Annotated in this window: 52 protein-coding genes and 1 tRNA gene (2 of these 53 running past the window's edge); 24 read left to right on the forward strand and 29 right to left on the reverse strand. The window is 73.5% G+C overall.

The features are described 5' to 3' along the window. The 9 genes from AC6CKD_RS25435 to AC6CKD_RS25475 form a co-directional block, all read right to left on the reverse strand. Positions 1-22: the beginning of a sensor histidine kinase gene (locus AC6CKD_RS25435; RefSeq protein WP_498330197.1), read on the reverse strand. It extends 1,310 nt beyond the left edge of the window; only the first 22 of its 1,332 coding nucleotides appear in the window; the start codon lies at positions 20-22; its stop codon lies off the left edge, out of view. An 89-nt stretch (positions 23-111) separates the two neighbouring features. Continuing rightward, positions 112-786 carry a response regulator gene (locus tag AC6CKD_RS25440; protein WP_498330198.1) on the reverse strand — a complete coding sequence of 225 codons (675 nt, stop codon included), beginning with the start codon at positions 784-786 and terminating at the stop codon, positions 112-114. Further along, positions 783-2,186, reverse strand: a complete 1,404-nt coding sequence (locus AC6CKD_RS25445; RefSeq protein WP_498330200.1) for a sensor histidine kinase — start codon at positions 2,184-2,186, stop codon at positions 783-785. Before AC6CKD_RS25445 ends, AC6CKD_RS25440 begins: the two co-directional genes overlap by 4 nt. Beyond that, positions 2,179-3,492 (reverse strand): acyltransferase family protein, encoded by a 1,314-nt coding sequence (locus AC6CKD_RS25450; protein WP_498330202.1) that lies wholly within the window; start codon positions 3,490-3,492, stop codon positions 2,179-2,181. The genes AC6CKD_RS25445 and AC6CKD_RS25450 overlap by 8 nt, the downstream gene beginning before the upstream one ends. After that, positions 3,479-4,579, reverse strand: a complete 1,101-nt coding sequence (locus AC6CKD_RS25455) for an alpha/beta hydrolase (RefSeq protein ID WP_498330203.1) — start codon at positions 4,577-4,579, stop codon at positions 3,479-3,481. Before AC6CKD_RS25455 ends, AC6CKD_RS25450 begins: the two co-directional genes overlap by 14 nt. A gap of 229 nt (positions 4,580-4,808) precedes the next feature. Further along, the gene (locus AC6CKD_RS25460; protein WP_498330205.1) at positions 4,809-5,222 is read right to left on the reverse strand and encodes a nuclear transport factor 2 family protein; all 414 of its coding nucleotides are present in this window, start codon (positions 5,220-5,222) and stop codon (positions 4,809-4,811) included. Between the two features lie 70 nt (positions 5,223-5,292). Next, on the reverse strand, positions 5,293-7,044 hold the full coding sequence (locus AC6CKD_RS25465; protein WP_498330206.1) for a serine/threonine-protein kinase: 1,752 nt from the start codon (positions 7,042-7,044) through the stop codon (positions 5,293-5,295). A gap of 643 nt (positions 7,045-7,687) precedes the next feature. Then, positions 7,688-8,185, reverse strand: a complete 498-nt coding sequence (locus AC6CKD_RS25470; RefSeq protein WP_498330492.1) for a MarR family winged helix-turn-helix transcriptional regulator — start codon at positions 8,183-8,185, stop codon at positions 7,688-7,690. A gap of 511 nt (positions 8,186-8,696) precedes the next feature. Next, positions 8,697-9,374, reverse strand: a complete 678-nt coding sequence (locus tag AC6CKD_RS25475) for a type 1 glutamine amidotransferase family protein (RefSeq protein ID WP_498330493.1) — start codon at positions 9,372-9,374, stop codon at positions 8,697-8,699. 373 nt (positions 9,375-9,747) lie between these two features. Between AC6CKD_RS25475 and AC6CKD_RS25480 the strand changes: the two genes are divergently transcribed. From AC6CKD_RS25480 to AC6CKD_RS25495, 4 genes are all read left to right on the forward strand, one after another. Next, positions 9,748-11,100: an aspartate aminotransferase family protein gene (locus AC6CKD_RS25480; protein WP_498330208.1), complete on the forward strand. Its 1,353-nt coding sequence runs from the start codon at positions 9,748-9,750 to the stop codon at positions 11,098-11,100. A gap of 296 nt (positions 11,101-11,396) precedes the next feature. Next, positions 11,397-12,077, forward strand: a complete 681-nt coding sequence (locus tag AC6CKD_RS25485) for a GntR family transcriptional regulator (RefSeq protein WP_498330210.1) — start codon at positions 11,397-11,399, stop codon at positions 12,075-12,077. Then, the gene (locus AC6CKD_RS25490) at positions 12,074-14,629 is read left to right on the forward strand and encodes a glycosyltransferase family protein (RefSeq protein WP_498330212.1); all 2,556 of its coding nucleotides are present in this window, start codon (positions 12,074-12,076) and stop codon (positions 14,627-14,629) included. Before AC6CKD_RS25485 ends, AC6CKD_RS25490 begins: the two co-directional genes overlap by 4 nt. A 153-nt stretch (positions 14,630-14,782) precedes the next feature. Then, a complete protein-coding gene (locus AC6CKD_RS25495; protein WP_498330213.1) occupies positions 14,783-15,433 on the forward strand; it encodes a putative DNA-mimic protein in 651 nt (216 codons plus the stop codon). A gap of 123 nt (positions 15,434-15,556) precedes the next feature. Here the strand turns inward: AC6CKD_RS25495 and AC6CKD_RS25500 are convergent, their stop codons facing one another. After that, a complete protein-coding gene (locus AC6CKD_RS25500; RefSeq protein WP_498330215.1) occupies positions 15,557-16,279 on the reverse strand; it encodes an SLATT domain-containing protein in 723 nt (240 codons plus the stop codon). Positions 16,280-16,547: 268 nt separating this feature from the next. Here AC6CKD_RS25500 and AC6CKD_RS25505 point away from each other — a divergent pair, with 268 nt between their 5' ends. The 7 genes from AC6CKD_RS25505 to AC6CKD_RS25535 all read left to right on the forward strand — a co-directional run bounded on the left by AC6CKD_RS25505 (position 16,548) and on the right by AC6CKD_RS25535 (position 22,881). Then, a complete protein-coding gene (locus AC6CKD_RS25505) occupies positions 16,548-16,892 on the forward strand; it encodes a YbaB/EbfC family nucleoid-associated protein (protein WP_498330217.1) in 345 nt (114 codons plus the stop codon). Between the two features lie 80 nt (positions 16,893-16,972). Further along, the gene (gene recR, locus AC6CKD_RS25510) at positions 16,973-17,572 is read left to right on the forward strand and encodes a recombination mediator RecR (RefSeq protein ID WP_243330636.1); all 600 of its coding nucleotides are present in this window, start codon (positions 16,973-16,975) and stop codon (positions 17,570-17,572) included. After that, complete coding sequence (locus AC6CKD_RS25515; protein ID WP_478683901.1) at positions 17,565-18,212, forward strand: DUF5063 domain-containing protein; 648 nt, start codon at positions 17,565-17,567, stop codon at positions 18,210-18,212. Before recR ends, AC6CKD_RS25515 begins: the two co-directional genes overlap by 8 nt. A gap of 121 nt (positions 18,213-18,333) precedes the next feature. Continuing rightward, on the forward strand, positions 18,334-19,611 hold the full coding sequence (locus AC6CKD_RS25520; protein WP_498330219.1) for an aspartate kinase: 1,278 nt from the start codon (positions 18,334-18,336) through the stop codon (positions 19,609-19,611). Then, a complete protein-coding gene (locus AC6CKD_RS25525) occupies positions 19,608-20,702 on the forward strand; it encodes an aspartate-semialdehyde dehydrogenase (RefSeq protein ID WP_498330221.1) in 1,095 nt (364 codons plus the stop codon). The genes AC6CKD_RS25520 and AC6CKD_RS25525 overlap by 4 nt, the downstream gene beginning before the upstream one ends. Before the next feature lie 257 nt (positions 20,703-20,959). Then, positions 20,960-21,679, forward strand: coding sequence for a SigE family RNA polymerase sigma factor (locus tag AC6CKD_RS25530; RefSeq protein ID WP_498330223.1), 720 nt, complete (start codon positions 20,960-20,962; stop codon positions 21,677-21,679). Next, a complete protein-coding gene (locus AC6CKD_RS25535) occupies positions 21,676-22,881 on the forward strand; it encodes a hypothetical protein (RefSeq protein WP_498330225.1) in 1,206 nt (401 codons plus the stop codon). Before AC6CKD_RS25530 ends, AC6CKD_RS25535 begins: the two co-directional genes overlap by 4 nt. 40 nt (positions 22,882-22,921) lie before the next feature. Here the strand turns inward: AC6CKD_RS25535 and AC6CKD_RS25540 are convergent, their stop codons facing one another. Both AC6CKD_RS25540 and AC6CKD_RS25545 read right to left on the reverse strand, forming a co-directional pair. Further along, positions 22,922-23,749, reverse strand: coding sequence for an SURF1 family protein (locus AC6CKD_RS25540; RefSeq protein WP_498330227.1), 828 nt, complete (start codon positions 23,747-23,749; stop codon positions 22,922-22,924). Between the two features lie 53 nt (positions 23,750-23,802). Beyond that, positions 23,803-25,632, reverse strand: a complete 1,830-nt coding sequence (locus tag AC6CKD_RS25545; RefSeq protein ID WP_498330229.1) for a S9 family peptidase — start codon at positions 25,630-25,632, stop codon at positions 23,803-23,805. Between the two features lie 121 nt (positions 25,633-25,753). Between AC6CKD_RS25545 and AC6CKD_RS25550 the strand changes: the two genes are divergently transcribed. Both AC6CKD_RS25550 and codA read left to right on the forward strand, forming a co-directional pair. Then, positions 25,754-25,921, forward strand: a complete 168-nt coding sequence (locus tag AC6CKD_RS25550) for a hypothetical protein (protein ID WP_498330231.1) — start codon at positions 25,754-25,756, stop codon at positions 25,919-25,921. A gap of 16 nt (positions 25,922-25,937) precedes the next feature. Continuing rightward, entirely contained in the window at positions 25,938-27,245 is a 1,308-nt protein-coding gene (gene codA, locus AC6CKD_RS25555) for a cytosine deaminase (protein ID WP_498330233.1), read from the forward strand. A 115-nt stretch (positions 27,246-27,360) separates the two neighbouring features. Here codA and AC6CKD_RS25560 read toward each other — a convergent pair whose 3' ends face one another. Both AC6CKD_RS25560 and AC6CKD_RS25565 read right to left on the reverse strand, forming a co-directional pair. After that, positions 27,361-27,807 carry a DoxX family membrane protein gene (locus AC6CKD_RS25560; protein WP_498330235.1) on the reverse strand — a complete coding sequence of 149 codons (447 nt, stop codon included), beginning with the start codon at positions 27,805-27,807 and terminating at the stop codon, positions 27,361-27,363. Between the two features lie 110 nt (positions 27,808-27,917). Then, positions 27,918-29,072, reverse strand: coding sequence for a sulfite oxidase (locus AC6CKD_RS25565; protein WP_498330237.1), 1,155 nt, complete (start codon positions 29,070-29,072; stop codon positions 27,918-27,920). Between the two features lie 102 nt (positions 29,073-29,174). Between AC6CKD_RS25565 and AC6CKD_RS25570 the strand changes: the two genes are divergently transcribed. Continuing rightward, on the forward strand, positions 29,175-29,564 hold the full coding sequence (locus AC6CKD_RS25570) for an SHOCT domain-containing protein (RefSeq protein ID WP_498330238.1): 390 nt from the start codon (positions 29,175-29,177) through the stop codon (positions 29,562-29,564). Positions 29,565-29,633: 69 nt separating this feature from the next. Here AC6CKD_RS25570 and AC6CKD_RS25575 read toward each other — a convergent pair whose 3' ends face one another. Beyond that, complete coding sequence (locus tag AC6CKD_RS25575) at positions 29,634-30,311, reverse strand: sigma-70 family RNA polymerase sigma factor (RefSeq protein ID WP_498330240.1); 678 nt, start codon at positions 30,309-30,311, stop codon at positions 29,634-29,636. A 330-nt stretch (positions 30,312-30,641) separates the two neighbouring features. Continuing rightward, on the reverse strand, positions 30,642-31,373 hold the full coding sequence (locus AC6CKD_RS25580; RefSeq protein ID WP_498330242.1) for a hypothetical protein: 732 nt from the start codon (positions 31,371-31,373) through the stop codon (positions 30,642-30,644). 296 nt (positions 31,374-31,669) lie between these two features. Between AC6CKD_RS25580 and AC6CKD_RS25585 the strand changes: the two genes are divergently transcribed. Both AC6CKD_RS25585 and AC6CKD_RS25590 read left to right on the forward strand, forming a co-directional pair. Beyond that, positions 31,670-32,809, forward strand: a complete 1,140-nt coding sequence (locus tag AC6CKD_RS25585) for an MFS transporter (protein ID WP_498330494.1) — start codon at positions 31,670-31,672, stop codon at positions 32,807-32,809. A gap of 18 nt (positions 32,810-32,827) precedes the next feature. Then, positions 32,828-33,946 carry a sugar ABC transporter permease gene (locus AC6CKD_RS25590; RefSeq protein ID WP_498330244.1) on the forward strand — a complete coding sequence of 373 codons (1,119 nt, stop codon included), beginning with the start codon at positions 32,828-32,830 and terminating at the stop codon, positions 33,944-33,946. Between the two features lie 92 nt (positions 33,947-34,038). Here the strand turns inward: AC6CKD_RS25590 and AC6CKD_RS25595 are convergent, their stop codons facing one another. From AC6CKD_RS25595 to AC6CKD_RS25605, 3 genes are all read right to left on the reverse strand, one after another. Then, on the reverse strand, positions 34,039-34,593 hold the full coding sequence (locus AC6CKD_RS25595) for a DUF3291 domain-containing protein (protein ID WP_498330245.1): 555 nt from the start codon (positions 34,591-34,593) through the stop codon (positions 34,039-34,041). Between the two features lie 32 nt (positions 34,594-34,625). Beyond that, on the reverse strand, positions 34,626-35,306 hold the full coding sequence (locus tag AC6CKD_RS25600) for a helix-turn-helix transcriptional regulator (protein ID WP_498330247.1): 681 nt from the start codon (positions 35,304-35,306) through the stop codon (positions 34,626-34,628). 111 nt (positions 35,307-35,417) lie between these two features. Beyond that, on the reverse strand, positions 35,418-36,500 hold the full coding sequence (locus AC6CKD_RS25605) for an acyl-CoA dehydrogenase family protein (RefSeq protein WP_498330495.1): 1,083 nt from the start codon (positions 36,498-36,500) through the stop codon (positions 35,418-35,420). A 254-nt stretch (positions 36,501-36,754) separates the two neighbouring features. Here AC6CKD_RS25605 and AC6CKD_RS25610 point away from each other — a divergent pair, with 254 nt between their 5' ends. Both AC6CKD_RS25610 and AC6CKD_RS25615 read left to right on the forward strand, forming a co-directional pair. Next, entirely contained in the window at positions 36,755-38,710 is a 1,956-nt protein-coding gene (locus AC6CKD_RS25610) for a CoA transferase (RefSeq protein ID WP_498330249.1), read from the forward strand. Continuing rightward, a complete protein-coding gene (locus AC6CKD_RS25615; protein ID WP_498330251.1) occupies positions 38,707-40,437 on the forward strand; it encodes a class I adenylate-forming enzyme family protein in 1,731 nt (576 codons plus the stop codon). Before AC6CKD_RS25610 ends, AC6CKD_RS25615 begins: the two co-directional genes overlap by 4 nt. Positions 40,438-40,499: 62 nt before the next feature. On the opposite strand, the gene AC6CKD_RS25620 is transcribed toward AC6CKD_RS25615, so the two are convergent. The 3 genes from AC6CKD_RS25620 to AC6CKD_RS25630 are packed head-to-tail and all read right to left on the reverse strand — an operon-like array spanning position 40,500 to position 42,807. Next, positions 40,500-41,342, reverse strand: coding sequence for a substrate-binding domain-containing protein (locus AC6CKD_RS25620; protein ID WP_498330253.1), 843 nt, complete (start codon positions 41,340-41,342; stop codon positions 40,500-40,502). Further along, positions 41,297-42,187, reverse strand: a complete 891-nt coding sequence (locus AC6CKD_RS25625) for a metal ABC transporter permease (RefSeq protein ID WP_498330255.1) — start codon at positions 42,185-42,187, stop codon at positions 41,297-41,299. The genes AC6CKD_RS25620 and AC6CKD_RS25625 overlap by 46 nt, the downstream gene beginning before the upstream one ends. Continuing rightward, on the reverse strand, positions 42,184-42,807 hold the full coding sequence (locus AC6CKD_RS25630) for a metal ABC transporter ATP-binding protein (RefSeq protein ID WP_498330256.1): 624 nt from the start codon (positions 42,805-42,807) through the stop codon (positions 42,184-42,186). The genes AC6CKD_RS25625 and AC6CKD_RS25630 overlap by 4 nt, the downstream gene beginning before the upstream one ends. A 268-nt stretch (positions 42,808-43,075) precedes the next feature. Here AC6CKD_RS25630 and AC6CKD_RS25635 point away from each other — a divergent pair, with 268 nt between their 5' ends. The 5 genes from AC6CKD_RS25635 (at position 43,076) to AC6CKD_RS25655 (ending at position 48,767) form a co-directional block, all read left to right on the forward strand. Then, on the forward strand, positions 43,076-44,566 hold the full coding sequence (locus AC6CKD_RS25635; RefSeq protein ID WP_498330257.1) for a vanadium-dependent haloperoxidase: 1,491 nt from the start codon (positions 43,076-43,078) through the stop codon (positions 44,564-44,566). A gap of 255 nt (positions 44,567-44,821) precedes the next feature. Beyond that, a complete protein-coding gene (locus tag AC6CKD_RS25640; RefSeq protein ID WP_498330496.1) occupies positions 44,822-45,373 on the forward strand; it encodes a DM13 domain-containing protein in 552 nt (183 codons plus the stop codon). Between the two features lie 118 nt (positions 45,374-45,491). Further along, on the forward strand, positions 45,492-46,544 hold the full coding sequence (locus AC6CKD_RS25645; protein ID WP_498330258.1) for a PucR family transcriptional regulator: 1,053 nt from the start codon (positions 45,492-45,494) through the stop codon (positions 46,542-46,544). Between the two features lie 122 nt (positions 46,545-46,666). Next, positions 46,667-47,176: an NfeD C-terminal domain-containing protein gene (locus tag AC6CKD_RS25650; RefSeq protein ID WP_498330260.1), complete on the forward strand. Its 510-nt coding sequence runs from the start codon at positions 46,667-46,669 to the stop codon at positions 47,174-47,176. A gap of 67 nt (positions 47,177-47,243) precedes the next feature. Then, positions 47,244-48,767 (forward strand): flotillin family protein, encoded by a 1,524-nt coding sequence (locus AC6CKD_RS25655; RefSeq protein WP_498330261.1) that lies wholly within the window; start codon positions 47,244-47,246, stop codon positions 48,765-48,767. A 106-nt stretch (positions 48,768-48,873) separates the two neighbouring features. Here AC6CKD_RS25655 and AC6CKD_RS25660 read toward each other — a convergent pair whose 3' ends face one another. The 6 genes from AC6CKD_RS25660 to AC6CKD_RS25685 all read right to left on the reverse strand — a co-directional run bounded on the left by AC6CKD_RS25660 (position 48,874) and on the right by AC6CKD_RS25685 (position 54,691). Then, positions 48,874-49,830, reverse strand: a complete 957-nt coding sequence (locus AC6CKD_RS25660) for a sigma-70 family RNA polymerase sigma factor (protein WP_498330262.1) — start codon at positions 49,828-49,830, stop codon at positions 48,874-48,876. A 20-nt stretch (positions 49,831-49,850) separates the two neighbouring features. Then, on the reverse strand, positions 49,851-51,074 hold the full coding sequence (locus AC6CKD_RS25665) for an NAD(P)/FAD-dependent oxidoreductase (RefSeq protein WP_498330264.1): 1,224 nt from the start codon (positions 51,072-51,074) through the stop codon (positions 49,851-49,853). A 107-nt stretch (positions 51,075-51,181) separates the two neighbouring features. Then, positions 51,182-52,699 (reverse strand): SulP family inorganic anion transporter, encoded by a 1,518-nt coding sequence (locus AC6CKD_RS25670; protein WP_498330498.1) that lies wholly within the window; start codon positions 52,697-52,699, stop codon positions 51,182-51,184. A 218-nt stretch (positions 52,700-52,917) separates the two neighbouring features. Continuing rightward, a tRNA-Pro gene (locus AC6CKD_RS25675) sits at positions 52,918-52,991 on the reverse strand. Positions 52,992-53,031: 40 nt separating this feature from the next. Beyond that, on the reverse strand, positions 53,032-53,721 hold the full coding sequence (locus AC6CKD_RS25680) for a Pr6Pr family membrane protein (protein ID WP_498330266.1): 690 nt from the start codon (positions 53,719-53,721) through the stop codon (positions 53,032-53,034). 31 nt (positions 53,722-53,752) lie between these two features. Then, a complete protein-coding gene (locus tag AC6CKD_RS25685; RefSeq protein ID WP_498330267.1) occupies positions 53,753-54,691 on the reverse strand; it encodes a metallophosphoesterase in 939 nt (312 codons plus the stop codon). A gap of 79 nt (positions 54,692-54,770) precedes the next feature. Between AC6CKD_RS25685 and AC6CKD_RS25690 the strand changes: the two genes are divergently transcribed. Further along, entirely contained in the window at positions 54,771-55,232 is a 462-nt protein-coding gene (locus AC6CKD_RS25690; protein ID WP_478683832.1) for a GatB/YqeY domain-containing protein, read from the forward strand. Between the two features lie 102 nt (positions 55,233-55,334). Here the strand turns inward: AC6CKD_RS25690 and AC6CKD_RS25695 are convergent, their stop codons facing one another. Continuing rightward, on the reverse strand, positions 55,335-55,704 hold the end of the coding sequence (locus AC6CKD_RS25695) for a transglycosylase domain-containing protein (RefSeq protein ID WP_498330269.1). It continues 1,904 nt past the right edge of the window; 370 of the gene's 2,274 nt are visible here — the last part of the coding sequence; its start codon lies off the right edge, out of view — the gene reads right to left on this strand; the stop codon is at positions 55,335-55,337.

Consider the following 55,704-nt stretch of genomic DNA (forward strand, 5'->3'; position numbering starts at 1 on the left):
CCCCGGGGGTCGTCTCGGTCATGCTCCCCACGGTAGGCGGGCCCTGGCCTGGTCCGCGTCGCCGCTGAAGGGGATTTCCGGGGGTCCCTCTCAAGTACTACGAGGGCTGCTTCAGTAGCCCGTCGGACGGATCAGGCCCGTCTCGTACGCGAACACCGCCGCCTGTGTGCGGTCCCGCAGTCCCAGCTTCACCAGGATCCTTCCCACATGCGTTTTGACCGTCTGCTCGGCCAGGATCAGGTGCTCGGCGATCTCCGCGTTCGACATGCCCTGGGCGACCAGCGACAGGACCTCCGTCTCCCGGTCCGTCAGCTCGTCGATGCGCGCCTTCGAAGGCGCCCTCGGGGCCCCGAGCCTGGAGAACTCGGTGATCAGCCGCTTCGTGATGTTCGGTGCGAGGAGCGCCTCGCCGGCCGCGATCACGCGGACCGCCTCCGCAAGCTGATCGGCGGAGGCGTCCTTGAGGAGGAAGCCCGAGGCGCCGGCCCGCAGCGCCTCGTACACGTACTCGTCGAGGTCGAACGTGGTCAGCACCAGCACCTTCACCGTGGAGCCAGGGGTGCCCGTGATGAGGGACGTGGCCTCGATACCGCCCATGCCGGGCATCCGGATGTCCATCAGGACCACGTCCGGGGCCAGTTCGGCGACCCTGGCCACGGCCTCGGCGCCGTCGACGGCCTGACCGACGACCTCGATGTCGGGCTGGGCGTCGAGGAGCACGGTGAAGCCCTGGCGGACCATCATCTGGTCGTCGGCGATCATCACCTTGATCGGGGCAGCAGTCATGAGTCCTTCTTCTTCGTCTCGGGGACGGGGGACGGCCCGCCGCCCGGGGACACGGGATCCATCGGGAGCACGGCGCTCACCTCGTACCCTCCGTCGGGACGGGGGCCGGCGGCCAGCTCGCCCCCCAGCATGCCCGCTCGCTCCCGCATCCCCAGCAGCCCGTGCCCCGCTCCCATGGTCGGCGGGGCAGGCCGGTTGGGTGCGGTGTTGGCGATGCACAGGTGCACGTCGCGGGGCCCGTAGGCGATGCCGACCTCCACGCGGGAGCCGGGCGCGTGCCGCAGGCAGTTGCTCAGCGCCTCCTGCACGATCCGGTACGCCGTGAGTTCCACGCCCGGGGACAGCGGGCGTCGGATGCCCGCGATCTCGGTGGTGACCTCCAGTCCGGCCGCCCGCACGTTGTCCACGAGGCCGTCCAACTCGGCCAGGGTGGGCTGCGGATGGTGCGGGCCCGCGGCCTCGTCCGGGTTCTCGGAACGCAGCACCCCCAGGACGCGGCGCAGCTCCGTCAGGGCTTCCACGGCATTCGCGCGGATCCCGGCCAGATTCTCCTTGAGCTCCTCCGACGGGTTCTCCACGAGATGAGTGGCCACCTGCGCCTGGATGGAGATCACCGACATGTGGTGCGCGACGACGTCGTGCAGCTCCCGGGCGATCCGGCTGCGCTCCTCCAGCAGCGTGCGCCGGGCGCGCTCCTCCTCGGTGAGGGTCTCCTGCTGGACGAGCTGCGTCCGGGTCAGCCGCGTCGCGCGCAGGGCGTAGCCGAGGAGGCCGGTGAAGGAGAACAGGAGGATGGCCCCGGGGGTGCTGGTGCCGCTGTGCTCCGGCCTGAAGAGGGCCTCGGCCAGACCGGTGCAGGCGACGACGACGGTGACCGCCCCGAAGGTCACCCGGGGCGGCACCCGCAGGGACACCAGCAGCAGCACCGGGGCGAAGGCGAACAGCCCGGCGGGCATCCACGGCCAGTTCTGGCCCTGCCCGAGGTGTCCGTGGATCTGCCCGGCGACCAGACCCGCCGCGGCCAGGCCGAGCCAGTACCCGGCCGTCGGCCATCGCATCGCGATCACGATGGACCCGCCGACCACGGTCGCCAGCAACGGCCTGACGGAGCCGTTGACCCCGTAGGTGTTGCTGAGCTGCTCCTGGGTGACGGCGAAGAAGGCCACCGCCAGATAGAGGAGCACCACGTGCGGAAGCCAGGCCAGCCGACGCGGCCGCGACATCCTCGGGAGGGGATCGGCCTTCAGGTCCAACAGCCCCCGGGCCACGCTCCGCACCACGGCCGAAGCCCTGGCGGCAGAGCCTCCCGGTGCCCCGCCGGCCGCAGCCACGGCCGCGTGCTGTTCCGGGACCGGGTTGGGGGGCTCGCTCTGCTCGTTCACGTCGTTCAGCCTAGGCACGGAGGGACTCCTTGGCGGCGGCCACCGGGCCGGTGACGGTGACTCCCCTTTCATCGAACGGAGTTGAGGCGGTGCGGGCATTGGGGGAGGGGCTCCCCGGGGCCGGTGCGGACGAGGCGACGATCCGCGACGCGGTGGCCCGAGTCCCGGAGGATCCGCGCCGGGCCCGGCCCCGGGGGCGGCCGCCGACCTGCTCGTAGGTGTGGAAGGCGGCCCAGCAGACCGCCAGCGCGGCCGCGAACACGGGCAGCCAGAGCAGCCGGACGGCTATCCACTCCGCGGAGGCGGGCACGGTGTGCAGGCCGGGCAGATCGGTGGAGATCAGCAGCCCCAGGGCGGTGACGGCCATCATCGCGGTCTGGTGCCACAGGAAGACCGTCATGGCGGACAGGTTCACCAGAGCCACCTTCGCCCAGGCCCGCGGCCGGCTCATCACCCGGGCCAGCGGCTCCCGCAGCAGCAACGCCAGCCCGCACTGGGCCAGGCCGAACGCGACGGCGGCCAGCGTCGGCGGGTTAAGATTGGAGATCGCGGCTCCGGGGACGCCGACCATCGAGGCGGGGTACCCGCCCCAGAGGAGCAGGGCGGCCGTGGCGGCGATGCCGCCGCCCATCAGCAGGGCCGCCGGGGTGCGCCGGGCGAACGCGCCCCGCGACCAGGAGGCGCCCAGGGTGTAGGGCACCAGCCAGCCGGCTGCCACGTTGACCCAGCCGATCCATGCGGGCCCGCCGAACCCGAAGCGCCAGACATCGACGGTGGCCACCACGGCCAGTGGCCACAGCGGGCTGAGCCGGGCGACGAGCGGGGTCGCGGCCGTCAGCGCGGCGAAGACGAGGAGGAACCACAGGGGGGACAGGACGAGCTTGAGCAAGGTCCGGACGGTGTCCGCTCCGACGCCGCCGAGCAGCATGCCACCGGACGCGACGCCCCAGAGCACCAGGACGGCGGCGACAGGGCGGAACAGCCTGCCGAGCCGCCGGCCGACCCACCGCCCGTACGGAACTCCGCGGCCGCGCGCCGCCTCGTACCCCTGGGCCGCGACATGGCCGCCGACCAGGAAGAAGACCGCCAGGGTCTGGAACACCCAGGAGACCGGGGCCAGTCCGCTCATGTGGGCCAGCGGGCTGGTGGTGCTGAGGCCGCCGTCCGCACTGGTCAGTGCAGTGACCAGCCAGTGGCCGAGCACCACGCCGAGGATGGCGAAGGCCCGGAGCGCGTCCACGGCCCGGTCCCGGTGAGCGGGGGTTCCGGCGTCGATGCGGTCCGCGAGAACGGACCAGCGGGTCTGCGGTTCACGCACGCGCATGGGAGACCTCCGGAGCGGCGGGGACGGACGGGGCGAGGAGCGCGGTGCGGGACGAGGCGGAGGCGGAGGTAGAGACGGAGGTGGAGGTAGAGACGGAGGTGGAAGCGGGAGCCCGCTCCGTGGCAGGCCGCACCGCCGGGGACGCGCCGAGCACGATCCCGGCCAGGCTGTTCAGGGACTCCGTGCCCGGCTTGAGGTAGTCGCTGTGGCCGCCGGGGCCGGCCGCGAAGGGCAGGGCCCCGAAGGCGCGATCCACGGGATCGGTGCCGAAGCCGATCCCGCCGACACGGACGTGCGGGACGCCGGATATCCAGTCGTCGCCGCCCCGGCCGGCCCAGACGCGGGCCCGGGTCGGCAGTTCCGCGGCGGAGCCGGCCCCGGTGCCCGGACTCCCGAACAGCGCGATGTCGGTGACCTCGGAGCCTGTCCTGGTACGGGCGCAGACGACGGACCCGTAGGAGTGGCAGAGGAGTGAGAGACGGGCTTCCGGCGCGGCCAGCCGGGCCAACCGGGGGAGGAAGGAGCCGAGTCCGGCAGCGGCTTCGTCCGCACGGCCCGCGGTCAGCACGGCCGGGCTGACCGTGCCGGGGGTGTCGTACCCGAGCCAGGCGACCACGGCGGAGCGGGGGTGCTCGGCCCGGAGCCGCTGCTGGAGCGCGACGGCTCCGGCGCGGAACCTCTGGTAGGTGTCCAGCGTCGTGTCCGACCCGGGGACCAGGACCGCGACCCGGTCGGCGGTCTCCAGATCACCGAACACCTCTATCGCCCGGCCCCTGCCGCGCCCGTCGAAGGCGAGGAACCGGGCGCCGCCGCCCGCCTCCATCGCCCGCAGCTTCGCCGCGCGGCCGTCGCGGCCGGCGTTCTCGGCCGTACGGGCCGCCTCGGCGAGGTTGGCCAGGTGGGCGGCGTACCGGTCGGGGAGGGCGGCGCTCTCGCCGAGGACCGCCGGGGCCGGGGCGGGTACGTCCGGGGAGGCGGCGGCGGAGACGGGGAACACCACGGCCGCGGCGACGAGCCCGGACAGCAGCGTGCGACGCAGACGGCCGCTCCTGCGGCCGTCGGGACGTGCGGTGGGTCGGCGGCTCATGGGTCCGTTCCTTCTCTCGTGCCAGAGGGGCGGTGCTGCGTTCTTCTCTGGTCACGAAGTTAGGAATCGGGAGCCCTCGTCGGCGTCCCACTGGAGAGCCCACTTCCCAGGTAGCTCTCAGGTATGACAGGGGTTACTCAGGGGCCGGGCCGCGCCAGTTGGAACCGATGAAGCCGACCGGCCCGACGAAACCGACCGGCCCGACGAAACCGACTGGCCTCCCGCCCGCTCAGTCCGCCGCCAGCGATTCGGCGAACGGCTCCACGAGCGGTTCGACGAAGCCGGCGCGCCAGCGCGGGGCCGGGTCCTGGCCGGGGCTGGTCCAGTACTCCCGGGCGCCGGCGATCCGCCCGTTCCGTACGGTCCACAGGGAGACGGCGCGGTAGACGACGTGGTCCTGGGGTATCTCCACCTCGGTCACGACGAGATCACCGTCCGCGAGGATCCGGAGCACGTCGACGGATCTCTCGTCCGCGTAGTCGTCATCGCTGATGACGGCGATGAAGTTGTCGCGACCGACGATGCGTTCGCTGCTCACGGGCCACTCGATCACCGCGTCCTCGGCGATCAGCAGGGCCACTCCGTCCCAGTCGCGTGCCTCGATCCGCTCCCACAGTTGTGCCACTACCTTCAACGGCTCCATGTGCCGCAGTGTGCGGGGGGACCGTGGAATGCAACAAGCTTTGCTTGCAGGCTTATTGACTTCGAAATAATCAGCGTCGGTGGTACGTGAGCGGGAGGGCGGTACTGCCGTCGAGCTCCCGCACCAGGGTGCCGTTGGGGAGCAGCCGCAGCGTGCTGCGGCCGCCCGGCGAACACGACGGCGGCGTACCGGAGATCACCGTGGACGGGTCGAGCCCGACGCTGTCGGTGGTGGCGGAGCGCAGCGGCGCGGTCCAGGCGCAGCTCAGTCCGGGGGCCTGGAGGGTCAGGGACATGACGTTGGAGCCGGTCGTGCCGGGGGCGAGGGTGAGCTGCCAGCTCTGCCCGCCGTAGGTGGCCCGCCAGGTGCCGGCGTAGGCCTCGGGGAGCGTGGCCGGAGTGACGGAAGGGGCAGGAGCGGTGCCGTTGCCGGTGCCGGGTGACGTGGCTTCCGCGGTGCCCCGCGGGCCGGAGGAGCCGGCCGGGGCGGCGCCGGGGTTGGTGCCGGGGTTGGCCCGGGGCGCACCGTCGCCGGCCCCGCTCATGACGGCGTACACCGTCCCGCCCGCCGCCACGGCGACGACCGCGGCGACGGCGACGAGCAGCGCCGTGGAGACGGCCGCGGGCCGGGAGCGGGAGCCGGCGGCGGGTCGGGGGTCCGAGGAGGGCCCCGCCCCGAAGCCGGAGTCCGTCCCGGGCACGGGGGTGAGCGTCGGCGCGGGCGCGGGTACCGGGGCGACCGTGGCCGGGCCCGGTTCCCCCGAGGTGCGCTGGGCGGGCACGGTCACGGGCTCGGGCCGGTCCGGGCCGGCGTCCACGCGGTCCAGCAGGGCGATGGCGTGCTGCCCGAGCCGTGCGACGAGCGGTGCGGGCAGCCAGGGCTCCGAGGCGCCCTTCCGGTTCGCGGCGAGCCGTTCGAGGATCTCGGCGGGGGCGGGCCGGGCGGCCGGGTCCTTGCGCAGGCAATCGCGTACGACGTCCCGCAGTTCGGCCGGTACGCCGGCCAGGTCCGGTTCCGCTTCGGTGACGCGCAGCAGGAGCGCGGCGATGCCTCCGGGCTGGTCCGGGTCCCCGAAGGGCAGCCGGCCGGTGGCGGCGTAGGCGAGTACCGCGCCGAGGCCGAACACGTCGCAGGCCGGGGTCACGGGGGTCCCGTTGATCTGCTCGGGGGCGAGGAACCCGGGGGAACCGAGGAGTTCGCCGGTCTGGGTGAGCGCGGGGTCGGCGGTGGCCCCCAGGGCCCGGGCGATGCCGAAGTCGATGACGCGGGGGCCGTCGGCGGTGAGCAGGATGTTGCCGGGCTTCAGGTCCCGGTGGACGAGGCCGGCACGGTGGATGTCCTGGAGGGCGTACGAGAGCCCCTCGCCCAGAGTCCGTACGGAGCCGGCCGGCAGTGGGCCGAAGTCCCGGCCGACGGCCTGGCGCAGGCTCGGCCCGGCGATGTAGGCGGTGGCCAGCCAGGGGATCTCCGCGTCGGGGTCGGCGTCGAGGACGGCGACGGTCCAGTCCCCGCCGACGAGGCGGGCGGCGTCGGCCTCGCGGCGGAAGCGGGTGCGGAAGTCGGGGTGGGCGGCGAGGTGGGGGTGGATCAGCTTCACGGCGGCGGTGCGGGTGCCGGTGCGGGGGCGGGTGGTCGTGCGCGCGGCCGGGCCGGTGTGGGGGCCGGTTCCGGTGCCCGTGGCCATGCCCGTGGCCGTGTCCGAGCCGGGGACGTGGTCTTCGGCGCGGCCGAGGTAGACCTGCCCCATGCCGCCGGTTCCGAGGCGGGCGAGCAGGCGGTACGGGCCGATGCGCTCCGCGTCGCGCGGGTGCAGTTGTTCCATGACAGGTGGTCCTCCCCCTGGGACTCGCCGGAGGCCGACAATAGTGCCGTCGGGCGCGATGTCGGCTTCGGGGGTGGAGTTGCCGCAGGCCGGTCGCGGGGGCGGCCGAGGGCGCAGGGCGCGCGGCGTCCGGGGCACGACCGGCGCGGAGGTTCCACCAGGCGTACGGGCGCGGCGTGTTGGGGTTCTGCGCCGGTACGGGTCGCGCTACGGCACACCGCGGCGGCGGTGGCGTACCGGACTTGCTCGGCACCCGGGGCTGCGCGGTGCGGTGCGCGGCGCGGGAGCGTGTGCGTGTGCGGGTGCCGCGGGCTCGATGGCAGGACCTGGGGGGCGGGTCGGGTGGCCCAGTGGGCAGGGGTGGTTCTTAGGGGAGGGCGCGGCGTGTCCCTCGGATCAACCCGGTCCGGCCAGGTCAGGTCCGGATCAGACCGGGTCGTGCCGGGTCGCGCTGGGGCAGGCCGGATCAGACCGGGTCAAGGGTCAGGCTGGGTCAAGCCGGCCAGGCCAAGCCAGGTCAGGCCAGGCCAGGTCAAGCCAGGCCGGGTCAAGCCAGGTAGGGCCAGGGCAGGCCAGGGCAAGACGGGTCTGGCCGGATCAGATCGGGTCCGGGGGATGGCCCGCGTCGGCCGAAGGGCGCGCCCTAGGGGGTCGCGGAGTCGGGTGGGGGCGGGAGGGTGTCCAGGGCGGCGGACAGGCGTTCCAGGGCGCGGACCGCCTCGGCGAAGCCGTCTTCGCCGAGGGCTTCCGCGAGTCGGTTGGCCAGGGCGGCGTGGCCCGGGTCGATCCTGGCGACGGCTGCGAGGCCGGCGTCCGTGGGGCTCAGCAGCTTCGCTCGGCGGTGGGCCGGGTTCGGGACGTACTCGGCGAGGCCCTTGGTGACCAGTAGATCGGCGATGCGCTGCACGCTCTGCCGGGTGACGCCCATGGCACGGGCGATGCCGGCGACGGACAGCGGCTCGCGGAGCACGGCCCCCAGGACCTGCCACCAGGCTGCGGTCAGCCCTGCCGGGCGGGCCAGCTCCTCCGAGAAGGCGAGGAACTGGCCGTTGAGCCGGAACACCCCGAGGGCGGTGCGGCTCAGGAGGTCCTGCCGGCTGCGGAGGGAGCTCTGCCGGGGCGCCTTCCTTCCCGCCTCCAGGGGTTCCCCGTTCCCGGTCGGGGCGTCGCCCGCGCCCGCGTCCGCCTGTGCGCTGATGGCGGAGGGTGCCCTACGGGTCCCCCCGGAGCGGGCCAACGCGCCCGCTCCGGTGCCGTCGGCCGGTGCCGGCTGCCCGGGCTGCGGTGAGGTGCCGGCCGCCTCGGCCGCCTCGGCGCCGGGCCCCGTTCCCGGGGCTGTTCGCGGTCCCCGCCCGGAGGTGTCCACCGCGTCGGGGTGTGCCGTGGTGCCGTCGTCAGGCGGGGCCGCGGTTGCCCCGGAGCCGAAGGCTGCGCCCGGGGTCGGCCGCTGGGGTCGGGCGGGGGCGTCCCGCGTACCGCCGGGCTGCGCGGCTGCGAGGTCGGAGCGTCCGGCCCCGCTGCCGGTGCCGCTGCCGGTCCCGGAGCGGGGGGCCGTCCCCGTGGGCGTGCGGGGCGGGGAGGCGGGGGCCGCGGTCGGCGGCCGGAACGGCTCCGTCGGGTGGGGCCCGGCGGCCGGCCGGGGCGGGGGCTGGTCACGCATCGGTCGGGGCCGCCGCTGCCATCAGGACCGGGTACGCGCTCGCGTCCGAGTCGTGGAACAGGCGGTACCAGGCGTCGAGCACGTGCGGCTCGTACACCCCGAGGCGGGCGAACACCTCGCGGGCGAACGCCACCGGTTCCGTCGGGCCCGCCGTGATGAGGTCGCCGTCGGTGACCGCGTCGGCCTCGACGTAGTGGGCGGCGCCCGCGTAGCCCGGCTGGCTGCCGAGGTAGAAGGGGGCCGCGCTGGTGTGCGTACGCCCGTCCAGGACTCCGGCGCGGGCCAGCCCGGCCGTGGCTCCGCAGATCGCGGCGACCGGGACGCCGGCGGCCAGGAACTCCTCGGCCTTCGCCGCGAAGGGCGCCAGCTCGTCGCCCGCGTCCCACAGGCCGGCACCGGTCAGGACGAGGAGGGCGGAGTCCTCGGGGCGCAGGTCCGCCAGGGCCAGGTCGGGCTGGATGCGGAGGCCGCCCATGGTGGTGACGGGCTGTCCGGCGGTGATGCCGACCGTACGGACCTGGTAGCCGTGCTGGGTCAGGTGCGCGGTGGTGTGGCCCGTCTCCCAGTCGGCGTAGGTGTCGTACACCGCCACGTGGACCGTGGGGTGGGACTCCGTCTCCGCACGCGCCTTTGCACGCGTCTGGGTCTGGCTCTGCGTCTGGGCCTGCATCTGGGCCTGCGTCGGGGTCTCGCTCATCGTGCTCGCCTCCAGTGTCGCCGTCGTCGTCGCCGTGCGTGCGCTGGTCCGGGTCGGTCCGGGTCGGGGTCGGTCCGGGCCGGGTCGAGGTCGGACCGGATCCGGGTCGGTCCGGTGTGGTGCGCCGTGGCCGGGTCCGCCCTGGTCGGGCCTGGTCCCGTCCTGCCCGGTCCTGCCTCGTCCTGCCGCTGAGTGTCCGTCCGGACGCGTTCCCTCTATGACAACAGGCTGTCATGACGACAGTGTGCTGTCAATATCTCCCCAGACAGACTGCCGAGACCCGCCCCCCACCCGCATACAGACCGCCGATATCCCTCCCCACCTGCACACTTCTACGGTTGCGGCCATGACCCCTCACGTCACCTCGGGCGCCACCGTCAAGGCCGCCGACCGCGCTCACGTCTTCCACTCCTGGTCCGCCCAGGCCCTGATCGACCCGCTCGCCGTGGCCAGAGCCGAGGGGTCGCACTTCTGGGACTACGACGGCAAGCGCTACCTCGACTTCGCCTCCCAGCTGGTCAACACCAACATCGGCCACCAGCACCCCAAGGTCGTCGCCGCGATCCAGGAGCAGGCCGCCAGGCTCTGCACCCTGGCCCCCGGCTTCGCCGTCGACGTCCGCTCCGAGGCCGCACGCCTCATCGCGCAGCGGACCCCCGGTGACCTCGACAAGATCTTCTTCACCAACGGCGGCGCCGAGGCCGTGGAGAACGCCGTCCGCATGGCCCGGCTGCACACCGGCCGGCAGAAGGTGATGTCCACCTACCGCTCGTACCACGGCGCCACCTCCGCCGCGATCAACCTGACCGGCGACCCGCGCCGCTGGCCCTCCGACGCGGCGGCCGCCGGCGTCGTGCACTTCTGGGGACCGTTCCTCTACCGCTCGCCCTTCCACGCGACCACCGAGGCCGAGGAGTGCGCGCGCGCCCTCACCCACCTCGCCGACACCATCGCCTTCGAGGGCCCGGCGACGATCGCCGCGATCATCCTGGAGACGGTTCCCGGCACGGCCGGGATCATGACCCCGCCCCCCGGCTACCTGGCCGGCGTGCGCGAGCTCTGCGACCGCTACGGCATCGTCTTCATCCTGGACGAGGTCATGTCGGGATTCGGTCGGACCGGCAAGTGGTTCGCCGCCGAGCACTTCGACGTCACCCCCGACCTGATCACCTTCGCCAAGGGCGTCAACAGCGGCTACGTCCCGCTCGGCGGCGTCGCGATCTCCGGCGCGATCGCCGAGACCTTCGCCACGCGCCCCTACCCTGGCGGGCTGACCTACTCCGGGCACCCCCTCGCCTGCGCCGCCGCCGTCGCCACGATGAACGCCATGGAGGAGGAGGGCATCGTCGAGCACTCCGCCCACCTCGGCGAGAACGTGATCGGCCCGGCCCTCGCCGAGATCGCGGAGCGCCACCCCTCGGTCGGGGAGGTGCGCGGTCTGGGCACCTTCTGGGCCCTGGAACTCGTACGGGACGAGGAGACGCGCGAGCCGCTCGTTCCCTACAACGCCGCGGGCGCCGACAACGCGCCGATGGCCGAGTTCGGCGCGGCCTGCAAGGCCTCCGGCCTGTGGCCCTTCGTCAACATGAACCGCACCCACGTCGTCCCCCCGTGCAACATCACGGAAGCGGACGCGAAGGAGGGCCTGGCCCTGCTGGACGACGCGCTGACCGTCGCCGACCGGCATGTTTCGGCCTGACCGAGGCCTCGTCGACGCCTGACCGGGCTTCACCGAGCCTTCCCGGCACCCCCGGGGCCGAGGCCTGGGGGTGTGCCGGACGGGACGCGAGCAGGCGCCGAACAGGCTCCGAGCAGCGAGGACGACCCTGCGCGGGTGCTCTGGGAGGGACCCGCGCAGGGTCAAACGATCAAGAAGAGAAGTGCGGCCCGTCCGGATAACGGGCGCTAAATCCATATAGCGGCCACAAACCGATCGGTTTCGGCCGCGCTGCCTGGCCTAAGGTGTCCGAAGCCCACAGATGGAGACGGACCCCTATGCCAGGCAGCGGCGCTGTCACCCGCAACACACTTCGCCAGCAGATCGCGGACGCGCTGCGTGACGAGGTGCTCGCGGGGCGCCTGGCGGCCGGGAGCGAGTTCACCGTCAAACAGATCGCCGAGAAGTACGAAGTCTCCGCGACCCCCGTCCGCGAGGCCCTCGTCGATCTCTCCGCGCAAGGCCTGCTCGACTCCGTCCAGCACCGCGGCTTCCGCGTCCGAGTCTTCTCCGTGGACGATTTCCGGGGCATGATCGAGGCTCGTACGTTGATCGTGGAAGGCATCTTCCGCAGGCTCGTGGAACGCGGCACCGCCCCCGGCTCCGGGGAACGGCTCGTCTCGGTGCGCCGCCGGGCGGAGGAGGCCCGGCGGGCGGCGCTGAACGGCTCGCTCGAAGTGCTGATCGGCTACGACCTGCGCTTCTGGAGGGAGCTGAGCGGGCTGGTCGGCAACATTTACATCTCCGAGTTCCTGCACCGGATCCGGGTGCAGTGCTGGGTGTTCGCCGTGCCCTACTTGAAGGCGCAGCCGGACATGCGCTCCGGCCTGTGGTCCGGGCACAACGAACTGATGGACGCGGTGACCCGCGGGGACGCCGAGGAGGTACGACGCCTCGTGCACGCGTACAACCAGCACGGTCTCGACTGGGCCGCGGGCCTGAAGGCGGCCGGCGCATGAGCGGCGAGAGCGCCGTGAGCGCCGTGAGCGCCGACCAGGAGGCGCAGGACCCGGCCGGCACGCCCTGGCTCGGCGCCGTCGGGCTGTCCGTCGTCATCCCCGCTCCGGTGCCGGAGCAGACCCTCACCGCCCTGCGCGACCACCTCGACGCCCACCGCGGCACCGGTCCCGGCGCCTGGGAACTCATCGTGGTCACCGACGGGGCGGCCGCCCCGACGGCGGCAGCTGTCGCCGAGGCGGAACCCCGGATCCGGCTGATCCGCCTCGGCGACGGCGGCGACGGCGGGGACGGCGGGGACCGAGACGACAGCGGCGACAGCGGCGACAGCGGCAACGACCGCCGGGGCAGCAGCGGCAAGGGCGCCGCCCTGCGGGCCGGAGTGCTCGCCTCCGCCGGCGACCGGGTGCTCCTCACCGACGCCTCCCTCGGCACCCCGCTCGACGAGCTGGCCCGCCTCGAAGAGGTCATGGCCCCGGGCACGGACGACGCACAGCCCGCCGTGGTCCTGGGCCGCTCCCGGAACCGCCTCGTCCGCACCCTCGGCATCCCCGGCATACCGGGATTCCGCGCCGACACCTGTGCCTTCGCCCTCTTCGACGGAGACCGCGCCCGGGCCGCCTTCGGCGCCTCCAAGCTCGACGGACCGGCCATCGACGCCGAGGTCCTGCGCTGGGTCCGCCGCCAGGGCTGGCACGTGGCCGAGGTCGAACTCCCGGCGCGCCGCGCCGACGCCCCGGGCGCCCAGGCCAAAACCCAGGCCAAAACCCAGGCCAAGGCCGTGGCCCCGGCCCCGCGCCCCGACCGCCGCCGCGCACTCGGCGACCTGTTCCGCCTCAACGCCGGCGGCCTCGCCGTGGCCGCCGCCTTCCTCGCGCTCTCCCTCTACGTCTTCCACGGCCTGTGGGCGGACCTCGACGGCGCCTACCTCGCGGACGCGCTCCAGGACCAGAACCAGTGGGAGTGGTTCGTCGGCGTCACCACCGACAACGTCACCCACCTCCGCAACCCGCTCTTCACCTTCTCCCAGGGCATGCCGGACGGCGTGAACCTGATGGCCAACGCCACGATGCTCGGCCTGAACGTCCCGCTGATCCCGGTCACGCTGCTCTTCGGGGAGACCGTCACCTTCGCGCTGGTCCTCACGCTCGGCATGGCCGCCAGCGCGTGGACCTGGTACTGGCTGATCCGCCGCCGGTTCGTGCGCAGCCGCTGGGCCGCCGCCGCGGGCGGGGCGCTCGCCGCGTTCGCGCCGCCGATGGTCTCGCACGCCAACGGCCATCCGAACTTCGTCGTCCTCTTCATGCTCCCGCTGATCGTCGACCGGGCCCTGCGCCTGTGCGAGGGCCGGCGCGAAGGCCACAGTGTGACGCGTGACGGGGTACTGCTCGGGCTCTTCGCGACGTACCAGATCTTCATCGGCGAGGAGCCGCTGCTCATCGCCGCGCTCGGCATGCTGGTCTTCTGCTTCGCCTACCTCCTCGTCGCCCCCCGCCGGGCCCTCGCGGCCGCGCGGCCGCTGGGCTCCGGCCTGGCCGTCGCGCTCGCCGTATGCCTGCCGCTGCTGGCCGTACCGCTCTACTGGCAGTTCTTCGGCCCGCAGAGCTACCACTCGGTGCTGCACGGGGACAACGCCGGGAACAGCCCGCGCGCCCTGATCGAGTACGCCTCCCGCTCCCTCTTCGGCGACCCCGAGACGGCCGGGAAGCTCTCGCTGAACACCACCGAGCAGAACGCCTTCTACGGATGGCCCCTGCTCGCCTTCGGCGCCGCCGTGTGCGTCTGGCTGTGGCGCAGCAGGGCGGTGCGGGCCCTCGCGATCACCGGCTTCGTCGCGCTCCTGCTGTCCCTCGGGCCCTGGGTGCCGGTGCCCCGTACGGAGATCGTGCTGCCGGGCCCCTGGCGGCTGATGATCAAGCTGCCGCTCTTCGAGTCGGTGATCGAGGGGCGCGTGGCGATGGTGTGCGCCCCCATCCTGGGCATCCTGCTCGCCCTCGCGCTCGACCGGATCCTCCGGCTCCGCACGCGCGAGCTGCGCACGCTGGGCCTGCTGGGGGCGGCGGCCGCGGTGATCCCCGTCCTGCCGCTGCCGCTGACCGTACGGGACCGCGCGCCGGTGCCCGCGTTCATCACTTCCGGGGACTGGAAGGGCTACGTCAAGGACGGGGAGGCACTCGTTCCGGTACCGCTGCCGGACCCGGGCCAGGCGGACGCGCTGCACTGGCAGGTCGAGGCGGACTTCGGCTTCCGGCTGGCCGGCGGCTACTTCAACGGCCCGTGGGGACCCGACCGCATCGGCATCTACGGGGCCACCCCGCGCCACCTCTCCAACCTCCTGCGCGACGTCCGCTACGGCGCGCAGCCGCCCGAGGTCGACGCCGGCTGGCGGACGCAGGCCCGCCACGACCTGGAGTACTGGAAGGCCGGCGCGGTGGTCCTGCCCTTCCAGGACCGGGACACCGAGCTGCGGGATCTGATCACCGGGCTGCTGGGCCGCGAGCCGGAGCAGGTGCGCGACGTATGGGTCTGGAGGGTGGGCCCGGGGGAGCCGTAGGCGCGGATCCAGCGCGGATCCGGCGCCGGATCGGGGCGCGGATCCGCCGCCGGATCCCCGTCTGCCGCTCCTTCGGGTCTGCCCACCCCTTCGCTGAGCGTGTCCGGCGCACTACGCTGGCCCGATCGGCGACAACGACTGATCGGAGGCCGAGTGGCCTGTGACCTGTGGCTGGTCCCCCTTGTCGACGTGCTGTGCCACAGCCCCGACAACCCCTTCGCGGAAGAGATCGCCTCGTACGACAAGGCGTTGGGCGAGGCCGGACTGCCGTCCGTGCCGGTGTTCGCGTACATGCCGGGACTTTCCGGGGACGTCGCCCCGGTGGCCGGTTTCGACTACGACGCCCTGCACTTCCTGCGGCGGGCGTACCTGCTCCAGATCTGCGGGCTGCCGGTGACGCCGGTGGACGAGCTGGGCGGGGACTACGAGCAACTGCTGGAGATGTTCGAGCCGACGGCGCAGCAGTCGCACCTGGTGTGGCACTACGACCACGCGGGGGCCTACGTCCCCGTGGACTTCGCGTACCCGCTGGCCAACGAGGAACTGCTGGCCGGGGGCGGACCGCTGGGGTCGGCGCAGGGGCTGCTGCGCGAGCTGGCGCTGGTGGCTCCCGCGATCGGGATAGACCCCGGGAACCCGCCGCTGGCACCGGCGCCACCGGGGCGTCCGACCGCACTGGAGGAGCCCGCCGGGCCGATCCCGTACGACGACAGCCCCTTCGCGCGGGAGCGGCACGTGTGGCTGGGTCTGCACGCGGCGGCGACGCGGAGCCTCGGCCAGGGCTCGATGATCATCTTCAGCTGACCCGGTCCGCAGGGGGTGGGCCGGCTCCGCCGCACGGAGCCGGCCCCGCCCCGGCCGGCGCGACCGCCCGGTCCGCGCGACCGTGCTGGTCGGCGTGTCCGCCCCGGGCGGCGAGGCCACCGCTCAGCGGGGCTCCGGCGGTCTCTGGCGGGGCATGTTCGGGCGGGTGCCCGGGGGGAGCGGGAAGCGGGCCGGCGGGACGTACGCGTCCGAGCGGGATCCGCCCGCGCCCAGGGACTGCATGACCAGCGGGGCGGGGCCGGAGCTGAACTCGACCATCCACTCCGCGGTCTCGGACCGCACGAGTTCGGTCACGTCCTCCGAGAAGCGGCGCAGCACGGTCAGACACCGCTCGGCGGCCTCGCTGGCGGTGCCCTCGGTCGGGCCCAGGATCTCGCGCACGTTCTCCGTGGCCCAGTCGAACTGCAGGGTCTGCAGTCGCCGCTGCACGGCCTGCGCCGTCGCCACGTCCCGCATCCAGCCCGAGGTCAGGCCGAAGAACCGGTCGCAGGCCAGGCAGGCCGCGCCCAGGAGCAGCGCGAGATAGCCGTACGAGGACACCCCGGGCGCCGAGCCGGTCAGCTCCAGCAGCGGCATCGCCGCGCCCGTGACCGCGCCGACGGCGGCCCCGATCCGCAGGATCCGGGCCCCCCGGCGCTTCCACGCCCGGTCCGACAGGTACCACTCGGCGGTGCGCAGCGCATCGGCCTCGACCCGTCGGTAGAGCTCGTCGAGCCGCTCGGCGGGCTCGCCCCAGTCCCCGAGAGGGAACGGCCGGCCGGTAAGGTCGCCGTCCTCTGCGGGATCCCGGGGTGGCCCCTCGGGCTGCATCTCCGGCTGACTCACCCGGGCACTCCCTCTGCCTGCGCTGAACGTGTGGTGGTGCGCGTGTGCGCAATGGTGCGCATGCTCTTCCTACCTTCGAATGAGACGCGGTGGGCGACGATTCCCGGGAATTCCGCCCGCAAGGAGGGTGTCATCAGGTACGCGCACGCCCCGTCTCTCACTCGAAAGAGTTGGTCCTCACGGCGTAGGGCGCGGCGCCCGGGGAGCACGTAGGCTCGGATTGACCAAGCCGCCGGCGCTTGGCCCGACGCTACGGAGTGAGTGACCTGTGATTCCCGGTGGTGGTCAGCCCAACATGCAGCAGCTGCTCCAGCAGGCCCAGAAGATGCAGCAGGACCTTGCCGTGGCGCAGGAGGAGCTGGCGCGTGCCGAGGTCGAGGGGCAGGCCGGCGGCGGCCTGGTCAAGGCGACCGTCACCGGTTCCGGTGAACTGCGCGCGCTGGTGATCGACCCGAAGGCCGTGGACCCCGAGGACACCGAGACGCTCGCGGACCTGGTGGTCGCGGCGGTCCAGGCGGCCAACGAGAATGCGCAGGCGCTCCAGCAGCAGAAGCTGGGACCGCTCGCGCAGGGCCTGGGCGGCGGCAGCGGCATCCCCGGCCTTCCCTTCTAGGACCCGTACCGCTTTCCCGTACCGCTTTTCCCTAACCGCTCTCCCCGTCACGAACATCAGAACCGAAAGAAGGCAGTCCGTTGTACGAAGGCGTGGTCCAGGACCTGATCGACGAACTGGGCAGGCTGCCCGGCGTCGGGCCCAAGAGCGCGCAGCGGATCGCCTTCCACATCCTGCAGGCCGAGCCCACCGACGTCCGCCGCCTCGCGCACGCGCTGCTCGAGGTCAAGGACAAGGTCCGGTTCTGCGCGGTGTGCGGGAACGTCGCGCAGGAGGAGCGGTGCAACATCTGCCGCGATCCGCGCCGCGACCTCACGGTCATCTGCGTGGTGGAGGAGTCGAAGGACGTCGTCGCGATCGAGCGGACCCGCGAGTTCCGGGGCCGGTACCACGTCCTCGGCGGCGCGATCAGCCCGATCGAGGGCGTCGGCCCGGACGATCTGCGCATCCGGGAGCTGCTGGCGCGGCTCGCGGACGGCTCGGTCACCGAGCTGATCATCGCGACCGACCCCAATCTGGAAGGCGAGGCGACCGCCACCTACCTCGCCCGCATGATGAAGCCCATGGGCCTGAAGGTCACCCGCCTGGCCAGCGGGCTCCCCGTCGGGGGAGATCTGGAGTACGCGGACGAGGTCACGCTCGGGCGGGCCTTTGAAGGAAGGCGACTTCTCGATGTCTGACGCAACGCTGCACGCCCTGGGACAGGATCCGGACGACTTCGCGGCTTCGATCGCGGACCAGATCGAGTCCTTCATCGTCGCCGTCACCGAGGTGGCCAAGGGCGAGGACCCCGACAGCGCGGTGCCCTTCCTCCTCCTGGAGGTGTCCCAGCTCCTGCTGGCGGGCGGCCGGCTCGGCGCGTACCAGGACGTCCTGCCCGACGAGCGCTACGAGCCCGACCTGGGCCCGGAGCCGGACGTGGACGACCTGCGCGAGCGGTTCGCGGTGATGCTGGAGCCGGTCGACGTCTACTCGGAGGTCTTCGACCCCTACGAACCGCGCAAGGCCCCGGTCCCGCACCGGATCTCCGACGACCTGGCGGACGTGGTCGCCGACCTGCGGCACGGCCTCATCCACCACCAGTCGGGCCGGATCACCGAGGCGCTGTGGTGGTGGCAGTTCTCCTACTTCACCAACTGGGGACCGACGGCATCGGCCACGTTGCGCGCCCTCCAGTCGCTGATCGCGCACGTCCGCCTCGACCAGCCGCTGGCTGCGCTGGACGGGCTGGACACGGACGAGGACATCACGGAGGACGACCTCGCGGAGCAGGCGGGAAAGGTCATGGCCGAGGAGCTCGGCGGACTGGGCCGGAAGTAAACGCCCCGGTGGGGGAACGTTTGCAGTGATCTTTTCGTCTCATGATGTGGTACGAGGCGGTCGTATCCCGGCCGCTCGTTAGACTGCACCAGCAATGAGACGGACTGAGCGAGGAGCGCACGTGGGCCTTGTCGTGCAGAAGTACGGAGGCTCCTCCGTAGCCGATGCCGAAGGCATCAAGCGTGTTGCCAAGCGGATCGTGGATGCCAAGAAGAACGGCCACCAAGTGGTCGTCGTGGTTTCCGCGATGGGCGACACGACGGACGAGCTGATCGATCTCGCCGAGCAGGTGTCCCCGATGCCTGCCGGGCGTGAATTCGACATGCTGCTGACCGCGGGAGAGCGGATCTCCATGGCCCTGCTGGCCATGGCGATCAAAAACCTGGGCCACGAGGCCCAGTCGTTCACCGGCAGCCAGGCAGGCGTCATCACGGACTCGGTCCACAACAAAGCGCGCATCATCGATGTCACGCCGGGCCGTATCCGCACCGCGCTGGACGAGGGCAACATCGCCATCGTCGCCGGCTTCCAGGGTGTGTCGGCCGACAGCAAGGACATCACCACCCTCGGCCGGGGCGGCTCGGACACGACCGCCGTCGCGCTCGCCGCGGCGCTGGACGCCGAGGTCTGCGAGATCTACACCGACGTCGACGGCGTCTTCACCGCGGACCCCCGCGTCGTGAAGAAGGCCAAGAAGATCGACTGGATCAGCTCAGAGGACATGCTGGAGCTCGCGGCCTCCGGCTCCAAGGTGCTGCTGCACCGCTGCGTCGAGTACGCGCGCCGCTACAACATCCCGATCCACGTCCGCTCGTCCTTCTCGGGACTGCCGGGCACCTGGGTCAGCAACGAGAATCCGCAAGGGGACGAGCCGGTGGAGCACGCCATCATCTCCGGAGTCGCTCACGACGTCTCCGAAGCCAAGATCACGGTCGTCGGCGTCCCGGACAAGCCGGGCGAGGCCGCGGCCATCTTCCGCGCCATCGCGGACGCCGAGATCAACATCGACATGATCGTGCAGAACGTGTCCGCCGCCTCCACGGGCCTGACGGACATCTCCTTCACCCTCCCCAAGGCCGAGGGCCACAAGGCCATCGACGCCCTGGAGAAGGCGAAGACCACCATCGGCTTCGAGTCCCTGCGCTACGACGACCAGATCGGCAAGATCTCCCTGGTCGGCGCGGGCATGAAGACCAACCCGGGCGTCACCGCCTCGTTCTTCCAGGCGCTGTCCGACGCGGGCGTCAACATCGAGCTGATCTCCACCTCGGAGATCCGCATCTCGGTCGTGACCCGCCAGGACGACGTCAACGAGGCCGTCCGCGCCGTGCACACGGCCTTCGGACTCGACAACGACAGCGGTGACGAAGCCGTCGTCTACGGCGGCACGGGACGTTGAACACGGCCGCGGCCCGGTCCGCCCCGGCTCCGGCACTCGCCGTGGTCGGGGCGACCGGAGCCGTCGGCTCCGTCCTGCTCCAGATGCTGTCCCAGCGGGCCGACGTCTGGGGCGACGTACGCCTGATCGCCTCCTCGCGCTCGGCCGGCCGCAGGCTGACCGTGCGCGGTGCGGAGACCGAGGTGCTCGCCCTCACCGAAGACGCCTTCGACGGCCTCGGGACGGGCGACATCGCGCTCTTCCTGACCCCGGCCGAGGTCTCGGCCCGGTGGGCTCCCGTCGTCACCGCCCGCGGTGCCGTCGTGGTGGACCAGTCCGCGGCGTTCCGTGAGGACCCCGACGTACCGCTCGTGGTGCCCGAGGTGAACGGGCACGCGGCCCGGATCCGGCCGCGCGGGATCGTCGCCGGACCCGACTGCGTCACCGCCGCGATGATCGCGGCGCTGGGCGCGCTGCACGCCGAGTACGCGCTGACCGAGCTGGCCGTCTCCACCTACCAGGCCGCGAGCGCGGCCGGCCGGGCCGGCTCGGAGGCGCTGCGCCGCCAGCTGTCGCTCGTCGCCGGCAGCTCCCTGGGGGAGCATCCCGGGGACGTGCGCCGGGCCGTGGGCGAGGACACCGGGCCCTTCGCGGGTCCGCTCGCGCTCAACGTGCTGCCGTGGTCCGGTGAGCTGCGCGAGGACGGCTGGTCCTCGCACGAGCTGGCCGTACGGGCGCAGACCCGCCGGATCCTGGACCTGGCCGAGCTGCCCGTGTCCGTGACCTGCGTACAGGTGCCCGTACTGACCGGGCACTCGCTGACCGTACGGGCCCGGTTCGAGGGTGCCGTCGAGGCGGCGCACGCCCGGGAGATCCTGGAATCGGCACCCGGGGTGGTCCTCGTGGACGACCCGGCCGCGGGGGAGTTCCCGACCCCTTCGGACGCCGCGGGGACGGATCCGGCCTGGGTGGGACGGGTGCGGCGCTCGCTCGACGACCCGCGTTCCCTGGAGTTCTTCGTCTGCGCGGACAACCTCCGTCAGGGCGCCGCGTTGAACGCCACACAAACTGCGGAGCTCGTCGCGGCTGATTTTGGCTATTTCACTTTGTAGGATCATCACCGATCCCTTGATCAAGGTGATGGCCCGACGACCGTCGTCATGGACGACGCACGTCCGGGTGAGCGGCTACGCAAGAAGGCAATGAGAACCCCGCCGATGAATCTGCCTTGCGCGTACAACCCTGACGGGGGGACGCGTGTCCAACTGGCGTGGCAGAAGCATTGCTCGAATACCCCGTCGTTCCGGCACGCACCGGTACTCTCCCGATCCCGTCGCGCCTGCGGTCCCGCGCACCCGGCGGGTTCCCGGTGATCGTTCCCGTTCCGCCCGCCGCGACGGCGTCCGGAGCCCCCGTGCTGCCCGGGGTCCCCGCCGCGCCCGCCGTCCGGGCGTCCGCACCGGCCAAGGACGGCCGGGTGCCCGGGCCCCGCGCTAGCGCGGAGGCCCGCGGAGGCACGGAGACGGCCGAGGCGGCCGAGGCGGCCGAGGCGGCCGAGGCGGCCGAGGCGGCCGAGGTGACCGAGGTGGTCGCGGGGACCACCGTCGACCACCTCACGGAGACCTACCAGGCCCACTACCGCTCGCTCCTGGGCCTTGCCGCACTGCTCCTCGACGACACCGCTTCCTGCGAGGACGTCGTCCAGGAGGCCTTCATCCGCGTCCACTCGGCCCGCAACAGGGTCCGGGACCGGGAGAAGACCCTGGCCTACCTGCGCCAGACCGTCGTCAACCTCTCGCGTTCCGCCCTGCGCCGCCGCATCCTCGGCCTGAAGCTTCTGTCGAAGCCGATGCCGGACATGGCGAGCGCCGAGGAAGGCGCGTACGACCTGCTGGAGCGGGACGATCTCATCAAGTCGATGCGCGGGCTCCAGCGACGCCAGCGCGAGGTGCTGGTGCTGCGCTACTTCGCGGACATGACGGAAGTCCAGGTCGCCGAGACCCTCGGCATATCGCTCGGTTCGGTCAAGGCGTACGGATCGCGGGGCATTGCCGCGCTGCGGGTGGCGATGGAGGCCGCGCAATCATGAACGAGGACCGCAAGACGAACGAGGACGAGGCCCCGGAGGCCCTGTTGGAACTCGTGCGCGGCCTGCCGGGGGCGGGGGAGTCCGCCGCCAAGCCGGCCACTGCGAAGCCGGCCGCCGCCAAGCCGGCCGTCTCCGAGCCCATGGGTGAGGAGGACGCGCTGCGCGATCTGCTGCGCGAGGTCGTCGTCGGACTCGAACCCTCCGGCGACGCGCTGGACCGGCTGCGGTACGCGGTCCCCGCGCGCCGGGTCCGCAACCGGCGGATCCTCGTCGCCGCGGCGGCGGCCGTAGTGGTGCTGGGCGGCTCGGTCCCGGTGGCCATGCACCTGACCGTCGGGACGGGCGGGAGCTCCGACCGTTCCACCATGGCGGGCCACGGCCAGAAGGGCGGAAACCGGAAGGACGGGGATTCCGGCCTGCACCAGAACGGCTCCTCCCGTCCGAAGCCGCACCCGACCTCCGGCAAGGACAAGGGCAAGGACAAGGACAAGGGCGCGGAGGACGGTGGCCCCAGCGCGCCCCCGCCGATCCCGTCGCCGGACATCGGCTTCCCGAGCATCGGCGGGCCGAACATCCCGCCCCGCGCATCCTCTCCCCTCCCCGGCATCACCGGCTCCGTGGGCGGCGGTGTGCTGCCCCCGGCCGGGTCCGCGGCCGTGCCCAACTGCGCCCAGAGCCAGCTCGGAGTGGTGGGCAGCACCCGGGCCCCGTCGGCCGGCGGCAAGGTCTACGGCAGTTTCAAGGTCACCAACGTGTCGTCGAGCGGCTGTACCGTCCGCGGCCCGGAGATGCTGACGGCGGGCCCGGCGGTCCAGGGCGGAGCCGCGGTCGCGGTCGTCAGCCACGTCACGGGAGATCCGGCGACCGGGCTGCTGCCCGACCCGTCGGTGGAGACCCTGCGGATGGTGATCGCGCCGAACGCGTCGTACGAGGTCCGCTTCGCGTGGGTGCCGCCGGAAGGGGGCTGTCCCGGCGCGAACGGCTCCGGGGAGACCAACCCGCAGGAGGGCGGCTCCGGGGGCACCCCGGACGGCGAGCCGGCCACCGAGACGGGCCAGACCCGGGCGGAGACTCCGCCGCTCGGTGCCCTGGTGTCCCACACGCCCGATTCGCACGGCCCCAACGGCCCGACGACGCAGCTGACCGTCGCGGAGGCGTGCGGCGGAACGGTCTACCGCACGGGCGTCATCCCGCTCAGGTAACCCCGCCGCGCCCGCCCCGGACGGGGCGGGACCCCGGACACTACGCCGAGCCGGCACCGGCCGGGGCCGGCTCCGCCGGGTCCCGCTCGGCCGGGGTGCCGGTGCCGGTCCCGGTCTCGGCGAGGAGGCCCGCCTCCGTATCGCGCAGGGTCTCCACCTCGCGCCGGTAGAGCCGGAACCACATGAAGAGCACGAACGCGGCGAAGACGAACCACTCGCCGGTGTAGCCGAGGTTCTGGAAGGCCTTCAGGTCGAGCCCCGTGTTGACCGGAGCCTGCGCCGGTACGGGAGTCATCCCGTCGGCGGGCGTCTGCACGGTCAGCCAGGCGTCGTACAGGCCGTACGGCACGATGTTGACGAGCGAGGCGGCCCCGATGACGCCGAGCTGCCCGGCCGGCAGCCCGCCCGAGGAGTGGACGCCCTTGCTGGTGGAGTTCTCCGAGGCCTGCAGCGCGCCCGTCACCTCGACCCGTCCGGCCGGCGGGGCCGGAGCCCGGCCCGCGTCGGCCGCTCCGGGCAGCCAGCCCCGGACCACGGGTACGGCCTTGCCGGTGTCGGTCTTGAGCAGGGTCAGGACGTAGAAGCCGGACTTCCCGTCGAGCCGCCGTTCGGGGACGAGGAGCTGGTCGGCGTACTCGCCGGAGACCGAGGCGAGCCGCCCGGAGGTCCGCTTGTCCACCGGGAGCAGCGAGTCCAGCGGCGCGGCCGTCTGGTCGGCGGGGCGTGCGCTGGTCGCCTCCTTGTGGGTGTCGACGCGGTCCTCGAACCGGCCGAGCTGCCAGGTCCCCATGAACAGGCAGAAGGGAACGCCGAGCGCGACGAAGACGTTGATCCCCCACCAGCGCGGGGTCAGGAGAAACCGGTGCACCCCACCACCGTACGGGGGGTGCACCGCCTCGCTGGTGCCGGGGCCCTGGCCGTCTAGCGGGGCAGGTGCTTCAGCGCGAAGTCGATCTCCATCCGGACCTGCTTGATCCGCTCCTCCACGACGAGCGAGCCGTGCCCGGCGTCGTAGCGGTACACCTCGTGCTCCGCCCCGCGCGCCGCCAGCCGGTCCACGTAGTTCTCGATCTGCCGGATGGGGCAGCGCGGGTCGTTGAGCCCCGCCGCGATGTGCACGGGTGCCTTCACCGCGTCCACGTACGTCAGCGGCGAGGAGGCCGCGAAACGCTCCGGGACCTCCTCCGGGGTGCCGCCGAAGAGGGTGCGGTCCAGGGACTTCAGCGCCTCCATCTCGTCGTGGTACGCCGTCACGTAGTCGGCGACCGGTACGGCCGCCAGCCCCACCGCCCAGGCCTCCGGCGCGGTGCCGAGGCCGAGCAGCGTCAGGTAGCCGCCCCAGGAGCCGCCGGACAGCACCAGGCGCGCCGGGTCCGCGAGGCCGGAGGCCACCGCCCATTCCCGTACGGCGTCCACGTCCTCGAGCTCGATCAGGCCGACCCGGTGCTTGAGGGCGTCGGTCCACTCGCGTCCGTAGCCGGTCGAGCCGCGGTAGTTGACCCGGACGACCGCGAAACCGTGGTCGAGCCAGGCCGCCGGGGTCGCGGCGAAGGCGTCGCTGTCGTGCCAGGTGGGCCCGCCGTGGATCTCGAAGACGGTCGGGAAGGGGCCGTCGCCGTGCCCGACGGGCCGCTGGGCGAGGGCGTGGATCCGCCCGCCCGGCCCGTCCACCCACACGTCCTCGACCGGTACGGAGCCCGGCGGCCGGAAACCGGGCGGGTCGAGCACGACCCCGCCCGCGGTCGACCGGATGACGGAGGGCTCGGCCGCGGAGGACCACTGGTACTCCACCGATCCGTCGGGCCGCGCCGTCGCACCCGAGACCGTCCCCGGCGGGGTGTCCAGGCGCAGCAGTTCCCGCGCGGCCAGGTCGTAGCGGAACAGCTCGCTGCGCGCCTCGAAGCCGTGCTCGATCAGCAGCGCGGACCCGTCGGGGTACCACTCGGCGCCGACGTCGCCCGGCAGGTCGACGGCCAGCTCCTCCTCGGTGCCCGCGGCCACGTCCCACACCATCGGCTCCCACCGGCCGCGCCGCTGGTGGCCGACGAGCAGCCGGGTGTCTCCCGCGACGGGCGCGAAGCCGAGCACCATGAGGCCCAGCTCCTCGGTGCCGCCCTTGGAGTCGTCCAGCTCGGCGACGGTCTCACCGGCCAGGGTGATCACGCGCAGGGCCGAGTGCATCGCGTCGCCGTGCTCGGTGTGCTCGACGGAGAGCAGGGTCCCGTCCCGGGACAGGTCGCCGACCCCGGCCGACTCGCGGTGCCGGTAGACGACGGCCGGCTCCGTCCCGTCGGGCCGGACCACGTGGATCGTCGTCCCGTCCTCGTCGGTGGAGCGCCCCACGACGGCCGTCCCGTCCCGCCCGATGGCCAGCCCGGCGGGGTACGAGGCCTCCAGCCCGGGAGCGGCCGGCTCGTCGGGGCCGCCCGCGAAGGGCTGGCGGACCCAGGTGCCGAACTCGTCGCCGTCGGTGTCGGAGAACCACCAGAGCCACTCGCCGTCGGGGGAGAGGGTGCCGTCGGTGGTTCCGTTCGGCCGGTCGGTGGCCTGCCGCTGGGCGCCGGTGGCGCGGTCCCAGGCGTAGAGCTCGTAGGTGCCGGTGGCGTTGGAGACGAAGAGCGAGCGGTCGGGCGCGTCCTCGGCCCATTCGGGCAGACCCACGCGCGGGGCCCGGAAGCGCTTCTCCCAGTCGGGCATGGCCGTGTCGTCGGCGGCGGAGGTGTCGGCGGTGTCGGCGGTGGCGTCAGTCATGCACCCCATGTAACCGGATCGGCCGCGGCCCGTCCCCCGAGATGCCGACGGGGCCGAACGGGCGCAGGGTGGTGTGCGTACGCGGTCCCGCGTACGCAGCCTGCGCAGAGGAGTGGCGGTCATGGCGAAGAAGGCGCGTACCGGCAAGCCGGCCCACCAGGATTCCGAGCGCGCGATGGCGAAGAACACGGCGGCCGAGGCGCGCGCCAAGGCCGCCGTCCGCGATGTGCAGTCGATCGCCGCGAAGACCCGGGGCATGCAGCAGAAGGCCCAGGCGAAGCGGGGCTGAGCCGTAGGCTGACGCGATGCGGATGATCGTCCGGGGTGCCCGGCTGCTGCACGGCGATGGCCTGCACGACGTCGAGGTCGCGGAGGACGGGCGGATCGCGCGCGTCCTCCCGTACGACGACCAGAAGGAGCCGCCGGCGACGGGGGTGCTGATCGAGGCGCACGGCGGCCTGCTCAGCGCGCCCTTCGTCGAGCCGCACATCCACCTCGACACGGCCCTGACGGCCGGAGACCCGCGCCCCAACGTCTCGGGGACCCTCTGGGAGGGCATCGCCTGCTGGAGCGAGCGCAAGAAGACCCTGACCCGCGAGGACGTGATCGCGCGGGCCACCGAGGTGCTGCGCTGGCAGGCGGCGCAGGGCGTCCTGCACGTGCGCACGCACTGCGATGTCACCGACCCGGAGCTGATCGCGCTCGACGCGCTGCTGGAGGTGCGCGACCGGGTCCGGGACGTGATGACCCTGCAGATCGTCGCCTTTCCGCAGGAGGGCATCGTCTCCTTCCCCGGCGGCGAGGCGCTGCTGCGCGAGGCGGTCCGGCGCGGGGCCGACGTCGTCGGCGCGATCCCGCACTTCGAGGACACCCGCGAGGACGGGGTGGCCTCGCTGGCCGTGGCCTTCCGGCTCGCCGAGGAGCAGGGACTGCGGGTGGACGCGCACTGCGACGAGATCGACGACGAGCAGTCGCGTTTCGTGGAGGTGCTGGCCGCGCACGCCCTGCGCTCAGGGCTGCGCGGGCACGTGACGGCCTCGCACACGACGGCGATGGGCTCCTACGGCGGCGCGTACAGCTTCAAACTCCAGCGCCTGCTGTCGCGTTCCGGGATCAACCTCGTCTCGAACCCCTTCGCCAACCTCAACCTCCAGGGCCGCTTCGACGCCTACCCCAAGCGGCGCGGCCTCACCCAGGTCAAGGAGATGCTGGCCGCGGGGGTCAACGTGGCCTTCGGCCACGACGACGTGATGGACCCCTGGAACGCGCTCGGCACCGGAAACCCGCTGCAGACCGCCCTCGTGGGGATCTACGCCGCCCAGCTCACGGGAGCGGACGAGATCCCGGTGGCCTTCGAGATGGTGACGGAGCGCGCGGCGCGCGTCCTGGGCCTGTCGCCCTCGGAGTACGGGATCCGCCAGGGCGCCCCGGCCTCCTTCGTGCTGCTGCCGGCCGCATCGCCGACCGAGGCCGTCCGCCGCCAGGTCCGCCCCCGCTACGTCGTCTCGCGCGGCACCGTCCTCGCCGAGACCCCGGTGGCTCCGCCCCGTCTGCTGGCCTGGCCGGGGGAGGAAGGCCCCTCGGAGGTGGACTTCGTCCCCCGCCCGCACTGACCGTCCATGACCGGTGTGACCTCGGCTCGTGACACCCCGTCAGGCCCGCTGGACCAGCGGGCCTGACGGAGCCGGCGGGCCCGCCGGGGCGGGGGTGTGGTGAGCGGCCGCCGGGTCAGAAGAGCCCCAGCATGTCGTCCAGGGACCAGACCTGCCAGCCCATCGCGAAGAACGCGACTCCGGAGATCAGGGCCATCATCAGGTTCTGCCCCTGCTCGCCCCAGTCGTGGATCATCAGGATCAGGTAGACCAGGTTGAGCAGCAGCCCGGCGAGCAGGGCTATCGGGGTCAGGAACCCGACGATGAGGCCGAGCCCCAGGGCCAGTTCGGCGTAGGCGACGAGGTAGGCCATGAAGCGCGGGTAGGGCTTCACGACGATGTCGAAGCCGCGCGTGACGAACCCCCAGCGGTGCTTCTCGGCCACGCCGGCCGCCCAGCGGATGCCGCCTCCGCCGAACCATTCCTTCTTGTCCTTGTGCCGCCAGCTCTCCAGCCACCACAGCCCGAGCCCGATCCGCAGAACGGCGACCCATTCGGGTCCGCCGAGCCAGATGGTCTGCATCCTCGGTTCCTTCCCTCGTTCCCCGCAATGATCTGACGATGTGTCAGTTTCGAGGGAAGGGGAGTCGTGTGGCAAGAGGTCGGCCGGTGGTGCGGCAAGGAGGTTCGGGCTCAGCGGCAGACGACGGGGACCGACTGCACCGTGTTGTTGCCGAAGCCCCCGCGGTTCCAGGGCTGTTCGAGCGGCTGCGTGCGCCCCGAGGCGTCGGTGGCGCGGACCAGGAGGGTGTGGCTGCCCGGGACCGCCGTCCAGTCGGCGTGCCAGCCCTGCCAGGCGTACGGGTGCCCGCCCCGCGGCAGCACCTCGGCCTCGGCCCAGCCGGCGCCCCCGTCGGTGCTCAACTCGACGTGCACGACCGGCCCGTAGCCCGACCAGGCGCGCCCGGCGAGCCGCAGCGGGCCGGGGTGGACCACCCGGGTGCGGGACATGAAGTCGGGGAATCCGGGTGGGATCAGCAGGGCGCGCGGGGCGATCCGGGTGACGGGATCGCCGGACTCCTCGGCGCTCTGCTTGTACCGGTACGCGGTGGCCTGCTGGTAACCGCCGAACGCCGTGCCGACGAGCTCGATGTCGCGCAGCCATTTCACGTGCGCCATCCCGTACCAGCCCGGCACGATCAGTCGCAGCGGATGCCCGTGCTGCGGCGGCAGGGGCCCGCCGTTCATCGTGTGGGCGAGCAGCACGTCCTCGTCGACGGGGAGCGGCAGGCTGCGCCGGTAGTCCTGCTCGACGCCCCGCTCCACCCCGTGGTCGGCGCCCGTGAACACCGCTTCCACGGCGTCCGGGGCCACGTCGGCCTCCGCGAGCACCGCGCGCAGCGGCACTCCCGTCCAGTCGGCGGTTCCCACCGCCTCCACCAGCCAGGGCTGGCTGACCGGCCGCGGGGACAGCAGGGCCCGCCCGTTGCCGGCGCACTCCATGGTGACCCGGCGGGTCACGGAGGGCAGGGACCGGAGCTCCCGAAGGCCCAGCTCCAGGGGGGTCCGCAGGCGGCCGTGCACGGTGAGGCGCCAGGTGGGGGCATCGGCGCCGGCGTCCGTGCCCGCGCTCGTGCCCGCGCCCGTGTCGGGGATGTCGTAGTGCACGAGTACGTAGTGCAGCCCGGCCGGGGTGACCTCGTACCGCATGGCCTCCAGCGGGAGGCCGTGGTTGCGCGCGGCGAGCGCGAGCTCGTCCTGGCCGATGCCCTCCCCGGGCCCGGCGACCCGGCCCGGGGGGCTGATCCCGCCGAGGGGGCGCTCCTCCATGGGCGCGTGGTCCCGCATGGCCTCATGGTCGCGCGGTGAGGGCGGACCGGCTACTCCGCGTGCGGATCACTCCATCAGGCGGTATGAATTGATCTGTCCCTTATGTGATCGGAGTGACGCGTGGACGACTATCCACTGCTCAACCTGTTCTGGACCATGCTCTGGCTCTTCCTGTGGGTCATGTGGTTCTTCCTGCTGTTCAAGGTGATCACTGACATCTTCCGGGACCACGAGCTGCACGGCTGGGGCAAGACCGGCTGGCTCGTCCTGGTGCTCCTGCTGCCCTACATCGGCGTCTTCGTCTACCTCATCGTCCGCGGCCGGAGCATGGGCCAGCGGGACGTGAAACAGGCGAAGGAGCAGGAACAGGCCTTCCAGGACTACGTCCAGAAGGCGGCGGGCCCCCGCCACAGCCCGGCGGAGGAGCTCGCGAAGCTGTCCTCCCTCAAGGAGAGGGGCGACCTGACGCAGGAGGAGTTCGACAAGGCGAAGGACAAGCTCCTGACCTGAGGGTCCGCTCGTCGCCGAGCGGGGGCCGGGCCGCGCGCGTGCGGTCCGGCCCCCGCTCCGGCGTTCCGGTCAGGCCGCGGCCGCTACCGGGTCCGCGTCCTTCAGCAGGTCGATCAGGGACGAGCGGGCGCGTGCCACGCGGGACCTGACGGTGCCGATCGGACAGCCGAGCATCAGGGCCGCCTCCGCGTACGGGAGACCCCTGAGCTGGGTGAGGACGAAGACCTCGCGGCGTTCGGCGGGGATCGACGCCAGCAGCTCCGCGAGCGCGACGCCGTCCTCGAAGCCGGGTACGCCGCGCGGCTGGCTCTGCTCGGCCGCGGTCTGCCAGTCGTCTCTGTCGGCGATCTTGGGGCGGGCCGCCTTGTGGCGCAGGCTGTCCACCACGGTCCGCCGGGCGATGGAGAGCAGCCAGGTGCGGGCGGAGGAGCGGCCCTCGAAGCGGTGGAGGCTGCCGAGGGCGCGCAGGAACGTCTCCTGGGTCAGGTCCTCGGCGGACTGCGGGTCGCCGCTGAGGTAGGTGACGTAGCGGCGCACGTCGCGGTGCAGGGCGCGTACGAGCTGGTCCACGGCTGTGGGGTCGCCGTCGCGGGCGGCCAGCGCGAGGAGGGTGACGGCCTCGTCGGGGCCGGCGGCGCGGCGGGCGGGGGTGGCGGGAGCGGCGGGAGTGGACGGGGCGGCGGGGGCGGCGGGGGTGGAGGGGGCGGCGGGTGTGGTGGTCACGAGGGTGAGCCGGGCAGTGGTCATCGACTGGTGTCCTTCTGGGAATCCGGCCGGATTCGTTGCCGCGTCGCGCGTCGCGCGGGTCGCGGGCTGTGCGGGCAGCGCGGTGCGGGTTGCGGGGATGACGGGGGTGACCGAAGTGACCCCCGTGACCGCGTGACCGAAGTGACCGTGATACCGCACTGCCTGGAGCGCCCGGAAAGCCTGGAGGGCGCGGTGAGCCCGCGCTGCTCGCGGCGATGGCGGGCATCGAGAGGCCGGGGAACGGGTGGTACGGCCTGCCGGACGGCACGACCGATGCCCGAGGCGCGGTACGGACGGTGCTGGGCCCGTGGCGCGTCGGGGAGCCGGCTGTCAGATGACAGCGATCCCGTGAGGCGGACCCCGTGAGGTGAGGGCGTCGGCGAGCAGCAGCCTGCGGGGCGTCCGGACCCGGTGGTTCCGGGCACGGCGGACGCGGGGCCGGTGCGCGGGCGCGGGGAGACGGAAGAGCAGCCGCAGCGGTACGAGGAACCGGGCCGCGACGGCTCGCAGGACGCGGAAGGCGCCGCGTTCTCCGTACGCGAGCCAGAGGCCGCAGACGAGCGCGGCCAGGAGGTGCCCCGCGAGCATGCCGGCCGGTGACATGGAACCCATGGCGTGCTCGGCCGGCATCGGCACGGCCGACGCCACCGCCGCGGAACCGTCGGCCATGCCGTGCGTGCCGTGCGTCCCGGCCGTCCCGTGCGGAGCCGCCTGCGGGCGGCGTACGGACGGGGCGCAGAGCAGGTACTGGGCCCAGCGCAGGCCCAGGGAGGTCAAGGAGCCGTCCGGCTCCTGCGGCCGCGCCGCCGCGGCCTGGGCGAGCGAGAACCCGCCGTGCAGGGCGGCCTGGACGCCGACGGTCGCGGAGACGACGGCTGCGAGACCGCGCTCCCGCCCGGCGAGGAACCAGCCGGTCGCCGAGGTCGCGGCGAACGCCGCGGCCATCCCCCACCAGGGGACGGTGGTTCCCGACATGAGGATGTGCCCGAGGACCGAGAGCAGCACGCAGGTGGCCGCGAACATCGCGGCCCGTACGGCTCGGCAACCTCGACCCGGTGTCATGGCGTGGCCATCGTTGCACCGGCCCGGTGGGGGCGACAGGTGGCATCAGGTTCGCGGTCGTCCGAAAATCGACTACGCGGGTGTGGCATAAGCCACAACAAGCCGTGGGAACCCGGGCGTTCACCGGCCCGACTCCTGTCACGGATCGAGGGCCGAGGGGCGAGGGGCGTGAGCCCGGCGGCCGACGACGGGAACGGGGTGGGCGAGCGGTGGTGGACCGGATCAGCTCGGCGAAGCCGCCGGAGGCGGCCGAGGGCGTGACGGGCGGTGGCCTGACGGCCCTCCTCACCGGAGCCATGGCCTTCTCGATGCTCCAGCTCTTCCTCCTCGGCGCGCTCGGCCCCCGCCTGGTGGGCGAGTTGGGGGTCTCGCCCGCCGTGCTCGGCTGGACCACGACGGTCGGGTTCGGTACGGCGGCCGTGCTGTCGCCGCTCGGCGGCAGGCTGGTGGACCGGATCGGCCCGCGTCGTTCCCTCGTGCTCCTGCTGTCGGTGTCCGCCGCGGCGCTCGCGCTGATCGGTGCCGCGCCCGGCCCCGGGTTCCTGCTCGCCGCCGTCGCGCTGGGCGGACTGCCCCAGGCCCTGGCCAATCCGGCGACCAACAAGGCGATCCTCGCCGCCGTGCCCCCCGGCCGCCGCGGGCCGGTGACCGGCATGAAGCAGTCGGGCGTCCAGCTGGGCGCCTTCGCCGCCGGACTCCCCCTCACGGCGCTGGCCGGCGGGGTCGGCTGGCGCGGGGCGGTGTGGACGGCCGCCGCCACCGCCGCGCTGGCGGCACTGTGGGCGCTGCGCGCCCTGCCCGCCGACCCGCAGGCGGCTGCGGCCGGGCCCCGCGCCTCGCTCGTCCCGCGTGGTGCCATCGCCTGGCTGGCGGTGTTCTCCCTGTTCCTGGGCTGCGGGATCGCCTCGGTCAACACGTACGCGGCCCTCTTCGGCGCGCAGCGGCTCGGCATGGGCCCGACCGCGGCCGGGGCGCTGGTCGCGGTGCTCGGCGTCGCGGGCATCGCCGGGCGGGTCGGCTGGTCGAAGGCGGCCCGTCCGGGGCGCGCCGAGTGGCTGCCGGGAGGCCTCGCGGCAGGCGCGGTGGGGGCGGCCGTCCTGCTGGTCGCGGCGCCGACCGTACGTCCGCTGGTCTGGGTGGCCGCAGTGGCCGTCGGGGTGTTCGCGGTATCGGCCAACGCCGTCTCCATGGTTCTGGTGATGCAGCGCTCCGCCCCCGGCCGGGCCGGTCAGGACTCCGCCCTGGTGGCGGCCGGCTTCTTCACCGGCTTCGCCGTCGGCCCCCTCCTCTTCGGCCCGCTCGCGAACGCCGGCCACTACGGGACGGGTTGGCTGCTGGTGGCGGCGGAGTTCGGCGCGGCTTGCGCCGTGGGGACGACGTGGGCGGTGCGGGTGCGGCGCAGGGGCGTGCGGGGGAGAAAGACGGTTGCGGAATGACGAGTTGGCGGTGTGCCGGTGACCGGTAGGCGAGGCGGGGGCGTGCGGGCGGCGGGGTGGGCGGAGCGGGCCCTGGCGGAGGTGCTCGACCAGGTGGCCGTCACGGCGGCCGAGGCAAAGGACCGGTTCCCGTTGTTCGCGGACCCGGACACGGGGCGTTGGACGACCACCGGCCGGGGTTCCTGGGCCGGTGGCTTCTGGGCCGGGCTGCTGTGGCTGCGGGCCCGGCACACGGGCGCCGAAGGCGACCGGGCCGCTGCCTCCGCCTGCACCGGGCGGCTGTCCGGCTGGGTGGACGCCGACACCTCCACGCGCGGGCTGATCCTCTGGTACGGGACCGCCCTGGCCGCCGAGGACACCGGGGCGAGGGAGCTGCGCACACGGGCGGCCGCAGCCTGCTCGGCGGCCATGGACGAGGAACTCGGGGTGCTGCCCTGGGGATCGGCCTTCGGCGGTCCCCGCCTGCTGGCCCGGGTGGACGGCCTGCCGGGCACGATCCCGCTGCTCGCCACGGTCGACCCGGCGGCCGCGGCTTCGCACCTCCAACGGCACCTGGCCCTCTGCCTCCCCGCGGCCCCGTCGGGGGCGCTCCCCGGCTCCGGGACGGAGGTCTGCCGCGCCCGCGACCTCGTACCGGCCTGGGCCCACGAGCCGGAGACGGGCTGGCTGGCGTGCGCGGAGCCGGCGCCGGGCTGGAGCCGGGGACCGGCTTGGCTGCTGCTCGCGCTGGCCGACGTACTGCACCGGCCCACCGTCGTCCAGTGCCTGCCGGGGCACCCGCGGGCACTGGCGGAGGACCTGGCCGCCGCGTGGACCGGGCCGGGCGCGCCGCTCGTACCGCCGGCGGACGCGTCACGCCCCGACGGCCCTCCGGACACCTCCGCGGCAGCCGTCACGGCCGTCGCGCTGCTGAAACTCTCCCTGCTTCCCGGGCCCCGGGCCGCGCGGTACGCGCACCGCGCGGCGGAGATCCTGGCACACCTGGTCGACGACCACCTCTCCCGGGGCCGACTGCTGAACGGCTGCTACGACGCGGACAAGGGAGTCGCCGTCCGCCACGAACTGGTCTGGGGCGACTTCTTCCTGGCCCTGGGACTGGCCGAACTCACCGGCCTGGCAGACGTCCGCACCGTCTGACGGCTCGCGTCGACCACGACGACGAGGGGGTCCGGCGCCGCTGCCCGGGCCGCTGCCCTGGCCGCTGACCTGGCGGGCTGGGCGTCCCTGCTTCAGACCGCCACCGCGTCACCGGTGGCCGTCGGCCGCGCGCTCCGGGCGGCCCGCTCGGGTCGCGCCGGCGACACGGCCCGAAGGTGCTCGGCGGCCTCGGCGGCGGTGTAGGAGGAGGCGAAGGTGAAGGCGCGCGGTGACGGCCCGTGCGCCCGGAGGTCTGCCAGCTGCTCCAGGGCCTCCCCGACGGTCGGGAGGTGCCCGGCGGGGACCCACCAGAGCACCATGTGCGCCTCGACGTGCCGCTCGAACCATTCGCGGCGCCGCCGCATCACCTCCAGGTGCCCGCTGCGGTAGGCGAAGTCCCACAGTGCCTCCTGGGTCTCCCACACCGACAGGTTGACGATGACGTTCTCGCCCGCCGGGCGCAGGCTGGTGGCGTCGGCCGCCCCCTCCTCCACGAGCCGCCACACGAAGCCGGGCGCGCCGTCGGCGGCGGCGTTGACCGGGTCGAGCATCTCGACGAAGGGCGCCACACGCGGGTCGTCGAGCGGGTGGCGGAGCGTGGCGACGTTGAGTTGGGCGAGGTGGGCGGCATGCGGGGATGCGGTCATGGCCTCATCCCAACACGACCGCCGTTTCTATGTCAATGATCATTGTTTTTAGAAGTCTCGACCCTCACGCAGCACTCTCCCGGCCGGGCGTCCATGCGAGCACGGACGGAGCCGTCCGTGCCGAGCAGCCCCTCCAGGAGTGCGAGGTTCATGCCGCAGACGAGCGGCGGGAAGCGCTCGGCGACGGCGTGGAAGGGGCAGTTGCGCATGCGGATGACGCGTGCGGCTTCCCCGGTCGTGTCCTCGACGGATTCCAGGTGCGGTTCGTACCCGCGGCCGGCCAGCGTCTCCATCGCTTCTTCGAGGCCTCCGCAGGGGGCCGCCGAGCCGCGCAGGGCCTCGCCCCGGCGGCGAGCGGCCGCGCAGAGCCCGGCGTCCAGCCCCGCGTGCTCGGCGGCCTCGGCGAGCAGCTCGGCGGCCGTGCGGTAGTCGCGGGCGGGCAGCGACACCGACCGCTCGATCAGGGCCCGGGTGTACACCTTGGCGGGACGGCCCGCCCCCGGCCCCGAACGGCCTGTCAGGCGCCGACTTCCGCTCTCCAGCAGCCCGGCCTCGGCCAGCCGGTCGAGATGGTGCGCGGCAAGGGTGCGCGCCACCCCGGCCGCCTCGGCGGCCTCGTTGCGCCCGACCTCACGGCCCTGCGCCACCACGTACTCGTACAGGCGGCGCCGCACCGGATCCTGCAGCACCGCGATCACATCGATGTCCTCCACCTGGCCATTCTAGGAACAATGCAGGTTGGAGATAGAAAGGCGGAATCCGCCCCGGCCTGGACGCGGGCCCCACCCACGCACGAACGCACCAGCCCCCACCCCCCTACCCCCCTACCCCCGCAACACCCTCCGGGCCACCGCCGTGATGTGCAGTTCGTCCGGCCCGTCCAGGATCCGCGCCGTGCGGGCGGTGCGGTAGAGGGAGGGCAGGGGGGTGTCGGGGCCGAGGCCGGCTGCGCCGTGGATCTGGATGGCGGCGTCGGTCACCTGTTGGAGCATGCGGGCGGCGGCCACCTTGGCCAGCCCCACCTCCACGTGCGCGTCCCGCCCGGCGCCGAGGGCTGCCACGGCCTCGTGGACGAGCGGCCTGGTGGTGCGCAGCGCCAGGAGCGACTCGAAGACGTGGCTCTGCACGAGCTGGTGGCCGCCGAGCGGACCGCGCGATCCGCTACGGGAGTTCACGCGCGCGCACATGAGGTCGAACGCGCGCTGCGCCTGGCCGAGCCAGCGCAGACAGCGCAGGGTGCGGCCCAGCTGGAGCCGTTCCCCGGCGATGGCGAGGGCCCGGCCGCGGTCGCCGAGGAGGTGGTCGGCGTCCACGCGCACCCGGTCGAACTCGATCTCCCACTGCCCGGACGCGCCCAGCACCGGCAGCTCCCGCACCACCCGGAAGCCCGGAGCCGAGGTGGGGACGACGAGCAGCGACAGCCCCGTACGGTCCCCGGGCCGTCCGTCGGTGCGGGCCAGGACGGTGACCAGATCGGCCTCGGCCGCGTGCGAGGTGAACCACTTGCGGCCGCTCACGGTCCAGCTCCCGTCCGCCTCCTCCACCGCGTGCGTGGAGGTGAGGTACGGGTCGGTGCCCGGGGTCTCCGGGTCGGTCATGGCGTAGCAGGCCCGCAGCTCGCCGGAGGTCAGCCGGCGCGGGTACAGCGCGCGCACCCGGTCGCCGCCGTGCCGCCACAGCATGGTCGCGTCCAGCAGCGGCGCCGATCCCAGCGCGGCCGGTCCGTGGTCGCTCGCTCCCTCGGCCTCGGCGAGCCGTGCGTAGCGCGCCAGGTCCAGTCCCTGGCCGCCGAGTTCTTCGGGGAGCGGCAGCGCCCACAGGCCCGCCTCCTTCGCACCGGCCTGGAGCTCCCGCAGGGCCGCGGCGGCGGCGGGGCCGCCCGCGTCCAGTACGGGCTCGCGGGGCATCACCCGGTCCCGTACGAAATCCGCCACGCGGTCCCTCAACTCCGCATCGCAACCATCCGGTTCGTCCGCCGCGCACCCTCCGCTGTCCGCCACTCGGTTCTCCACACTTTCCTCCAGCCCGCCGGGAACCCGTGGGAACGGCAGTCCGACTGCCTCCCCGTGGAACTGGTCGGGCGGGCCCGCCCCTTGGTTCCCCACGTACGGGATCACCTGCGGTGCCGGCCGTCCGCCGGGGCCGGGAGAAGAGGAGAGGCATGGCGTCACCCGCCGTCACCCAGACCGCTCGGCCGCTCGACGGGCTGCGTTTCACCACCTCGGGACCGACCGCGCTCACCGGCCCGGTGGCCGCGCACCTGACCCTGCTGGGAGCCGTTCCCACGCACACCGGCCCGGCCGCGGCGCCGGCCGCGGGGACCGACACCGGCGCGGCCCGCGTCACCTTGGCGGACGCCACCTTCGGCCCCGGCTCTGAGCTCGGCTCTGCCCTCGACCCCGGCCCCGACCTCCGTCACGCATCCGGGTCCGGCCTGCCCGCCCGGGCGACCGCCACCATCGCGTGGTCGTCGGCCCCCGCCGTCACCGACGAGGCCACCGCCCAAGCCGCGACCGGCATCATGGCCGTGCACGGCCGCCGCCACGGCCTGCCGCGGGGGCTCGCCGTCGACTACGCCACCGCCGCGACGGCCGTCCTCACCACGCAGGGGCTGCTCGCCGCCCTGCTGGCCCGGGCCAGGGGATGCGAGGGCGCCGCCGCGCAGCCGCACACCTACGTGGACCGGGCCGGGCTGCTGGCCGTGTCCCAGTACCTCGCCGCGAGCGGCGCCGATGAGGGCGAAGCCGCCGAACTGGCGCCCGGCGGGCCGCCCTTCACCGCGGCCGACGGCACGCTCTTCGAGCTGGAGACCCTGGATCCGGGTGCCTGGGCCGGGTTCTGGCGGGCTCTGGAGGCCCCTTCCGACGCGGTACGGGCCGGGTGGCGGCCCTTCCAGTTCCGGTACGCCACCGCGTGCGCCCCCTTCCCCGAGGCGTTGCACGCCACCACCCGGGCCCACGGCTGGCAGCGGATCCGCGACGCGGCGGCGGCCTCGGGGGCCGAGGTCTGCCGGCTGTGGACCCTCGCCGAGCGGGCCGCCGAACACGACGGAGCCGCCCCCTGGACCCTGGCTCCGTACGGCCCGGCCGACCTCGCCCCGTACGGCCCGGGCAGCCGCGCCCCCTACGATCGTGCCCGACCGAAAGCGGCACCGCCCGCCACCCCGCACACCGCGCAAGGGCCCCCCGCCCCCCTGGCCGGCCTGACCGTCCTGGAGGCCGGCCGCCGCGTCCAGGCCCCCCTCGCCGCCCATCTGCTCGGCCTGCTCGGCGCCGAGGTGGTCCGGATCGAGCCGCCGGGCGGCGACCCGCTGCGCGGCATGCCGCCCGCCTGCTCGGGTGTCTCCGCCCGCTGGCTGGCCCTGAACCGGGGCAAGCGTGCCGTGGAGATCGACATCAAGTCGCCCGCCGACCGGCTGCGGCTGGCCGAGCTGGCGGCCGGAGCCGACGTGTTCCTGCACAACTGGGCCCCGGGGAAGGCGGCCGAGCTGGGCCTGGACTCCGCCGACCTCGCACGGGCGAACCCGGCGCTCGTGTACGCGTACACCGGCGGCTGGGGCACGGGCCGGATCGCCGACCCGCCGATGGGCACGGACTTCATGGTCCAGGCCCGCACCGGCGTCGGCGAAGCCGCCCGTCCCGAGGGCGAGGTGCCCGCGCCCTCCCTGATGACCCTGCTCGACGTGCTGGGCGGGCTGCTCGGCGCCGAGGCCGTCCTCGCGGGGCTGCTGCTGCGCGAGCGCACCGGGCGGGGGGTCCGCGTCGACTCCTCGCTGCTCGGCGCCGCCGACCTGCTCACCGCCCCGGCCCTGCTCCGTGCCCGGCGCGGGGAGCCCGGCCGCCGGCCGGCGGGCTTCCGTACGCCCCTGCGCACCGCCGACGGCTGGATCGCCCCGGCCGACGCGGACGCCGGCGCCTGCGCCGCGGCGGCCCGCGCCCACGGCCTCGCGGAGCTGTCCACCGACGACGCCCTACGGGCTCTGCGCGCGCGCGGCCTCGCCGCGACCGCCGTCACCACCGACCTCGCCGACCTGCACCACGACCCGCGCTTCGCCGGCTCGATCAGCCGCGACGCGCACGGTGCCCCCGCCGTTCCCGACCCCTGGAGCTTCGTATGACCGTCGCACTGCACGATCTGCTGCCCGTGGGCCTGCGCCGCTCGTGGGCGGTCGACGGAACCTGCCCCGACCTCGACCTCTACAGCCTCTTCCGGGCCCGCCAGATCGCCGATCTGCACCACACCGCGGTCATCGACGCCAAGGGCACGCTCTGCTACACCGCGCTCGACCGCAAGGTGCGATGTCTGGCCACCGGCCTCGCGGAGCTCGGCGTACGGCCCGGCGACGTGGTCGGCGTCCAGCTCCCCAACGGCCGCAACGCGGTGATCGCGGACCTGGCCCTGGCCGCCCTCGGAGCGGTGGCCCTGCCCTTCCCCGTGGGCCGGGGCGGCCAGGAGGCGCTCTGTCTGCTGCGCCGCGCCGAGGCCGTGGCGGTGATCGCCGCCGTGGAGCACCGGGGCCGGCGGCACGCCGCCGAACTGCGGGACCTGGCCCCCGAACTGCCCGCGCTGCGCCATGTCATCGCCGTCACAGGACCGGCGGGCACGGGCTCCAGCCCGTCCCATCCTGAAGGAACGATTCGGCTCGCGGAGCTGCTGCGCTCCGACCCGGCCGCCTTCGTACCCGCCAGGCCCCACCCCGACAGCGCCGCCCGCATCCTGGTGTCCTCGGGATCGGAGGCGGAGCCGAAGATGATCGCGTACTCCCACAACGCCCTCGCCGGCGGCCGCGGCAACTTCCTCGCGTCGCTGATGCCCGACGGGACGCCGCCGCGCTGCCTGTTCCTCGTGCCGCTCGCGTCCGCCTTCGGCTCCAGCGGCACCGCGGTCACCCTCGCCCGGCACGGCGGAACCCTGATCGTCCTCGACCACTTCACGCCGGAGGCGGCCCTCGCGGCGGTGCGCGAGCACCGGCCCACCCACGTCCTCGGGGTGCCCACGATGATCCGCATGATGCTCGACCGCCTGGAGGCGGAGGCATCCGGGGCCGGCGACACCCAGCCCCTGCCCGCCCCCGTCGCCCTGATCCTCGGCGGCGCCCCCCTCGACGAGACCACGGCCGAGAGCGCGAGCCGCGCCTTCGGCTGCCCGGTGGTCAACCTCTACGGCTCGGCCGACGGCGTCAACTGCCACACCGGACTCGGCGCGGCGGTCCCGGAGTCCGAGGGCTTGGGCATCGCCGCCGGCCGCCCCGACCCCCGGGTCGCCGACATCCGCATCACCGACACCGAGACGCACGAGCGGCTCCCCGACGGGGCGATCGGGGAGATCATCGCGTGCGGCCCCATGACCCCCATGTGCTACGTCGCCTCCCCGGACCTGGACGCCCGGTACCGCACGCCCGAGGGCTGGGTCCGTACCGGCGACCTCGGCTTCATCGACGAGGACGGGGTCCTGCACGTCGTCGGCCGCCTCAAGGACATCGTCATCCGCGGCGGCTCCAACATCAGCCCCGCCGAGGTGGAACGGGAGCTCTCCTCCCACCCCCTCCTCCGCGACGTCGTCTGCGTCGGAGTCCCGGACGAGGTCATGGGCGAGCGGCTCGCCGCCTGCGTCGTCCCCCGGGGCGCGCAGCCCCCCACGCTCGACTCCCTGTCCGGACACCTCGTGCTCCGGGGGCTCGACCTCCGCAAGCACCCCGAGCGCCTGCTGCTGATGGCGGAGCTCCCGCTCACCCCGGCCGGCAAGCCCGACCGTGCGGCGCTGCGCGCCCGGCTGGCGAACGGGGCGTCCGGCCCGGACACCGCCGCCGCGACCGTCGACGAGCCCGCCGCGGTGGGCGCGTAGACGGCGGCGGGGCGGCCCCGGAGGACCGCCCCGCCCGCACCGCGGCGTGCTGCTGCTCCGCCCTACCGCCCGGCCGGAGCCTTGCCCATGGCCTTCTTCAGCTCGGCCCCCGCGTTGCGGTAGACCGTCAGCAAGTCCAGGTCGTTGCCCGGGTAGTTGACGATCGCCGCCTGCAGCGCGCCGGAGTCGGGCAGGACGGTCCCGGTCGACATGTGGGCGTTGTCCAGCACCAGCGCCGGCTTCTTCGCCGACAGCTCGGCCAGCTGCGCCGGGGTCACCGCCTCGGGGCCGTAGGTGCCCACCGTGGTGGCGCCCGCCAGCTTCGCGGACCAGGCGGTGAACACCTGGCTCACGACCGACGGGCTCTTTCCGCCGGGCCAGGCGGCCTGGACGTCCTTGGCGACCCGCCCGTATTCGGCGTCGAAGTCGGCCGTCCACTTCGCGGCGGCGGCCTGCGTGCCGAACAGCGCGCCCAGCCGGGTGACTTCGGCCTTGACCTTGTCGGCGTCGTTGTCGAGGTTCACCTCCACCAGCTCCGCCTTCGAGCCGGCGGCCTCCTTGATCTTCGCGGCGTACGGCTCGAACGGCGCGTACAGCACGAAGTCCGCCCCGGCGACGGCGGCGAGGTCGGAGGGCTTGGGATCGTAGTCCGGCGCGTGGTGCACGGACTGCGGCACGATCACCTTGACGTCCTGCGCGCCGGCGGCCTTGGCGAAGGCGCCCTCCCAGGTGGTGGTCACGACGACGGCCGGCCGGGAGGGCGCGCCCGCCTCGGCGGAGTCACCCCCACGACCGCCGTCGCCGGTGTCGCCGTCACCGCAGCCGGTCACCAGGGCCAGTGCCAGGCCCAGTGCCGTGCTCAGTGCGAGGGGGGAAGTGCTGCGGACGCGGGTTCGCGACGCCATGAGCTGATTCTCCGTTCGGGTACGAGGTGCACCGCGAGGACGAGCGCCCCCGCGGTCAGGACGAGGACGGGCCCGGGGGGCCAGTCCAGCCGGAGGGCGATGAGGAAGCCGGTCAGGTTCACGAAGACGCCGATGGCCACCGCCCACCCGGTGATCGATTTCAGCGAGGTGCCCAGCCGGCGCGCGGCCAGGGCGGGCAGCAGGGTCAGGGCGTCGACGAGCAGGGCGCCGGTGAGCTTGATGGCCCCGGCGACCGCGACCGCGACGAGCACGAGCAGCACGGTGGTCAGCGCCCGTACCGGCACGCCCGAACACTGCGCGAGCTCGCGGTCGTACAGCAGCAGCGCCACCTCGCGCCGCCGCCACCAGAACAGGCCGGGCACGAGGACGGCCAGCACGCCGAGCACCACGAGATCGGCGCCGCCGACGGACAGGATCGAGCCCCACAGCAGCGCGAACGCGCCCGAGGCGTTCACCCCCGAGACCGCGAGGAGCAGCAGCGCGGCGGCGATCGCCAGGCTCATCAGCAGCCCCATCGCCCCGGACAGCCCGTCCGGGGTCCGGGCCAGCGGTGCGACCCCGGCCCCGGCCAGAGCGCAGGCCACCAGCGCGCACAGCATGGGGTCCAGCCCGGTGAGCAGCCCCACGGCGATGCCCAGCAGCGCGACGTGCATCATCGCGAAGCGCACCGGCATGATGTCCAGCCCGACGATGACCACCCCGATCACGGGCAGCCCGACGGCGGCGAGGAGCAGGGCGAAGCCCGCCCTCTGTACGGGGGCCAGTTGCAGCAGGGTGCCGAGGTCGGCGCTCGCGAGGGAGGCGGCCGTGAGGGTGGCGCTCACCGGACCTCCCGCAGCCGGCCGGCGGCCATCTCCAGGACCCGGTCGCAGCGTTCCGCGAGCGCCCGGTCGTGCGTGACGACGACGAGCGTCACGGGCAGCGCGGCCAGGACGTCGGCGGCCTCGTCCTGCCCGGCGAAGTCCAGCGCGGCGGTCGGCTCGTCGGCGAGCAGTACGCCGGCCCCCGCGGCCACGCAGCCGATCGCCCGGGCCAGGTACATCCGCTGCAACTGCCCGCCGGACAGGGTGTGCAGCGGCCGCCCGACGAGCGGCCCCACCCCCAGCCGGCCGGCGGCCTCGGCGGCGGCGCGGGGGTCCCCGCCGCTGGCGAGGAGTTCGCCGCCGAGCAGCGGGAAGCGTCCGGCGGCGGGCTTCTGCGGGATCCACGCGCACGCCCGCCGCCGCCAGGCCGGGTCGCCCGCACGGCCGCCGACCAGGATCTTCCCGCTGACCCGCGGGTGCAGGCCGAGCACAGCGCGCAGCAGGGTCGTCTTGCCCGATCCGTTGGTGCCGGTCAGCGCGACGCGCTCGCCGGCGGCGATCTCCAGGTCGACGCCGGCCACGGCCTCGACCCGCCCGTGCCGGCAGCCCACCCCCTCCATCCGCACGTCCAGCCCGCCCATTCCACGCCCTTCCGCTGTCACCGGCCCCGTCCCTGCGTGGAGTTGGTCGGCCGAGGGGGGCCCGCGGTTCCGGCGATCCGCGATCTGTCGTCTCAGGGCGGGCACGGGGGGTGGCACACGGGCGGGTTCGCGCCGTCCAGTCGGGCGGGACCGGCCATTCCGCGCGGCCTTTCCCTTTTCTACAAGCCTCCCGGCCCGCCGCGGGCCATGATCGCGCCGCCACCTCCCGTGGTGATCAACAAGCCTGTGATCAATGGGGAGTCGAGCCATGTCCGAGAACGTCCGCACCCCTCGCCGTACCCTGCGCCCCCTGCGCCCCACCCTGCGCCGCGCCACGCGCCGGACCGCGCTGTGGCACCGCGCCCTGGCGACCGCCGTCGTCCTGGCCGCGACCGGAACCGTCCTGGCCGGCGCCCCGCAGCCCGCCCACGCCGCGCTGCCGGCGCAGTCGATATCCGACCCCGTGCACTACTGGAACGACGTGCTGCAGAACGTCTTCCGCAGAGTCGGCGGCGGGCCCGTCCCGATGGCCCGGGCCGCGGCGATGATGAACGCCGCGATCTACGACGCGGAGTCCTCGTACCAGCTGAAGTGGAAGGGCAAGATCACCTCGGAGCCGTACATCAAGGCGGTGAGCTACGTCGGCTGGGCGGAGGGCCCGGACGAGGAGGAGCGCGTCATCGGCCGTACGGCCTACAACATCCTCCTCGGCCTCTACGGCAACAAGCAGAGCCGCTTCGCGGACCAGACCCAGTACCTCGACGCGCGCTTCCGCGAGCGGTTCGGCACCGAGCCCACCGCCGGCGACTTCCTCGACCTCTCCGTGGTCGGCACGATGGTCAAGCAGATGACGGACGCCCGCACCGGCGACGGCTCCGACAACCCCCAGGTCTACGTGGGGGACGACAAGCCGGGCGCCTGGCGGCCGACGAGCTACCCGGACATGCCCGACGCCTCCTGCGACGAGGACAGCGACGCGGTCAGCCCGTTCGACGGCCAGGTCAAGCCGTTCTCGCTGACCTCCGGCTCCCAGTTCCGCCCCACCACCCTGGCCCAGTACGGCTCGTACGAGGCCCTGGTGGCGAGCGACGAGTACGAGCGGCAGGTCGAAGCGGTCCGCACGGCGGGCGCCGACCGGCCGACGGCGGCCACGCCGGTGGTCAACCGGACCCCGGACCAGCTCGCCGCGGCCTGGTTCTGGGCCAACGACAACAACGGCACCTACAAGCCGCCCGGCCACATGCTCCAGGCCACCCGCGAGGTCGCGAAGGCCCGAGGCCTCGGGGTCTACGCCAACGCCCGCCTCTTCGCCCTCGTCTCCATCGCCATGGCCGACACCGGAATCGCCGTCCGCGACGCCAAGTTCGCCACCCCCGTCGACCTGTGGCGGCCCGTCTCGGCGATCCGCGAGGGCGGCCTCGACCCGCAGTGGAAGCCCCTGCTGAAGAGCCCGACGGGCGTCAACGTCAGCCCCTGCTTCCCCGCGTACGTCTCCGGCCACGCCTCCTTCGGCGGCGCCTGGGCCGGGGTCATGAAGCGCTACTTCGGCAGCGACGACATCTCCTTCGACCTCACCACCGACGAACCGCAGTCCCCGGTCAAGACCCGCCGCTTCACCAGCTTCAGCGCGGCCGGCAAGGAGGACGCCGACAGCCGCGTCTGGCTCGGCGTCCACTACCCGTGGGACGCCACGGACGGCCTCGTCCTGGGCGAGAAGATCGCGAACCAGGTCTTCACCACCAAGCTCCGCACCCTCTGAACCGACCCGACGGGCCCGACCCGAAGCGTCGGACCTGACCGGCACGGCCTCCCCGGCCGGATGACGTAAGCCTTTCGTCATCCGGCCGGGCCTGGCCCCGGCCCGCGCCCGCGCGTTGAATGCCCATGACGGCCGGACGGCCGGACCCGAGGAAGGGCAAGACGAGTGACGCAGAACCCGACACCGGACCAGCCGCAGGACCCGGCGCAGGACCCCGCGCAGGACCCGGCCAGGCGCCGGGGAGTACGCCGGCTCCTGCCCTTCCTCGCCCTCCCGGCGGCCCTTCTGCTGGGGCTGGGCCTGTACTGGTTCCAGCCGTGGAAGATCTGGCAGGACGCGACGGTCAACGAGTCCCTCCCGGCGGCGGCCCCCTCCGCCGCCCGTTCGTCCGCGGCCCCAACGGCCCCGACGGCCTCGACGGCCCCGGCGGCGCCGGACACCCCGGCCGCCCCGCGGACCCTCGCCCAGGGCGCGCTGATCAGCCACGAGCACACCACCACCGGCACCGCGCAGCTCATCCGGCTTCCGGACGGCTCCCACACCCTGCGCCTGGAGAACCTCGACACCAGCAACGGCCCGGACCTGCGGGTCTGGCTGACGGACGCCCCGGTGAAGGAGGGCACGGCCGGCTGGCGGGTCTTCGACGACGGCAGGTACGTCAGCCTGGGCAAGCTCAAGGGCAACAAGGGCGACCAGAACTACGCCGTCCCGGCCGACGTGAACCCGTCCGACTACACCAGCGTCACCATCTGGTGCGACCGCTTCGACGTTTCCTTCGGCGCGGCGGCCCTGACCACCCCCGTCTGACCCGCGGCGGCCGCGGCCAGGCCTCCCCCTTCGGCCTCCCCCTCGCCGCCCGGGCACGTGACACCCTGGTCCCCGTACCAAGGACGCGTCAGGGGCGCGCCGGGATCGGGGGAAGACCATGGCGGGACCGCGAGCGCCGGAGAACCATCTCGCCGGGTACGCCGACGTGCTCGCGGACGCCTGCGCCACGGGCCGCCGGCTGACCCGCGCGGAGCTGGAAGCGCGTCGCGCGGAAGGGGAGCGGGCGGCGGAGGCCGGGCTGCCGCTCCGTGCCCTGATACGCGATCACCTGGCCGCGGCGCAGCTCGTACGGCCCCTCCCCGCAGCCGGCCCGCTCCTGTCGGCCGTGGAGCAGGCGGTGGACGCCTTCGTCGAGGGCTACGAGCGCGCCCAGCACCAGGCCGTCCGCCAGGAGGAGGCGGCCCGCCGGGAGTTCATCGACGACCTGCTCTACGGGGGCAGCGACCTGGGCCGGCTGGCGGAGCGGGCCGGGCGCTTCGGTCTGCGCCTCTCGCAGTCGCACGGGGTTGCCGTGGCCACGGGCCCCGAGCCGTACGGGGACGGCTACCCCATGGCGCGCGGGATCGAGTCGGCGGTCCTCGCCCGGTTCCCGGGCCGGCAGATCCTGCTGACCACGAAGGACGGCCGACTGATCTGCGTGGCCCCCGGGGACCAGCCCGAGGTCCTGGAGTACTTCGCGAAGCGCGCGCACGCGGCCACCGACGGCGGCCGGGTCGGGATCGGCCGCTCGCACCCGGGCGCCGGCGGGGTCGTCCACTCCTACGAGGAGGCCCGGGGCGTACTCGACCTCGCACGGCGGATGGACCTGGACGGCCCGGTGCTGCACGCCGCCGACCTGCTCGTCTTCCCGGTGCTGACCCGGGACCGGCAGGCCATGGCCGATCTGGTCGAGAGCACGCTCGGCCCCCTCCGCACCTCCCGCGGTGGCGCCCAGCCGCTCCTGGACACGCTCACGGCGTACTTCGACAGCGGCTGCGTGTCCACCGAGGCGGCCCGGCGCCTCTCGCTCAGCGTGCGCGCGCTGACGTACCGGCTGGACCGCATCCACACCCTCACCCGGGCCGACCCGGGGGACCCGCTGAACCGCTACACGCTCCAGACCGCGGTGATCGGGGCCCGCCTGCTGGGCTGGCCGGGCAGCGACGGATGACCTGCCCCCTGTGCGTTAAAGGGACGTAAAGATTGCCGACCGCAGGCAATGTGCGGAGCGCACCCCCGGTGGCACGATGCCGGTGTCCGGCGGAAACGCAACGCGGGCGGGGAGGTGTGCTCATGAGCTTGTTTCTTGGTCTCGGCATGGCGGGGATCGTGCTGCTGGCCCTCGCCCTGGTCCTCGACGGCGTGCTGGAAGGCATCTTCGACGGCGCGCTCGACGGCCTGTTCGACGGCTGGCTGTCCCTTCCGGTGCTCGCGGGCTTCGTTTCGATGCTCGGGTTCACCGGGGCGATCGTGCTCGGGACCACAGGGTTCGGGCCGGGCCCGGCCACCGTCGCGGGCGCCCTCGCGGGGGCCGGCGCGGGCTGGGCCACGTACCGCCTGAGCAGCACGCTGGCCGGAGACCGCAGCGGGGCCGCCCCGCGCCACGACGACCTCCTCGGCTCCACCGGGACCGTGGTCACCGCGATCCCGGAGTCCGGCTACGGCGAGGTCCTCCTGCGCCTGGCCGGGCAGCCGGTGAAGTACGCGGCGACCGCCGAGGTCCCGCTGGCCCGTGGCGCGGAGGTGTGGGTGACCGCGACTCCGTCGCCCACCTCCGTCAGCGTCCGCGCCGTCGAGCACTGAAGTACCCGGCCCGTCCAGTCAGTCCATCACCGATCTGCCCCCACGGGGGAGGCAGGGGGGATCCGCCATGAGTTCAGTCGTCACCGCGGTCGTCGGAGTCGTCGTACTCCTCGTCCTGCTCGCCCTGGTCGTCGTCACGCGCTACAAGGTGGCCGGGCCCAGCCAGGCGTTCATCATCACCGGCCGGCGCGGCAAGAGGTCCACCGACCCGGAGACGGGACGGATATCGACCGACAACAGCGGCCAGAAGGTCGTGGTCGGCGGCGGCGTCTTCGTCGTCCCGTTCGTGCAGCAGCGCTACACCCTCGACCTGTCGAGCCGTCACATTCCGATCGCCGTCCGCGGCGCGGTCACCCTGCGCGGCATCAAGGCGAACCTCGAAGGGGTCGCGATCGTCAAGGTCGGCGGCAACGAGGACGCCATCCGGGCGGCGGCCCAGCGCTTCCTCCAGCAGCAGGACGGCATCGTCGGCTTCACGCAGGAAGTCCTGTCCGGCGCCCTGCGCGCCATCGTCGGGCGCATGTCGGTGGAGGACATCATCCGCGACCGTGCCGCCTTCGCGGGGCAGGTCGCCGAGGAGGCGGAGGCCAGCCTGTCCGGGCAGGGCCTGGTCCTGGACGCCTTCCAGATCCAGGACATCACCACCGAGGGCTCCTACCTCGAAGACCTCGGCCGTCCCGAGGCCGCCCGCGCCAAGCAGGAAGCCGACATCGCGGAGGCCAACTCCCGCCGGGCCGCCGAGCAGGCCCGTCTGAAGGCGGAGGAGGAGATCGCGGTCGCCGAGCGCACCCTGTACCTGCGCCAGGCGGAGATCAAGGCCGAGACCGACGCGGCCGCCGCCCAGGCCAACGCCGCCGGCCCGCTCGCCGAGGCCGACCGCCAGCAGCAGATCCTCGCCGAGCAGGAGAAGGTCGCCGAGCGCCAGGCCGCCCTGACCGACCGACAGCTCGACACCCAGGTCCGCAAGCCCGCCGACGCCCGCCGCTACGAGGCCGAGCAGGAGGCGGAGGCCAAGCGGGTGGCCCGCGTCAAGCAGGCCGAAGCAGAGCGCCTCGCGGCGATCGCCGCCGCCCAGGGTGAGGCCGAGCGGGCCCGCCTCACGGGTGAGGGCGAGAAGCAGCGCCGCTCAGCCCTGGCCGAGGCCGAGGCCATCGAGGGCGCCAAGCGCGGTGAGGCCGAGCGCGCCCGCCGTGCCGCGATCGCGGAAGCCGTACGCCTGGAAGGCGACGCGGAGGCCGCGGCCATCCTGGCCAGGGGTTCGGCCGAGGCGGAGGCCATGCAGAAGAAGGCGGAGGCCTTCGAGAGGTACGGCGACGCGGCCGTGATCCAGATGATGGTCGACGCGCTTCCGCAGGTCGTGGCCAAGGCCGCCGAACCCCTCGCCGCCATCGACAAGCTGACCGTCATCTCCACCGACGGCGCGAGCAAGCTCTCCCGTACCGTCACCGACAACGTCGCCCAGGGCATGGAACTGCTCAGCTCCACCACCGGAGTCGACCTGGCCCAGCTCCTCAAGGGGCTCACCACGCCGACGTCCCTGCCCGCTCCCGAGAAGGCCGCGCCCAACGGGAAGATCGAGATCCAGGGCTGACCCCGCGTACGCCCCTCGCGTACGCCTTCGCACACCACGCCGCCGACGGCGCCCGGCTCCGCTCGCGCCGGGCTCCGTCGGCGGCGTCGCGCGACCGCGGCGCCGGTCACCACTCGCTGATGAGCGCCGGGTCCGGTTCGTGCTGCCGCCAGGCTTCGGCGAGGCGGACGAGGCGGGCGGGGGCGGCGATGCTGCGCACGGTGGCGATCTTGCCGTCGACGAGGTCGATCGTCGCGGCGCCCATGACCTGGTCGCCGCGTACGAAGAGGATGGCGGGGGCGCCGTTGACGAGCGCGTAGTGGAGGGCGAGCGCGCCGCCGGCGAGCCGCCGCTTCGCGGGCGTGGGCTTGAAGCCGCCCCGCATGAGGGTGGCGACGCGCCGCGGAGTTTCGTACCGCAGCAGCTTCTCGGCCAGGCCGGCGCCGTCGGAGATCGCGATCACGTCGTCGGTGAGCAGCGCCACCAGCCGTTCGGTACGGCCCGAGGTGGCGGCGGTCAGGAACTCCTCGACGATCCTGCGGGCCGACGCCGGGTCGACTTCACCGACGCCGCGGCGGCGCGCGGTGGTGATGCGGGTCCGGGCACGGTGGAGGTGCTGCTGGCTCGCGGACTCGGTGATGTCGAGGATCTCGGCGATCTCGGCGTGGCCGTAGGAGAACGCCTCACGCAGGATGTAGACGGCCCGCTCCACGGGTGACAGGCGCTCCATGACGGTCAGCACGGCCAGGGAGACCGACTCGCGCTGCTCGAAGGTGTCGGCCGGGCCGAGCATCGGGTCGCCGTCGAGGAGCGGTTCGGGCAGCCAGGCTCCGACGGTGCGCTCGCGACGGGCGTGCGCCGAGCGGAGCCGGTCGAGGCACAGGTTGGTGACGACCTTGGTCAGCCAGGCTTCCGGCACCTGGATCCGCTGCCGGTCGGCAGCCTGCCAGTGCAAGAAGGCGTCCTGTACCGCGTCTTGGGCGTCCGTGGCGGAGCCCAGCAGCCGGTAGGCCAGCGAGGCCAGCCGGTTTCGGGAGGCCTCGAACCGGCTGGTGTCGAAACGATCGCTGGCGACGCTGTCCACGCGGGTCACCCTAGCGGTGGCTACGCGGCCGCCGTCTGGGGGGACGCGTCCGACGCGGCGGCCGGCCGGTGCGGTCGGCGCAGGTGGTGCTTGCGCTTGGGCAGGCCGAAGGTCGGGTGCGAGCTGGCCCACAGCGACATCCTGAGGATGGCCGCCTTGAACCGTGCGGCCTTCCGGCCGCCCATGTACGTCGGCTTCGCCCGCCCCTCCCCGTCGACCAGTTGCAGGATCCCGTCCCGCCGCCCGAGGCTGATGTGGTTGCCCGGGTAATCCAGCTTGGTGCGCGCGACCTTCCCGCCGGTCAGGATTCCCACGATCGCGGCCGTGGCCTGCGCGGCGGTGTAGCCGGCCGAAGCGCAGGACATCGGCAGCGGCCGGCCGTCGTCGTCGATGGCGTGGGCGCTGTCGCCGGCGGCGTAGACGTTCGGGTGGGACACCGACCGCATGGTGCGGTCGACGACGATCCGGCCGTTCTCGGTGACCTCCAGCCCGCCCGCGGCGGCGATGGGGGCGACCGCGAACCCGGCCGTCCACACGGTCGCGTCGGACGCCAGGGCGCTGCCGTCGGCGCACCGCACCCGCGCCGCTTCGACGGCTTCGACCCCGGTGTGCTCCAGGACGGTGACGCCGAGCCGGTCGCAGGCCCGGCGCAGGTGGTCGCGGGCTCCGGCGGAGAGCGGGGCGCCCAGCTCTCCGCGTGCGACCAGGGTGACGGCCAGGCCGGGCCGGGATTCGGCGATCTCGGTGGCGGTCTCTATGCCGGTCAGCCCGTCGCCGACGACCAGCACGCTCCCGCCCTCCCGCAGGCCGTCAAGGCGCTCGCGCAGGCGCACCGCCGAGGGCCGGACGGCGACGTCGAAGGCGTGCTCGGCCACGCCCGGGACGCCGCGGTCGTCACCGTGGCTGCCGAGCGCGTAGAGCAGGGTGTCGTAGCCGAGTTCGTCGTCGCCGCCGCCGCCGCCGTCGCCGCCGTCGGCCACGGCGACGACCTGGCGCTCGGGGTCGACGGCGGTGACCCGGGCCACGCGCACCCGTACGCCCGTGCCCGCGAAGACCTCGGAGAGCTGCGGAGCCTCGATCTCCTGGCCGGCCGCGAGCTGGTGCAGCCGCAGCCGCTGGACGAAGTCCGGCTCGGCGTTGACCACGGTGATCTCGGTGTCGGCGGGGGACAGCCGGCGGGCCAGGGTCCCCGCCACGTAGGCCCCGGCATAGCCGGCACCGAGGACGACGATGCGGTGCTTCATGTGATGCTCCTGTCGGTTCGCTGGGCTCTCGGTGACTTGAGCGGAACAGCGCCCCGATTCCTGACAGGAACCGCGTGTGGCGTGGGTCACATGGCGGCGGGCGGCCGTCAGGTCCCGGATCGGTTCTCGGATCGGCTCCCGCCGGCGAGTTCGCCGCTGAGCTTTCCGTGCAGGTGGGCGCTGGGCCGGTTCAGGCCGGTGATCTCGACGGTCTTGCCGCGCTGGGCGTACCGGTGCTCGATCGCGTCGAGGGCGGCCACGGAGGAGGCGTCCCAAATGTGGGCGGCGGAGAGGTCGATGACCACCTTGCCGGGGTCGCCGGCGTAGTCGAACCGGTCGACCAGGTCGTTGGAGGAGGCGAAGAACAGCTCGCCGGTCACGCAGTAGACGACCTGCCCGCCGTCCGGATCGAGGACGGACGTGACGTTCGCCAGGTGCGCCACCCGCTTGGCGAAGACGACCATCGCGGTGACCGACCCGGCGACGACACCGACGGCGAGGTTGTGGGTGGCGACCACGCAGACCACGGTCAGCACCATGACGGTGATCTCGCCGGCCGGCATGCGCCGCAGCGTCTTCGGGGCGACGGAGTGCCAGTCGAAGGTCGCGAAGCAGACCATCACCATGACGGCGACGAGTGCCGCCATCGGAATCCGGGAGACCAGCGGCCCGAAGGCGATGCACAGCACCATCAGGAAGGCGCCCGCGAGGAAGGTCGACAGCCGGGTCCGGGCGCCCGAGACCTTCACGTTGATCATCGTCTGGCCGATCATGGCGCAGCCGCCCATGCCGCCGAAGAACCCGGTGACGATGTTCGCGACGCCCTGGCCCACGGACTCCCGCGTCTTGCTCGACCGCGTGTCGGTGATCTCGTCGACCAGCTTCGCCGTCATCAGCGACTCCATCAGCCCGACCACCGCCATGGCCAGCGCGTACGGGGCGATGAGCGTCAGGGTGTCCAGGGTGAACGGCACGTCCGGCAGACCGGGAACCGGCAGCGAGGACGGCAGCGCCCCCTTGTCCCCGACGGTCGGCACCGCGATCCCCGCGGCGACCGTGATGGCGGTGAGGATGACGATGGACACCAGCGGAGCCGGGACCGCCTTGGTGACCTTCGGGAAGAACACCATCAGCCCGAGCCCGCCGGCGAGCAGCGGGTAGACGGCCCACGGAACGTCCCGCATCTCGGGGACCTGGGCCATGAAGACGAGGATGGCGAGGGAGTTGACGAAGCCGACCATCACCGAGCGGGGGATGAAGCGGATCAGCTTCGCCACGCCGAGCGCGCCGAGCGTGATCTGGAAGAGGCCGGCGAGGATCACCGCCGCGATCATGTAGCCCAGGCCGTGCTCACGGTTGAGCGGCGCGATCACGAGGGCGACGGCGCCCGTGGCGGCGGAGATCATTGCCGGGCGCCCGCCGACGAACGCGATCACGACGGCCATGGTGAACGAGGCGAACAGTCCGATCGCCGGGTCGACCCCAGCGATGATCGAGAACGAGATCGCCTCGGGAATCAGCGCCAGCGCGACCACCAGGCCGCCGAGCACCTCGGTCCGGAACACCTTCGGCGACAGCCAGGCGGGCGGCGCCGGCCGACGAAGGTTACGCAGGCGCGAGGGCATGGAGACGGGGGAGGAAGACAAGACGACACGGACCTCGGGCTCGGGCACACCCCAACCGGCAGGCGGGCGCGCAGAGAAGACGCGAACGCGGAGGTCGCCCAGGTTCCTGGGAGAAGCCGACCAAGATCTTCTCCCAGATTTCTCCCAAACGATCTCCGGAGGCGCAGGAAGGGCCTGATCCACTGAGTGGATCAGGCCCTTGACCTGGTCTTACGAAGTCGGGGTGGCGGGATTTGAACCCACGACCTCTTCGTCCCGAACGAAGCGCGCTGCCAAGCTGCGCTACACCCCGATGTCCACCCTTGCAGCGCTTGCTGCCCTGGCGACATCGATTACTTTAGCGGACCCTCGGCCGGAGACGAAATCCGGTTTTCGCGCGGCGGGCGGTAGCGGTCCGCCGTGACCAGGGCGAGGCCGAGGGCGTAGAAGGCGATGCCCAGGACCACGGCGTTCAGCGCGACCCGGCCGTAGCCGTACTGGGCGGCGTCGATGAAGGGGTACGTGTACCGGCTCGGGACGCCGGGGGAGAGGAGGGCGCCGCGGATCAGCGCGAAGACCACGTAGAGCAGGGGGTACGCCAGCCACTGCGCGGCGTAGCGCGGGCGCAGGGTGCGGGGGGCGGTCAGGACGAGGAAGTCCAGGGCGGCGCCGACGGGGGTGACCGTGTGGAGGAGCTGGTTGGCGACGGACTTCGCGCCGGACAGCTTGTCCAGGTCCTCGAGCACGTTGAAGGGGCTCGACGGGTTGGCCAGGACCAGGTGGAAGACCAGCCCGGTGATCAGGATGAAGAGGAGGACTCCGCCCCGCCAGAACGGGGCCACGTCCGGCTCGCGCCGGTGGACGCGGACGGCGGAGAGCCCGTAGACCACCGCGACCAGGATGTTCGTCCAGATCGTGAAGAAGCTCAGGACGACGGGCAAGCTGCCGTACGCGCACTCGATGACCAGGCCGGTGACGGCCGCGGCCGCGATCAGCGCGCGGAAGGCAACGGTCGGGAGGCGGAGCGCGGCGGGTGTGATCATCCTGTCAACGTACCCGGCCCGACCGCCCGCGTTAGCCCTTCGGGGTCAGTGTCAGCAGCGTCGCCTCGGGCGGGCACGCGAAGCGCACCGGGGTGAAGCGGTTGGTCCCGCAGCCCGCCGAGACGTGGAGGTACGCGCGCTGCCCCTCCGTCTCGTGCGTCGAGAGGCCCTTCACCCGCTTCGTGTCCAGATCGCAGTTGGTGACGAGCGCCCCGTAGAAGGGGATGCACAGCTGCCCGCCGTGCGTGTGGCCGGCCAGGATCAGCGGGTACCGGTCGGCGGTGAAGGCTTCGAGGACGCGCAGGTACGGGGCGTGGACGACCGCCATCGAGAAGTCCGCGTCCGCCTCCGGCCCGCCCGCGACCTTCGCGTACCGGTCGCGCTTGATGTGCGGGTCGTCCAGGCCGGTGAAGGCCAGCTCCAGCCCGTCGAGCTTGAGCCGGGCCCGGGTGTTGGTGAGGTTCTGCCAGCCGGCCGCGTCGAAGGCGTCCCGCAATCCCTCCCACGGGTTGTGGACGGCCCCGACGACCGGTGCGTTGCCGTTCAGCCCGTGCCGGCCCTGGGTCTTCTCGATCAGGTAGCGCCCGGGGTTGCGCATCCGGGGGCCGTAGTAGTCGTTCGACCCGAAGACGTACACGCCGGGGAACTCCATCAGCGGGCCGAGCGCGTCGAGCACCTCCGGCACGCCCTCCGTGTCGGAGAGGTTGTCGCCCGTGTTCACCACGAAGTCGGGGCGCAGTCCGGCGAGCGACTGGAGCCAGGCGCGCTTCTTGCGCTGCCCGCCGACCATGTGGATGTCCGAGACCTGCAGGACGCGCAACGGGCGCATCCCCTGCGGGAGCACGGGGACCGTGACCCGGCGCAGGCGGAAGGACCGCGCTTCGAAACCGGCGGCATAGGCCAGACCGGCGGCCCCCGCCGCGGCGATACCGGCGGTGACCTTCAGGGGTACTCCGTAACGCGCACGCATGCCCTCATGTTCGCAGACCCGGCAAGCCCGCCGGGAAACCGGCGGGCGCCGGAGCCCCCGTACCTGGCAGACTCGGGGCATGACCACGCTCAAGGCCAAGCTCCAGGAAGACCTCACCACCGCCATCCGCGCGCGCAACGAGCTCGCCTCGTCCACGCTGCGCCTGACCCTCTCCGCCATCACCAACCAGGAAGTCGCGGGCAAGGAAGCCCGGGTGCTCTCCGACGAGGAAGTCCTCAAGGTGATCGCGAAGGAGGCGAAGAAGCGCCGCGAGGCCGCGGACGCCTTCGCGCAGGGTGGCCGTCCCGAGCAGGCCGCGCGGGAGACCGCCGAGGGCGAGTTCCTCGACACCTACCTCCCCAAGCAGCTCGGCGAGGCCGAGCTCGACGCGATCGTGGCGCAGGCCGTCGAGGAGGCCAAGGCGGCGGGCGCCGAGGGGCCGCGGGCCATGGGCGCCGTGATGAAGATCGTGAACCCGAAGGTCGCGGGTCTGGCGGAGGGCGGGCGCGTCGCCGCCGCCGTCAAGAAGCACCTGGCCTAGTACGCGGTCCAGTACGCGATCCCCGTCGGGGAAACAGGGAGGGCCCCCACGGATCCGGATGCGGATCTGGTGGGGGCCCTCCTTCGTTCTTCCCCGCGGGTCCTAGTCGCGGCCGCCGATGATGCCCGGCGGGAACGTGATTCCGCCGAGCGGGTCGGTGTCGCCCGTGCCGCCGTCGGTCCCGCCGGTGGTCCCGCCGGTGACTCCGGCGGCGGTGCCGGGCCGCCCGTCACCGGGCTTGCCGTCGCGGCCGGGCTTGGCGGGCTTGGTGGGCTTGCCGGTAGCGGGCTTGCCGCCGGGGGCCGGGCTCGGGGTGTCGGGGATGTGCACCGTGGTGAAGCCCGGGGCCTCGCGGCCGGAGAGCGCGCCGGAGACCGCCTGCTTCCAGATCGGGCCGGGCAGGCCGCCGCCGAAGACCTTCTCGTAGTACTGGCCGCCGATGGTGATGTTCTCCATCGACACCTGCTTGGCG

Source organism: Streptomyces sp. GQ60, from assembly GCF_059758875.1.

Coding starts and splice junctions, on each gene's coding strand:
- AC6CKD_RS25440 (WP_498330198.1), bottom strand. CDS start 786: ATGACTGCTGCCCCGATCAAGGTGATGATCGCCGACGACCAGATGATG.
- AC6CKD_RS25450 (WP_498330202.1), bottom strand. CDS start 3,492: ATGCGCGTGCGTGAACCGCAGACCCGCTGGTCCGTTCTCGCGGACCGC.
- AC6CKD_RS25455 (WP_498330203.1), bottom strand. CDS start 4,579: ATGAGCCGCCGACCCACCGCACGTCCCGACGGCCGCAGGAGCGGCCGT.
- AC6CKD_RS25460 (WP_498330205.1), bottom strand. CDS start 5,222: ATGGAGCCGTTGAAGGTAGTGGCACAACTGTGGGAGCGGATCGAGGCA.
- AC6CKD_RS25465 (WP_498330206.1), bottom strand. CDS start 7,044: ATGGAACAACTGCACCCGCGCGACGCGGAGCGCATCGGCCCGTACCGC.
- AC6CKD_RS25475 (WP_498330493.1), bottom strand. CDS start 9,374: ATGCAGGCCCAGACGCAGAGCCAGACCCAGACGCGTGCAAAGGCGCGT.
- AC6CKD_RS25480 (WP_498330208.1), top strand. CDS start 9,748: ATGACCCCTCACGTCACCTCGGGCGCCACCGTCAAGGCCGCCGACCGC.
- AC6CKD_RS25485 (WP_498330210.1), top strand. CDS start 11,397: ATGCCAGGCAGCGGCGCTGTCACCCGCAACACACTTCGCCAGCAGATC.
- AC6CKD_RS25490 (WP_498330212.1), top strand. CDS start 12,074: ATGAGCGGCGAGAGCGCCGTGAGCGCCGTGAGCGCCGACCAGGAGGCG.
- AC6CKD_RS25515 (WP_478683901.1), top strand. CDS start 17,565: ATGTCTGACGCAACGCTGCACGCCCTGGGACAGGATCCGGACGACTTC.
- AC6CKD_RS25535 (WP_498330225.1), top strand. CDS start 21,676: ATGAACGAGGACCGCAAGACGAACGAGGACGAGGCCCCGGAGGCCCTG.
- AC6CKD_RS25545 (WP_498330229.1), bottom strand. CDS start 25,632: ATGACTGACGCCACCGCCGACACCGCCGACACCTCCGCCGCCGACGAC.
- AC6CKD_RS25550 (WP_498330231.1), top strand. CDS start 25,754: ATGGCGAAGAAGGCGCGTACCGGCAAGCCGGCCCACCAGGATTCCGAG.
- codA (WP_498330233.1), top strand. CDS start 25,938: ATGCGGATGATCGTCCGGGGTGCCCGGCTGCTGCACGGCGATGGCCTG.
- AC6CKD_RS25560 (WP_498330235.1), bottom strand. CDS start 27,807: ATGCAGACCATCTGGCTCGGCGGACCCGAATGGGTCGCCGTTCTGCGG.
- AC6CKD_RS25565 (WP_498330237.1), bottom strand. CDS start 29,072: ATGCGGGACCACGCGCCCATGGAGGAGCGCCCCCTCGGCGGGATCAGC.
- AC6CKD_RS25575 (WP_498330240.1), bottom strand. CDS start 30,311: ATGACCACTGCCCGGCTCACCCTCGTGACCACCACACCCGCCGCCCCC.
- AC6CKD_RS25580 (WP_498330242.1), bottom strand. CDS start 31,373: ATGACACCGGGTCGAGGTTGCCGAGCCGTACGGGCCGCGATGTTCGCG.
- AC6CKD_RS25585 (WP_498330494.1), top strand. CDS start 31,670: ATGGCCTTCTCGATGCTCCAGCTCTTCCTCCTCGGCGCGCTCGGCCCC.
- AC6CKD_RS25595 (WP_498330245.1), bottom strand. CDS start 34,593: ATGACCGCATCCCCGCATGCCGCCCACCTCGCCCAACTCAACGTCGCC.
- AC6CKD_RS25605 (WP_498330495.1), bottom strand. CDS start 36,500: ATGCCCCGCGAGCCCGTACTGGACGCGGGCGGCCCCGCCGCCGCCGCG.
- AC6CKD_RS25610 (WP_498330249.1), top strand. CDS start 36,755: ATGGCGTCACCCGCCGTCACCCAGACCGCTCGGCCGCTCGACGGGCTG.
- AC6CKD_RS25615 (WP_498330251.1), top strand. CDS start 38,707: ATGACCGTCGCACTGCACGATCTGCTGCCCGTGGGCCTGCGCCGCTCG.
- AC6CKD_RS25620 (WP_498330253.1), bottom strand. CDS start 41,342: ATGGCGTCGCGAACCCGCGTCCGCAGCACTTCCCCCCTCGCACTGAGC.
- AC6CKD_RS25630 (WP_498330256.1), bottom strand. CDS start 42,807: ATGGGCGGGCTGGACGTGCGGATGGAGGGGGTGGGCTGCCGGCACGGG.
- AC6CKD_RS25635 (WP_498330257.1), top strand. CDS start 43,076: ATGTCCGAGAACGTCCGCACCCCTCGCCGTACCCTGCGCCCCCTGCGC.
- AC6CKD_RS25645 (WP_498330258.1), top strand. CDS start 45,492: ATGGCGGGACCGCGAGCGCCGGAGAACCATCTCGCCGGGTACGCCGAC.
- AC6CKD_RS25650 (WP_498330260.1), top strand. CDS start 46,667: ATGAGCTTGTTTCTTGGTCTCGGCATGGCGGGGATCGTGCTGCTGGCC.
- AC6CKD_RS25655 (WP_498330261.1), top strand. CDS start 47,244: ATGAGTTCAGTCGTCACCGCGGTCGTCGGAGTCGTCGTACTCCTCGTC.
- AC6CKD_RS25665 (WP_498330264.1), bottom strand. CDS start 51,074: ATGAAGCACCGCATCGTCGTCCTCGGTGCCGGCTATGCCGGGGCCTAC.
- AC6CKD_RS25670 (WP_498330498.1), bottom strand. CDS start 52,699: ATGCCCTCGCGCCTGCGTAACCTTCGTCGGCCGGCGCCGCCCGCCTGG.
- AC6CKD_RS25680 (WP_498330266.1), bottom strand. CDS start 53,721: ATGATCACACCCGCCGCGCTCCGCCTCCCGACCGTTGCCTTCCGCGCG.
- AC6CKD_RS25685 (WP_498330267.1), bottom strand. CDS start 54,691: ATGCGTGCGCGTTACGGAGTACCCCTGAAGGTCACCGCCGGTATCGCC.
- AC6CKD_RS25690 (WP_478683832.1), top strand. CDS start 54,771: ATGACCACGCTCAAGGCCAAGCTCCAGGAAGACCTCACCACCGCCATC.